Source organism: Apilactobacillus kunkeei DSM 12361 = ATCC 700308, assembly GCF_001281265.1.
In the GTDB taxonomy this organism is placed as follows: domain Bacteria; phylum Bacillota; class Bacilli; order Lactobacillales; family Lactobacillaceae; genus Apilactobacillus; species Apilactobacillus kunkeei.
The window spans coordinates 1-57,671 of sequence record NZ_JXDB01000007.1 but is presented as its reverse complement, the minus strand read 5'-3'; the positions used below and the strand labels follow the sequence as shown (position 1 = coordinate 57,671).

Below are 57,671 nucleotides of genomic sequence, written 5' to 3'. Positions count from 1 at the left end.
TTTATATATTTTAAAACTGCGTCTGGAACCAAATATCGAATTGATTGATGGTTAGATACCAGTTTACGAATTAAGGTTGAAGATATATCCAGCTTAGCAACATCCACCCATATCACTGGATAGTTAGTCGACATTGGATAGTTTTCCCTTCTGACACCTACAAAATGAGTTAGTTTGAATAGATCATCAACTCGATACCATTTAGGTAGGTATTCAACCATGTCACCACCAATAATAAAGTAGTACTCATAGTCGGGATGTCTTCTCTTTAATTCTACCATAGTGTTATAGGTGTAACTTTTACCACGATTGATGATTTCTAGCATTTCTATGTCAAATTTATCATTATCGTTGATTGCTAGATTAACCATGTTAACGCGGTCATCAGCATCAATTGCATCCTTATGATCAACATGAGGTGGAATAAAATCTGGCATGAAGTATACCTTCTCTAGTCCTAATTGACTCCTTACTTGATCCGCAATAAATAGATGACCATTATGAATCGGATTAAAGGTTCCACCAATAATCCCAATTTTTTTGCGCTTGTTTAAAGATTTTAACTTAGGTAAAGTTTGCACCTTTTCACTATGCATTAATAAGAACTCCTCTAAATATTTCTAACTTCTACAGAGTAAATTTGGAATTTTTCCTTACTTGCAGGCAAGAATAATAGTAATGTCTTTCCAATTGTTTGAACAACATTGATGTCACTGTTTTCTTCAATGTATTCTTGGACATCACTAACTTCTAAATCAGAATTTTGTTGAATGTTAACCTTGATTAATTCACGTCTGTGTAAAGCATCCAATACTTGTTCTAACCAAGTTTCGTTTAAACCATTCTTTCCAACAGAAAATAAAGGTTTCATTCTGTTAGCTTGTGATCTTAAATATCTTTTTTGTTTTCCGCGTAATTTCAATTTTGTACCTCGCTTTTTATATCATTGCTCTTCTAACTAATACGTCTACACCCTTAGGTGCCCATCCAGCTACAACTACACCTGCTGGAACGGTAATCCATCCAAGTCCTTCGAATACTAAATCGCTCTTTTGATTAGTCTTGAACTCAAAACGAACCAATTCTGGAAAATCATCAATTGATTCACTGCTTGGTGGAGTTAATAATTCACCAAAATGCTTATTGTAGAAGCTGTCAGCATTTGCTAACTTAGTACGGTGAATTAGTAGGTTGTTTTCAACATAAACAGTAAAACCATGCTTCTTGTCACCTTGAACGTAATCAAAACGAGCAACACCACCAAAGAATAGTGTTTGTTCTGGGTTCAATTGGTAAACCTTTGGCTTAATTGGCTTTTGTGGTTGAACAATCTTTAGGTCCTTACCATTTAGGTAATGTGCCATTTGTTCTTTATGAATGATACCTGGTGTATCTACTAATTCATGACCATCTTCCAAATCGATTGAAATTCTATCTAATGTAGTACCAGGGAATCTTGAAGTAGTGATTAATTCTTTGATCCCAGTGTTTTGTCTAATGATTTGGTTAATCAATGTTGACTTACCAACGTTAGTAACACCCACAACATAAACATCTCGATTATTTCTGTACTTGTCGATGTTCTTTAATAAATCATCAACTGATTCATTAGTCTTAGCAGAAACTAGTTCAACATCAATCGGACGAATTCCTGCTTCATTAGCACGTTGTCTAATCCAATCCTTTAGTTTAGAACGTTTTAGTGAGTTTGGTAGTAAGTCAGACTTGTTACCAACTAACATGATTGGGTTATCACCTACGAAACGGTGTAATCCAGGAATCAAACTTCCGTTAAAGTCAAAGACATCAACCAAGTATACGATAAGCGCATTAGCATCTCTAATTTGGTTTAATAACTTCAAGAAATCATCATCAGTTAAGCTAACTGGTGAAATTTCATTGTAGTGACGCAATCTAAAACAACGTTGGCAGTAAATTTCGCCACTCTCTTTACCTTTTTCAAGCGCAGAATTAGGAGTGTATCCAAGTTCATCTGGATTTGTGGTTTGAATTAACGCACCACAACCAATACATCTAATTTCTTCGTCTTGTAATTGATTAATTTCTGTCATTTATATCCTCCTGCCAGTCTAAATCATCATATTTGTTTCTTAATTTTTTCCATATTAATTTTTCTAAGAAGCGATTAGGCTTAGTATTCCAAGCATCGGATTCAATTAATGGCTTAACTAACACACTTCTAACGTTTGCATTGTTGGAAGCCCAAACATCAGTTAATAATTGATCTCCACACATAATTACTTCTTTGTGGTGTAAATGGTAATCTCTCAAAGCCTTATTAATACCCTTAGGTAGTGGCTTTAAGGAGCGTGAAATGAAGTTTAATTTCAAACTTATAAGTGCTCTTTGAACTCGGCTATGTTTATTATTTGAAATAACAATTAATTCAATATTGTTTTTCTTGAGTTCAGATATCCATTCTCTTAATTGAGGAGTTCCATCAGGATTGTTCCAAGGAATCAAGGTGTTATCTAAATCACTAAAAACGGCCTTAATCCCCATGTCTTTTAGTTTTGATGGTGAAATATTATAGACGACTGGAATCATCCATGTTGGTTTAAACTTAGAAATCATTTTAATTCTCCTCAATAATATTATGTATTGTATGAGCACCAAAAATAGCGGTGCCCATAATAAGAAAAAAACTCCCACCTACTTACCTTAAGTGGTGAAAGTTTTTATAGACTATTTAATAGCTTTCTTTGCAGTTTCTGCTAATGAAGCAAATGCTTTTTCATCGTTAACTGCTAAGTCAGCTAGCATCTTACGGTTCATTTCAATGTTTGAAAGTTTCAAACCGTGCATTAACTTGCTGTAGCTTAAACCATTCATACGAGCAGCAGCATTGATACGAGCAATCCATAATCTTCTGAAGTTTCCTTTGTTTGCTCGACGATCACGGAATGCGTATTCACGTGACTTCATAACTTGATCTTTAGCAGTCTTGAATAGACTGTGCTTACCTTCACGGTAACCTTTAGCTTCTTTTAAAACACGCTTACGACGTGCATGAGTAACTGTTCCACCCTTAACTCTTGGCATATTTAAATCCTCCTAAATTATGTCTTACTTAAAAGTATTAATTAAAACATCTTTGTGTATTTGCTTGCTAATGTATCGTTTACCATGCTTGTACCACGTAGGTTACGACGTTGTTTCTTTGTCTTACCGTGGAAACGGTGACTTGTGAATGCGTTAGCACTCTTTAAACCACCCTTAGCAGTTTTCTTGAAACGCTTTGCAATTGCACGATTTGATTTAGTCTTTGGCATTGAAAAAATCCTCCCTTAATTTAACTTAAGTATTATAAAAATACTATCTAATTTTTATCGCTTGACTTAGGTGCGAGCATTAGGAACATACTTCTTCCATCCATTTTTGCTCGTTGAGTAACGCTAGCAACATCTGATGTAGAATCTGCCATTCTGTTTAAAACATCACGACCAATTTCCTTATGTGTGATGGCACGTCCCTTAAAGCGAATTGAAACTCGAACTTTTTCACCTTTTGCGATGAATGTCTTAGCTCTCTTCAACTTAGTATTAAAATCATTAGTATCAATAGTTGGACTTAATCTAATTTCCTTAACACTAACTACCTTTTGCTTCTTACGAGATAGACGAGCTTTCTTTTGTTGTTCGAAACGGTATTTTCCGTAATCAATAACTTTAGCAACCATTGGCTTAGCCTTTGGAGCAACAACTACTAAATCTAATCCAGCAGCCTCAGCAATTTGCATTGCTTCGTCCTTTGACTTAATACCTAATTGATCACCATCAGCACCAATTAAACGAACTTCGCGAGCTCGAATTCCATCATTAACCATCATATCGTTTGCTATGGTAATTCACCTCCAAGTATATTAAAAAGCAGAAAAAAGCGGATGCCCACAACTGAGCACCCGCTTTTGGTCCTTTGAACATTAAATCAAAGGTTAATCCGATATCATGCCTAGCCATCTCTTTCGATCACTCAGGCGAGAAGCGGGATGCTTCTGCTTTTTCGTTACTTATATAATACCACATGAGTGGTACATGTCAATAACATTTATTATTTTTCTCTTGAATAGTTACTAATGTCTTCTTGAATTTCTTTGATGAAGTCATCAAGACTTAAACTTTCACTATCTTGTTCACCGTACTTACGTACAGAAACTTGTTTTGAGTTCATTTCACTTTCACCAACAACAATTGTGTATGGAATCTTGTTAGTTTGAGCATCGCGAATTAAGTAACCCATCTTTTCGTTTCTGTCATCAACACTTGTACGAATACCTAATGCAGCTAACTTGCTGTTAACTTCCTTAGCGTAGTCACCGTATTTTTCCATACTTACTGGAATAACTTTAACTTGCTTTGGCGCTAACCAAGTTGGGAATGCACCCTTGTATACTTCGATTAGGTAAGCAATAAATCTTTCCATAGTTGAAACTAAACCACGGTGCATCATAACTGGACGGTGTTCTTCACCATCTTCACCAACGTAGTGTAGATCAAATCTTTCAGGTAACATGAAGTCTAATTGAATAGTTGATAGAGTTTCTTCATTACCCATTGCAGTGTAAGTTTGAACATCAAGCTTAGGACCGTAGAATGCTGCTTCACCTTCGGCTTCAACGTAGTCTAGGCCAAGATCATCCATGGCACCCTTAAGCATTGATTGTGACTTGCTCCACATTTCTTCGTCATCGAAGTACTTTTCAGTGTTCTTAGGATCTCTGTAACTTAATCTGAAGTGGTAGTTCTTAATATCGAAGTCTTTGTATACTTCAACCATTAAACCAAGAACCTTCTTAAATTCGTCTTGAATTTGGTCTAGTCTTAAGAATGTGTGACCATCATTTAGAGTCATTTCACGAACACGTTGTAGACCTGATAAGGCACCTGATTTTTCGTATCTGTGCATCATACCAAGTTCAGCAATTCTCATTGGTAGCTCACGGTATGAACGAATGTGGTGCTTGAAGATTTGGATGTGACTAGGACAGTTCATAGGACGTAGTTCTAGTTCTTCACCATCACCCATGTCCATTGGTGGGAACATGTCTTCACGGTAGTGTTGCCAGTGACCAGATGTCTTGTATGCATCTAGGTTCATTAGAACTGGTGTAATAACGTGTTGGTATCCGTTAGCTAATTCCTTATCAATGATGTATCTTTCAACAACACGACGGATAGTAGCACCATTTGGCATCCAGTAAGCTAATCCAGCACCAACCTTAGGGTCAACGAAGAATAAGTCTAACTTGTTTCCGATAACTCTGTGGTCTCTTTCTTTAGCTTCTTGTCTTCTCTTTAAGTCTTCTTCTAAATCAGCTTTCTTGTAGAATGCTGTAGCGAAGATTCTTTGTAGCATTGGGTTTGATGATTTACCTTCCCAGTATGCACCGGCAACTGAAAGTAATTTGTATTCCTTAACAGCCTTAGCTTCTGGTAATACAACACCTTCACCTAAACCTAGGTAGTCACCGATTTGGTAGAAGACCACTTGACCATCTTCAGCTAATTCGTTAACTAACTTAGCTTGGTATGGATCTCCATCAACTTGCTTTAAAGCATCTTCTAGAGATAATACTTTTCTTTCAATTTTTACGTTGTCTGAAACCATTTTGTTAATACGTTCTTCTACTTGTGGTAGTTCATCGGCACTAACTTGTGAGTCACGTTTGTCAGTATCAACGAAGAAACCATCTTCGTCAGAAGTACTTTCACCAAATTGGATGTTGTTAAATTGGTCAGCAAGGGCAGCTTTTAATAATTGTGAAGCTGTTTGGCGTAGAACCTTTAGACCATCTTCTGTATCTTTTGTAACGATTTCAATCTTGCCACCTTTTTCAAGTGGTAAATCAATTTCAACCATTTTTCCGTCAATCTTACCAGCTACTGATTTCTTAGCTAAACTAATTGAGATTGATTTAGCGATATCTTCAGTAGTTACTCCCTGATCGAATTCTTTTACGCTACCGTCAGGAAATTCAAATGAAATCTTTGCCATAATAGAGCACTCCCTTGTGTAATTTTCGAATAGAAACAAAAAAGACCCTAGCATCTAAATAAATAGATACTAGGGACGTTATAAACGTGGTTCCACCCGAATTCTACCTATTTGCACAAACAAATAGGCCTCATAATAGTCTATAACGAAACAACCCGATTCAGAATTTTCCTCTGATTTAAAATAAAAGTGGTAACTTCAAAACTGAACATGAAGATACTTCCAGCAAATGTATCCTCTCCCTGTAAGTCGAGATTTGAAATCATGTCTTTTATCAACTGTCTTTATTATCGACAGTCACGCTTAAATTGTCAAGCATTAATTATTGTGGGCGACGATTTTGACCAAACATCCCTACTTCTTTTGCCAAGTAGTGAACACGTTGCATGATTCGTTTAGCCTTAAGTGGTTCTACATCACCCTTATTGTTAACAGCTAGGTGTTCTTCTTCAAATTGTTTCATTGAAAAGTTGGAAGTAAAGAATGTGCTTAGTGAGTTTTGCATTCTGTATTCAAGAATAACACCCAAGATATCATCCCTTACCCATGAAGACATAGAATCAGCACCAATATCATCTAGGATTAAGACTGGTGTCTTCTTAATTGCATCTAATTTGTCAGCGACCAAGTTACTGGAAATCGCACTCTTCATTTCTACTGCAAAGCTTGGGAAGTGAACCAATGTTACTTCAAATCCATTCTTGGCTAATTCGTTGGCCATTGCAGCCATTAGGAAAGTCTTCCCAACACCAAATTCACCGTATAGATACATCCCTTGATGCCACTTCTTAGGTGTATTGGTATATTCCTCGATGAAATCAGTAACCAATCTCATTGCATTCATACGATAATCATTTTCACTTAAATCAAATTGATCTAAAGTGACATTTTTAATGTTCTTAGGCATGGCAACCGCATGAATTCTCTTAAGTACCTTGGCCTTCTTCATGTTGTCCTTAGTTTCTTGTGTAGGAACGTATGAAATATCAATTAATCCCTTATTAACAACTAATACTGGCGTATATCCAGGAATTGTTGTCGGTTGATTGTTCTTTAGTTTGTTATTTTCTTGCACGAATTCATATAGCTTTGACATTGAGCGTTTTACAACATCATCTTCCAATTCGTCTTTGTGCTTGTTTAAAAATGACTTAACGTCTTCATTATTTAAAACAGCATTGACTGATTGTTGGTAACGTTCATTGTATTTTGGTTTGCTTAAAGTCTTTGCAAATTCATCACTTAAGTTTTTCATTCTCTACCCTCTTTTCTACTGTTACGAAGCTTTTGAATTCTTGCTTCTAGTTCTTTTTTCTTATCTTCGTTAACCTTACCATATTCCTTTGGCTTTTCGTTATCTTTTGCCCAATCAGGAAGCGTTTCTTTTACCGTCATCTTACGATTGTTATTGAAACGTGGTTTTCTAGGTTTACTTAATTCTTTTTGTCTATTCTTGATGAAAGTAATCGCCTTACTTGCATCGGTAACATTGTTTTGTGACCAGTCATCAGCGATTGCTTCAAAGAGGTTCTTATTTAAACCGGACTTTTCTTGATCAATTAGTAAATGATAAACAATCATATTGATTACTTCTGGCTTTAGGATTTGTCTAGAAACCAAGTCAGAAATCATGCGTTCCTCATTGCTGTGAACATAACCACCCTTGGCATTCTTCAAATAGTTTAAAAATTCGATTGGTGCATATTCACTAGCCGACTTAATCAATTGTCTTTCCTGAGAATTTAATTCATTACTATCTGTCTCAGTAGATTTATCAGCATTGGTGTCTTCACGTGATATGTTAGCAGCATTTGATTGAAATTGTCTTGATACCAAAATCTTAAAGTTGTTTGGATCAAAGACGTTATTAGTAACATTGGTTGCCTTTTCGATCAATTTAGCCATTTCAATCTCATCAATACCGTACAACTGATGTTCTGAATTAATCAGATTGATATTCTTCTTAACATCGAACGTATTAACGTAAGACTGGTTTAACATATCTAATAGCAAGTTAAAGTCAAAGTCATCACTTTTTTTGGTGACTGGACCGGCTTTAACGTCATTACTATTATCCTTAATACTATTTTTTACTTGTTGAACTGCCTTTGGTGTGTTGGTAACTTCACTATCACGAATATTAAACACTTGAAGGAAGTTTCTTGAGACGTCTTTATATTCGGATAAATCAAATCCGGGTCGGATAAATTCATTGTATAAGTCAACATATCTATCTTCACCAATAACTTGTAATAGTGAAACGCTTAGTAAATCATCCATAAAGAAATCATTAACGGATAGTGGACTAACCAGACGGTAAACGTATTGTTTTTCGACCTTATCACTAGTCTTGATGTATGTCTTCATCAACCCGGCCGCTTCTAATCTCAAGCGGGCATCGTAGAATGATTTCATATCGACACTCAAATAAGACAAGGTTTCAAAATGACTATGTGCTTGATGTGTCTTTTTTTCATGACTCATACGCCAAAAGTTGTTAATCAAAGCATAGGGCAAGACACCAATGATTGGTTGATATAAAACATCCAAAGAAGTTCTCTGTAGGTCAGATAAATCATCATCTGCCAACAATATAAACTTGGATAGAGGATCTACCTCTCGCCATTGATCTGTCATATTAATTCCCCGCTATTTTTTATTTTTTTGGTCCTTATCTAATACCTCTTTTAACTCATTATAAAAGACCGTCATATCTTTAAATTGACGATAAACACTAGCGAATCGAATATAAGCTATTTCATCAACGTTAACTAGTTCTTTCATCACGTATTCACCAATTAGTTGGCTTGATACTTCGTTTTCGCCCAAAGAACGGATTCGGTTTTCAACCTTATCTGCGATAGATGTCATTGCATCCATTGGCACTGGACGTTTTTCAGCAGAACGAATAATTCCACGAAGAATCTTTTCATGATCAAATTCTTCACGATTGCCGTTGTTCTTAATAACTAATAATGGTGTTTGTTCAATTCTTTCAAATGTTGTATATCTGTAATTACAATTTTCACATTCACGTCGACGTCTGATTACCTGGCCGTTTTCGGCAGGACGACTGTCAACTACTCTCGAAGAGTTCTTATGGCAATGAGGACATTGCATATGTTTCACCTCAATTAATCTATGTTATTAAACAATTTTACCACTTGATTGCGTGTTTGCATAATGCTTCCATTACTATCAATCACACAAGTGGACAATTCTGCCTTAATTTTTAAAGGCCATTGGCTCTTAATTCTTGCATCCGCTTCTTCCTTAGATAAAGAATCACGTTCCATCAAGCGCTTTTCCTGTTCCTCAAAATCACAGATAACGCTGACAATATCATCACACATAAAGTGATAACCATTTTCAAACAAGGTCGGTGCATCCAGAATGACAACATCATTTTTAGTCTCATCAATTCTTCTGATTACTTCGCTTCGAATGAATGGATCGATGATTCTGGTTAGTTCAATTAGTTTAGATCTGTCGTTAAACACAATTGAACCTAATTCTTGTCGGTTTAACTCACCATCTTCTTTGATAATATCTTTACCAAAAAAGGCAGCAATAGCCTCTAGACCCTTGCTGCCTTTTGATTGAACCTGGTGAGTAATTTTATCAGCGTCAATAATTTCATATCCAACACTTGCTAGATACTCAGACACTGTTGATTTTCCGGTGGCAATGCCACCAGTCAAACCAATTACTCTTGTCATATTATTCAACCACTTTTCTTTGACAGTTAGGACAGAATGTTGTGCCTCGTTGAGCTACCTTAATCTTTTCTAATAAGGTATCGCAGCGTTCACAAGGTTCACCTTTTCTACCGTACACATGTAGATGGTTTTGGAATGATCCAGCTTCCCCATATGCATTTGAATAAGAATGAACAGTAGTTCCATGTCCCTTAATTGCCATTTTTATTTCTGCAATAATGTTTTTTCTTAATTCTTCAATTTCTTCATCAGTAATTAAGTTAGTTTGAGTTTCAGGGTGAATCTTGGTCAACCATAAAACTTCGTCACAGTAAATATTACCTAATCCAGCAATATTACTTTGGTTTAGTAAAAATGGCTTAATCTTTCCTCTAGCTTTGTTCATGATTGATTTCATGTAATCAAATGTTAGAGTTTCATCAGTTGGTTCAGGACCAATTGTACCTAAGCCAGAAAGAGTTTTTTCGTCACCATTTTTAACTAAGTACATTCGACCGAACTTACGACTATCTTTGTATCTTAATTCACGGTCGTCATCCATATGGAAAATAATATGAGTATGTTTAGTTGGCTCAGTGCCGTCAGGTTCTACGTCATACTTACCTTCCATTCTAAGATGTGATACCAAAGTCATTTCGTTATCAAATCTGAATAGTAGGTATTTACCACGGCGGTCAATACGATTAATAGTGTGGCCTTCTAGAGTATCCTTGAATTCCTTTGCACTAACATTAATCATTTTTGGATATAATACATCAATTGTCTTAACCTTAGCACTTTCCACTAAGTTAGTAAGACCTCTTCTAACAGTTTCTACTTCAGGTAATTCAGGCATATCATTAAACCTCACTTAATTTATTTCAAACTGTACCAGTTTTTACCATAATGGCTCTTAACATTTAGCGGAACGTTAAGTTCAACAGCTGAGTCCATTACCTTTGGTACTAATTCGCTTAATACTTCAATTTCTTCATCAGGTGCTTCAAAAATTAATTCATCATGCACTTGTAATAACATTTTGGCTTTCATGCCACGTTTGTTTAATTCTTTTTCCATCTTAATCATTGCAATCTTAATGATATCAGCAGCACTACCTTGGATTGGTGAGTTCATTGCTGTTCTTTCTGCAAATGATCTTAGGTTAAAGTTCTTTGAATTAATATCTGGTAGATAACGTCGACGGTGAAGGATGGTTTCAACATAACCATTTTTCTTTGCGTTTTCAACACTTTCATCCATGTAATTCTTAACACCAGGATATTCGGCAAAGTACTTTTCAATGAACTCCTTAGCATCTTTACGACTGATTCCAGTATTCTTGGCTAAACCAAAGTCGGAAATACCATAAACAATTCCAAAGTTAACGGCCTTAGCTTGACGACGTAGTTCAGGAGTTACTTCACTGTTATCCTTCAATCCAAAGATTCTTCTGGCTGTCGATGCGTGGATATCATCATTATGGATGAATTCATCTTGCATGTTTTTGTCACCAGAGATAGATGCAAGCACTCTCAATTCAATTTGAGAATAATCAGATGAGAAGATTTGGTAGTTATCATGACTAGGCACAAACGCTTGTCTAATTTTACGTCCTTCTTCAGTTCTTACCGGGATGTTTTGTAAGTTAGGATCTACTGAGGATAATCTTCCAGTTTGGGTAAGTGTTTGTAAGTATCTAGTATGAACCTTGCCATCCCCATGAATATCAGATAATAATCCTTCAACATAGGTTGATAGAATCTTAGATAATTGACGATATTCAAGGATTGCTTCCACAATTGGATAGTCAGGGGCAAGTTGTTCTAACACGCCCACTGCAGTTGAATAACCGGTCTTAGTCTTTTTAATTACAGGTAGCTGTAATTTTTCAAATAGAATAACACCTAATTGCTTAGGGGATGCAATATTGAATTCTTCACCAGCATCGTTGTAGATATTTTGTTTGATTTCTTCCAAACGTTCAGAAAGTTTGCTTTGCATTTCGTTTAGAACATCTTTATCAACTACCACACCAGCAATTTCCATTCTAGCTAATACAAATGTTAATGGTAATTCAACATCGGTATATAGGTCCCATTGGTTATTTTCTTTTAACCCATCGAATAGCTTATCTTTTAATGCATCAATGGCATTTAACTTTCTAGCGAAATGGTTAAATAACTTATCGCCTTCAGGAATTTCACGCTTAGCACCCTTACCATATACATCATCATCTGATTGAACATCAAAATAATCATGACTATTAGCAACTTTACCTAAATCATTACTATTGTCATTTGTGTCCAATAGGTATGAAGATAGCAATAAATCAAAATCAACGTTGTTTAATGTAATGCCTAAACGATTTAAACCAACATAGGTTCTCTTAGCATCAAACACATCTTTTTTAACATCATTGCTTTCAATGATTTGTTTAATCTGATTGCTCTTTAGATATTCAACATCGTTTGATACATAAATCTTATCGTTAATCTTTAAAGCAAATCCAATGAATGGAGCATCATGATAGTTGTCACCATCCATACCAAGATAAAATGTCACCTTGCCGCTGTCTTGTTCAGCAATTTCAGATAATGTATCGTCACTAACTTCAAAGTATTCAATATCCTTCATATTGGCATTTTGAGTGGTGTTCATTTCACTAAGGAATTTTCTAAAGTTCATTTGACGATAAAATGCGATTAAATCATCAATATGATCTCCCTCGTATTCTGTATCATCAATTGAAATTTCGATTGGAGCTTCACGATTGATTCTAGCTAACTTTTTAGCTAGGAAAGCTTCATCCTTATCTTCAATTAGGTGTTCTTTTAGTTTCTTACCTGAAACTTCATCAAGATGATCATATAGGTTTTCCACGCTGCCAAATTGCTTAACTAGTTTTAGGGATGTCTTATCACCGACACCGGTAACACCAGAATAGTTATCAGATGAATCACCTTTCAAGGCTTTCCAATCAATAATTTGTTCGGGGGTAATTCCCATTGTTTCTTTAACATAGTCAGTATCGTATCTTACAACACCAGAAACTCCACGGTTAGAAATTGATACAGTCGTCTTATCTGAACATAGTTGAGTTAAATCGTTATCTCCAGTAACAATGGTTGTATCGAATCCCAAACCATCGGCTTGTTTTGAAAGTGTCCCGATAATGTCATCTGCTTCATAATTTTTTAGTTGGTAATATTTAATACCACGATTTTTTAATAGTTCTTTTACGTAGTCGAATTGTTCAACTAATTCTTCAGGAGTCTTGTCTCTACCAGCCTTGTAATCAGAGTACATTTCTGTTCTAAATGTAGATTTTCCGGCATCAAAGGCTACCAGAACGTGAGTAGGTTTTACTTTATCTAACATGATATTTAGCATGTTGTTGAAACCATAAATTGCGTTAGTATGTACCCCTTCGTTATTAGTAAACCGATCTACTAATTTAATTAAAGCAAAGAAGGCTTTATAAGTAATACTATTTCCATCGATTAATAATAATCTCTTATCAGACATATAATTCTCCTTACCGTTTTCTTCGATAATTTAATTTTAACATGCACGCATAGTATATTATATAAAAAATAAAAAAGATGGTGTTGTATAAACACCATCTTTTTTATTATCTGTTATTGTCACCAATTCCAAAAATGCTTAGTAAGTTTAGGAATAGGTTAATAAAGTCCATGTATAAAATCATCGCACCATTAATGGCTAGACCATTTTCTGATACTTCAGAACCATATTCGTTAAATGCTTCCTTAATCTTTTGACTGTCATAAGCAGTAAATGCTGTAAAGATAATCACAGCAATAAATGAAATGAATAGGTCAAATAATGGATTGTGTAAGAAAATATTAATGATACTTACAACAAACAATGCTATGAAGGCAGCCATTGCTTGAGTTCCAATCTTATCTAAGCTCTTCTTAGTTGTAACACCAATGATTGCCATAATGGCGAAATCAATGGTAGTAGTGAAGAATGCTTCAGCAATTGCAGTTGGACTGTATATCAAAAATACATATGAGAATAATCCACCTGTTAATGCTGAAAAGACCACTAACATAATAAATCCAGCGAATGCATTACGCATAGCAACTGATTGAGTAGCAAAAGCTAACAACATCCATAGAATGAAACCTACAATAGTTGTTCCATAGTGAAAACCAGAGTGGTACATTCCACGCATTAGATAAGCAACAATTCCCGAAATTAATACTGAAAGAGTCATCCATCCATATGTCTTAGTTAAAAATCTGTTCATCCCGAAAGCATCGTTTACTAAACGACGTCCAGCTTGATCATAGTTATTCATAAAATCTATAAACCTCCTTGTTTACGATGTGTTAGAAGTATTCTACCAGAATCGTAAGAAACTACAAGTGTTTAATTCATGTTATTTGTTACATCATTCAACAAGTTTTCGTAGATTCTTTCGTACTTTTGAATATCTCCAGCACCCATGAATACGACAACAGCATCATGATATTCAAGTAATGGTGACATGTTTTCAGCTTCGATTAAACCACCATTCTTAGTAATCTTGTTTGCTAAGTCAGCACTTGAAATCTTACCAGATTTTTCACGTGGTGAGCTGTAAATCTTAGTGATGTATACTTCATCAGCCTTGTTTAGGCTCTTAGCGAAATCATCTAGGTAAGCGATTGTACGACTAAATGTGTGTGGTTGGAATACCGCAATAATCTTCTTGTTTGGGTACTCTTGTCTTGCAGCATCAATAGTTGCATCAATTTCTGATGGATGATGAGCATAGTCATCAATAATAGTCATGTCAGCAACTTTTCTTTGTGCAAAACGTCTCTTAACACCCTTGAAAGTTTCTAGTTCACGTTGAACTTCATCTAGGTTATCGTGTTCGAAGTATGAAACAGCGATAACTGCTAATGCGTTCAACACGTTGTGTTCACCATATAAGTGAATTTGGAAATGACCTAGTTTCTTACCCTTGTATTCAACATCAAATTCTGAACCAGAAGTGCTCTTAACAACGTTAACAGCTCTAAAGTCATCGTCTTCTCTAGTACCATAGTAATAGATTGGAACATCAGCTTTAATGTCTCTTAGGTTTTCATCATCACCCCAAGCAAAGATACCTTTCTTTGTTTGGTTAGCGAATGTTTGGAATGCACTCTTAACATCTTCGATTCCAGTGTAGTAATCAGGATGATCAAAGTCAATGTTAGTCATGATGGCATAATCTGGACTAGTTGCTAGGAAATGACGACGGTATTCGTCAGCTTCGTATGCAAAGAATCTAGCATTTGGAACACCTTTACCTGTACCATCACCGATAAGGTAATCAGTAGGTGCAATTCCTGATAATACATGGGCTAATAGACCGGTAGTACTTGTCTTACCGTGGGCACCACAAACACCAATACTAGTGTGTCCCTTGATCATTTCACCTAGGAACTCGTGGTATCTAAATACTGGTAGTCCCATTTCTCTTGCTTTTTTGATTTCTGGTTGATCATCTGTAAATGAGTTACCTGCAATTACAGTTAAACCTTCTTTAATGTTATCTACGTTAAAAGGAAGTACTTTAATTCCAGCTTGTTCTAGACCAACTTGAGTAAATGTGTATTTATCAATGTCTGAACCTTGTACTTCGTATCCTCTATCTTTAAGAATTCTTGCCATTGCCGACATTCCTGTACCTTTAACACCGACAAAGTGATATATTTTCTTTGCATCCATAATTAAATGCTCCTTTTATCTCTCATTAATCTTATAATATCAGATTTGAGCTGATATGGCGCCCCTTTTTTAAATATTTAACTTTTTGTAATCACTTTCGGTTAAATATACATCTCTCGGTTTAGAGCCATGTTGACCTGATACATAATTATGCTTCTCTAACTCATCAATCAAACTGGCCGCTCGATTGTATCCAATTGAGAAGACTCTTTGTAATTTTGATGTAGATACTGTTTCTTCATTAGAAATGTATTCCAAAACATCTGGCATCAATTCGTCTTGTTGTTCAACTTGGTTTACGCTCTTCAACAATGAATCAGGTTGGAAGGCGTACTTTGGTTCACCTTGTCTTCTAACTTCATCGGTTACTCGTTCGATTTCATCGTTAGTGACAAATGTACCTTGTAAACGAGCAGATTGACTTGCTCCATTTCCTAAGTACAACATATCACCTTTTCCAAGTAATCTTTCGGCACCAGCGGTATCGATAATGGTTCTTGAATCAACTTGACTGGATACCATGAAGGCAACACGAGTTGGAATATTATTCTTAATTGTACCGGTAATAATGTCAACACTAGGTCTTTGAGTAGCAACAATCAAATGAATACCTGCCGCTCTGGCCTTTTGTGTAATTCTGACGATGTAGTCTTGAACTTCATTAGAAGCAACCATCATCAAGTCGGCCAACTCATCGATTACAATCAAAATGTAAGGCATCTTCTTGGTGTATTCACCTGCTTGTTCAGCCATTTGATTGAATTGTTCGATGTTTCTTGCCCCTGCTGCAGCAAGTTTTTCATATCTTTCATCCATTTCCTTAACAGACCATTTCAAAGCTGCAGAGGCTTGTTTTGGATCTGAAATAACTGGTGAAAGTAAGTGTGGCAACTTATCATAGGGCGCCATTTCAACAGCCTTAGGATCAATTAAAATCATCTTTAATTGTGCAGGAGTTGCCTTGTATAGTAGTGAAATTAATAAACTATTTAAGAACACACTCTTCCCTGAACCAGTTGCCCCGGCAATTAAACCGTGAGGCATCTTACTCAAGTCTGTCATTTGAGGTTTACCTGTTAGGTCAACCCCTAAAGCAACGGTAAGTGGTTTATCTGTCTTTTCAAACTGTGGTGTATCCAATACTTCAGATAATCTAACCGGTCTTGGTTTTGGATTTGGAATTTCGATACCTACAGTTGTCTTTCCAGGAATTGGCGCTTCAATTCTGATGTCCTTGGCAGCCAATGCTAGTTTCAAGTCATCTGTTAGGTTGGTAATCTTGCTTACCTTAACCCCTAGTTGAAGCTTAATTTGGAATTGTGTGACTGTTGGTCCATTGGTCCAATCAACAACGTTTGCATCCACATTAAAAGCACGTAGTGTTTCATCCAAGATTTCAGCTTGATTTTCAATCCAATCATCCATTGAATCATCTTCAAATTCATCTGACGGTTCTAACAAATTCATAGATGGGAATTGGTAGCCCTTATCATCGTAATCAGCAGAAACACTTTCATCATGATGATATTCTTCCTTAGATGTATCATCATCTTCTGCAACGTTAGATTGCGAAACTGGACGATTATTAAAGATAGACAAGTCTTTTTGCACGTTTTGCTCTTGATTCAAGATTGATGACAAAGAGTGTCCTAATCCATGATTTTCAATGTTTCTCTTTTCTTCATGTGGTTCTTTAAAGTGTTCATTATCGTCATTACCACTTGTTTCAGTTGCTGTTTCATCAATTTCAGCGCTTTCTTCTTCATTGTTTGAAACATCATAATCGGATGAAACAAATTTAGTAGTATCTCCATCAACTGATGAATTATTTACTTCAGCATGTGAAGACACAATATCATCACTATCTGAAGGAGCGTAACTATCACTATCAGATTCATCATCGTAATAGTCATGAGTTTGAGTATCATCTTCAGCATCGTTTTCTGATTCTGATACTAGATGATCATCAGCATCTTGATTTACCATCCCCATAAACTTATTAAACGAAGATTGATTAGATGAACTGCTTTGTTCATCACTTTGTAGGACTTCATTACTTGAAGTCACAGTGGCATCAGCAACAGTGTCACTCACAGAAAAAGATTCACTATCAGTCACAACTGCTTCTTTGGATTCTGTTTCACTTTCAGCAGCCTTACTTCTATCGATGTAAGGTGTTGAGTATGGTTCTGCTTCTATGTCATTAAATTGTTCAATTGATTGTTCATCAACTGCATCAGCTTGACTAGTTGAAATTGATTCGTCTTCTGAAGTGTTAATTTCTTCTCGATCTAAATCAATAGCTCCAGTATCATCACTTGTCATACCAATTAATTCTTCATTGTGACGATCAAGTTGATTCATAATTTTTCTGAATTTGCTAGAAGTTTCATTTTGGTAGAATTGCACTTTTGAGCCACTAGTTGAATTATGACTAGGTTTAAAAGCTGCTGCTCTCTTAGCAATTGGATTATCCCTGTTAAGTAGAGGATAATCTTCAGAATCATTACTTTGTCTTACAGTTGCATCTCTATTAGTTCGGGATTCACTTTTATTAGACTTATTATTATGTTTTAATTCATCGTTTTTACCTAAAACATTATATTTACGGTAAAAAGCAGGTCCGTCATAGTGTTCCATTCAAGCGTCATCCTTAATCTAAAAATTTATGTATAGCGGGGATTTTAAATCCCCTACCTCTTACTTATCTTGAAAATAATGTGTCAGCTTTGTCAAAATCAAAAGCTTCTCCAACTTCTTGGTAATCATTAGGTAGAATCAAAGCACCTGGTCTTTGTGGTGCATTTGGAATTAATAGTTCACGACCTGAACAAATCATTCCGTTACTTTCTTCACCCTTTAATTCGCCAGGCCAAATAATTAGTCCATCCGGCATCATTGCACCAACTTTGGCTACGACTACCTTGATGTCTTCTTGCATGTTTGGAGAACCACTAACGATTTGTAGTGTCCTACCATCATTAATTTCAGTTTCAGTAATCTTTAGGTGGTCAGACTTAGGATGTTCTTTAACAGATTTTACATATCCCACAACAAACTTTGGATCAGTATCCAATTCAATAGTGTCCTTAATTCCATTATCAGATAATGACTTGTTTAGGGCATTTAAATCTTCTTGAGTTAAGGTAACTTCACCATTTACTTCCTTTAAACGTGGTAGTACTTCAGAAGCGTTAGTAAAGTTAAAACCAGTAACGTGGTCGTTTTCTACATCAGAAATTCTGACAACATTACCAATTTGTTCTACCTTTTGTTCTTTCGCGTCTTCATCCAAGATGACAACTAAAATGTCACCAGTTTGTTTTGGGTTATAACTTGCAATTAACATTAAATCTTACCTTCCACATATTAATTATTATAGAGAATCGATAAATTCTTCTACTTGTTTCTTTGTTTTTCTATCTTTGTTTACGTAACGGCCAATTTCTTCACCGTTTTCGAATGCAACAAAGCTTGGAATACCAAAGATTGCTAAATCAGCAGCTAAATCAATGTTTTGGTCACGATCAACTGCGATAAATTTGTAATCTGGGTATTCTGCTTCAATTTCTGGCATTGCTGGCTTGATGAATGAGCAATCTGGGCACCAGTCAGCTGAGAAGAATAGCATGTACTTGCCATCGCTAACAGTCTTCTTTAATTCAGCTAAGTTCATTGTTGGTAATTGTTTCATGTTTATTCACTCCAATTATTTTTTTCTTTATTATAACTTATTTCTTGCTGTTTTCGATGCAGTTTGATTATAAATTTGAATGTAATATAATGTATCCTAATACAAAAAGGATGTGATATATCATTAAGTCTAAAAATGCAATCGTTTCAACCCTTGCAATTGGAGTTATCGGCACTAGTGTTTTAGTTGCTAAAAAGATTAAGCAAGAAAAACATATTAAAAAAATTAACCTACAAATAACTCATGCAAAAAATACTTTAAACAAAAGCAAAGTTTACGGTAGCTGGGTTATGAAAAAGAATAACAATAAAGATTACGTTGGTGCTATCAACGTTTTAGAAAACGATGAAATAATTGAACGATACTTTGAAATTAATTCTAACTATCAATTCAAATGGATTAACGAACTTCAAGAAGACTATTAATTAGTCTTCTTTTTTGTTGAAGTAAGCAACAATCTTGTAGATTGGACCTTTACTACTAAATTTGTGTTCATATTCAGTTTCAACATTATCTTCCATGTATTCACTATTGTGTAAATCAAGTGATAATAAGTCGAAATACATTCCGTAGTTATTGAAAGTGATTACAGAGTATTCAAATAAGCCACGGTTATCGGTCTTGAAAACGACAGGAGCGTCTTCCTTTAAAATTGTTTTATAACTATCCAAGAATGTTGGTGAAGTAAGTCTTCTCTTAGCATGACGCTTCTTTGGCCATGGATCTGAGAAGTTTAGGTAAACTGTATCAATTTCATGTTTACCAAAGAAGGTATCTACACCAGCACCATCGGTATGAACCAATTGTAGGTTTGGTAAATCAGCTTCAACTACCTTTTTCAAAGCAATTGCAATAACTGTCTTTTGAATTTCGATACCTAAAAAGTTCACTTCAGGATGCTTTTTGGCCATTTCAACGATGAATTGACCCTTTCCTGTTCCAATTTCAATATGAATTGGTTGTTCCTTTTCAAAACGTTGTGACCATTTGCCAATCCAGTTTTCAGGATCAGTCACAATATATTTTTGGTTATCTTTGATATAACCGTCTGCCCATGGCTTATTTCTAACTCTCACGAATTATCCTCCTCATAAAAAATAGCCAAAACCAAGGTTTTGACTAATTAAATCTGCCAAATGTTCTATTTTTTTCTGTTACCTATTTTACTGGCTTTTTAATAGCTACGTCAAGCAGCATCAATAATTTGAACTGGCTTTTTTTATTTTCTTTGGTACATATATTTTTATCAATAAAATCCATTCAATCACTAACGCCAATAATAACATTAACGATCCTAATAAATTAAACATGAAGATAGAACCTAACATCAATACAATAATCACTAAAATCATTATCTTACCAATCACGTTGGTAAATGATTTTACTTGTTGATCAAAGTTAATAGGATACAACGAGATAAAGACATTATCCTCGAAATTAGTAAAGTATGGAATAAGTTGAAACACAATCAAATAAATAAATAGCAATGCGATTAAAACAGCCATCCATTCTAGTTTAATTGCACCAATGATGATTGCTCCCAGAATAGAAACCCGTGTTAATAAACCGCTAATTTCCTTATCTCTAACTATTCCTCTTGAATATAGGACTGAATAAACGTCACCATTGAACATTTTGAACAATGAATCAAGATAGCTGCGTCTCCTAACTGCCCCTTGCATGTTTTCAACATCGGTAAACATATTGAAGAATCGATTAAGACTATTTTCATGGCTTTCTGTTTTTTCAATCACTACTTGCCAATCAATGCTTTGCTGTTTGATTTTGGCAACCAATAAATGCGATAAAATCAACATTGCAACGCCAATTATCACACCCACATAAACATTAATATAGGTGGCTAAAGCAACAACCACCAATGGAACAATCACGCGGTAGAGTACTTTATTGTTCAAAAGATTATGATTGTGATGATAGTTATCGATCATTTGAAAGTTTAAAATCATCATCTTTAAAACGACCATGGTTACTAAAAATAACAAAATTGCAGAAATGTTAGTAGTTACCATCGCCTTTTCAATAAATGGAATCATGACAAACCATGCCATAATTTGGACAATGACTGCTAAAGACTTCGAATATCTTAAGCCACTACGTAGGAATGCAAAGAATTCTTTTTCCTTTGGTAACCAGAAGACAAAGTCGGCTCTTTTTACGAAAGTGACCAAATTATTTAGTTGAATAACAAATAATATAACAACTACTAAGACTAGTTGTTCCCACCATTGGCCTGCTTGAAGATGTTTAATAAACATCGCATATTGATAGCCAATTCCACCAATGATAAACATTAATGCAATCACAAAGAAATCATTAAATACATATCTTAAATACTTAGACATTTGCGTGAAATGGGATTGCAAACGTTGATTAAAAAGACTATTCATTAGATTCTTCCTTTGCAAGCTTCAAGTAAATATCATTTAAGGAACTATCTTTGTTGCCAAATTCATCTTGTAGCTTTTGAATATTTCCTTCTGTTCTGATTTGCCCATTGTGAATCAAAACAAAGCGATCACAAAATCTTTCAGCTGTATCTAATACGTGGGTAGACATTAGAATGCTGCTGCCCTTTTTCTTTTGTTCTTCAATTAAGTTAAGCAAGTCATTTACTGCGACCGGGTCCAAACCTAAGAAAGGTTCATCAATGACGAATAGATTGGCATTGGTGATAAATGCACAAAGAATCATCACCTTTTGACGCATTCCCTTTGAGAAATTAACCGGGAACCATTCAAGTTTATTTTCTAGTCTAAACATCTTCAGCATTTTGTTAGCATCTTCCCATGCAGCTTGTTCGTCTAGTTCATAAGCCTTAATGGTAGTTTCAATGTGTTCTTTTAAGGTTAGTTCTTTATATAAAACCGGGAATTCCGGAATATATGCAATTTGTTTCTTATATTCTTCGATATCATCTTGCATTGCAATCCCATTAATCTTAATTGACCCAGAAAATGGTCTTAACAATCCAATGACATGGTTGATTGTGGTTGACTTCCCTGCACCATTTAAACCGATTAAGCCTACTAATTCTCCATCTTTCACGTCAAATGATACATCTTTTAGTACTGGAATTCGTGAGTATCCACCCACTAAATTATCCACTTTTAATGACACGGAATATCACCCCTATGAAATTTATTAACGTCAATTATATCACAAGTCCCTTTAAGCTTAATTTATGTTAATATGTATATAATCACAGTAATATCAAAGAAAGGAAGAATAATATGAGTGATTGTGTATTCTGCAAAATAATTGATGGTGAAATTCCTAGCTACACTATTTACGAAGATGAATATGTGAAAGCATTCTTGGACATTTCACAAGCTACACCTGGTCACACTTTAGTTGTGCCAAAAAAACATGTTGCTAATATCTACGAATATGATGAAAAGCTTGCGGAACAAGTATTTTCAAGAATTCCTAAGATTGCTAGAGCGATTCAAAAATCAGCTCCAGACATTTTAGGAATGAACATCGTAAATAACAACGGTGAATTGGCATATCAATCTGTGTTCCATTCACATTTCCACCTTATTCCTAGATATAGTGAAAACGATGGCTTCTCTATGAGCTTTCAAGACAACTCAGATAAGTACAATGAAGAAGCTTTTGAACAAATTAAAGCAAATATTATTAATTCATTGGAGGAATAAGCATGATTAAATCAATGCTAAAGTTACTAGGATTATCTGCAGCTGGTTTGGCCGCTTATCTAGTTGTTACTAAACGTGATCCAAAAGAATTTGCCAACAGTATTTATTCATCTACTAAGGATAAAATCAATGGCGTTTCAAACGTTTTAGATCAAAAAAATAAGCTAACTGCTAATATTTCCAAGTTACAGGATGAAGTTAGCAAGTCGAAGCCTACCATTGAAGCTATGCAAAGAGATATTGATGAATATCAATTCAAAATCAATCCGCACGTAGATTTAATTAACCAAAGAATTAATAATCTCACCAAATAAATTTAAAAATTTTTTAAGTTTTTTTGTGATAGAATTTACTATGTGTTAACGTAAGACTATCAGTTAATGATAGATAAAATAAAGAAATGGATGTGTATTACATTATGAATAAAAAAGTTCTAGTTGGACTTGCCGGTGCATTACTAAGTGTTTCATTAGTTGCCTGTGGTGATAAGACTGTTGCCGTTACTAACGGTGGTAAGATTACTCAAAGCGAATACTATAGCAGCATGAAGAACACTTCAAACGGTAAACAAGTTCTACAACAAATGATTTTAGACAAGGTATTGAACAAGGAATATGGTAGCAAGGTTTCTTCATCGGAAGTAAACGCTCAATACAACCAATACAAGAGTCAATACGGTTCAGAATTTGAAACTTTACTTGAACAACAAGGCTTAACTACTACTAGTTTTAAGAACCAACTAAAATCTAACCTACTTCTAAAAGCAGCCGTTAGAGCTAACATTTCATACTCAACAGCTGACCTAAAGAAACAATTCAAGAGCTACCAACCAAAAGTTACTGTTAATGAAATTCTAGTTTCAGACAAGAAGACTGCTGAAAAGGTTATTTCAGAACTTAATGACGGTAAGAAGTTCTCAGATCTTGCTAAAAAGTATTCAAAAGACACTTCAAACAAGAACAAATCTGGTCGTTTAGCTCCATTTGATAACACTGACTCAAGCATCGATTCAGCATTTAGAAAAGCTGCTTACAAGCTATCAAACGGTGAATACACTAAAACACCTGTTAAGACTCAATACGGATACCAAATCATCCAAATGGTTAACCACCCTAAGAAGGGTTCATACAATGACCACATCGATGATTTAAAGGATCAAATTGCTACTTCTAAGTTAAGTGACAGTACTACTCTAAAGAACGTTGTAACTAAGGTTCTTAAGAATGGTGGAGTTGAAATTAAGGATAAGGACTTACAAAACATTCTATCATCATACTTAACTAGTTCATCAAGCAGCAAATAATAGTTAAATAAAAAAGACCCCGGAATTTTCTGGAGTCTTTTTTTTAGTATTCATTTAAATTTAGTACTGCTTTGTCATCTACTAGTTTTAAGATATCTGAATCACAAGTAACATAAATCACCTGCATTGATTCGCTGATATTGTCTAATAGATTAATTGCATTACCTGTTCGTTGTTGATCGAACTCAGTTAATCCATCATCGATGATTAATGGTAAACGATAGTCCCTACCGAAAACCACAGAAAGTGACAAAATCAATGCTAGATATAATTGTTCAATTGTTCCTCTAGATAGTTCTCCTGCATCAAATTGAATCTTATCATTCCTAGTTACCTTTAACTTACTCTTATAGTAAGTAATTCCTGTGTATCTATTATCGGTTAGGATTGCAAAGAATTCTTTTGCCTTGGATTCGAACAACGGAATTCTATCAGCAGTCGCAATGTTCAACGATTCATCAATCCAGGAATTAGCTAACTTCATGCTCATCCATTGATCAACCATTTCATTGATTTCTGCTTCTAAGTTACTTTGTTTTTGAACAAGCTCATTGTAGGTTCCATCAGCAATCACATGTTTCAACTGAATGTTTAAACTTTCTAATTGTTGGGATGCACTTAGTAATGATTGTTTTTCAGTAGTCATTTCTGCATCCGCTGCATTCAATTGATTGTCCAATTCAGTTATGTCATTAAAAGTATCTAAAACCTTTACGTCGTCATCGGTGATTTGATCCTTAACGTTTTGTAGCTGAGCCGCTTTAATTGAATGATTTCTTTGTTGTTCCACAATCTCTTTGAATTCATCCCCATTATCGACTTGTCTAATGTTCAAGAATCCAGAATAGTCCTTATTATACTGGATTTGTTTATCGATTAATGATGATTTTTGTTGTAGATAGTTTTGCAATTGATTATTATTTCGTAAATTAATCGCATTTTCTTCATTCATCTTATTTAGATAAGTACGAATTTGTGACAGTTGATTATCAAATGAATCATTAATGTTAAGGCCACTAAATACTCGTTGCCATTCAGCAAAGTATTTTTTTAGACTTCCATTTAATTGATTCATTTCTTCTTCATACTTAGCCTTTTGATTATTATCTTGATTCTTACGAGCTAAATACTTTTGTTCTGATAACCAATCATCAACATTTTCGGCATTAAAGGAATACTTATTGCCATAATCCACTAATTGATTATTTAATGCGTCACGCTCTTGATCAGAATTACTATCTTCGTTTTTCTTAAACTTAACGGATCCGGTATAAATCCCACTAATCAATAATACAATAATTCCAGCCAGTTTTAATGCTCCTGGTAATACGGTAAGCATTGCAATTCCAATAACTACACCAATTAAACCAATAACAGACAAACTATTAGATGGATTTTGCTTTCTTGTTTGAAGTTCAGCAAGTTGTTGTTTAATGCCTTCGATTGCAACGATGTCATCCCTGCTAGCAACAATTTGTTGACTATCTTGGCGATTAATTTCGTTGATCATTGATTGGTTAACGCTTAATTGATTGATTTGTTCATTCACTTTGGAGAATGATTGAACCAGTTTATCAATTTCAGTCTTGTAATCATTGAAATTCTTCAAATCATCATCGTTGTTCATTGAAGAGTTTAATTGGTTAATAGATTTTTCGATACTATCGATTTGTTGATTGATTAAAAATAGCTGATTGGTTAATTCATTAAATTGTTTAACATCGTCATCAGCAAATCCATCTTTGAATTCAAATTTGTTTTGATTTAAAGATGAAAGTTGTTGATACACTGGCCAAACCTGTTTGAAATGATTTAACTGAGTTAGTTTCTTTTCAAACTCACTAACCTTTTCCTTAGATTGATTCATGGATGCTTCTAAAACATTCTTTTGACTAATCAATTGGTTATAGTCATTTAAACTATTCTTACTTTCAGCAATCTTATCCAATAAATCATCATATTCTTTAAGCTTTTGATTCAAAGGTGGCTTACGACCGGTGGGTGCGTATAAGTCCTTTGATTCTTTGTCGAACCTGTCTCTTAATTCTAACCATTGGTCACTTCCGACAAACCCAACCTTTTGAATGCGACTAACTAATTCATTTTTACTCAACTTAGAAATTTGCTTAATATCTAAATCACCGAAATAAAATAGTTGTTCAAAGGTATCTCGATCAATGGGGCCTAAAATCTTTTCTAGAATGTCATTTGAGGTTTGCATATCATTGTCAATATCGTAAATTGATAATTCTCCACCATGGGTTCCAGCAATTCTAGTTAGCATAAAATGACGATTATCATCGGTGGTGATTGTTAGTTTCCCACCATATGATTTAGTGTCACGCGGAATATATTGTTCATATGCACTTCCGCGTCCATCGACATAACCAAACAAAATTCCCTTAATCAGGCTGAGCAAAGTTGTTTTCCCTGCTTCATTGTTACCAAATATGATTTGTAGGTTGTCATCATTAAAATCAAAGGATACGTCGCGCCATTTACCGTAACCTAGCACTTCTAACTTATTAATCTTCATCCGTATCCTCCTTTCCACCTAGTAGTTTCATTTTTGTTTGTTCCATCAAGTCTTCTTTGGAGTCATCCAAATGTTGTGCAATAAAATCATACTTACGTAATGATTTAGAAACGGAACTGATTTCATCTTCAGAGAACACCTTTTCCTGTGCCTCATCCCAAATGTCTTGGTCAATTGATGACATCTTTTGATTGTCGCTCAATCTTACATTAATTTCATAAATCCATGCATTTATTGGTTCATAGTCCTTACTTAACGCACTGGTAACTCGATATTCTAAGTCCTGTCTTTGACCATCAGAAATTGGGTTATTCAAGATAAGGTTCAAACTAATTAGCTGCATATTTTCATACTTATTACCCATTAAAACTTGTAGAATATAATTTTTGGCACTTTCAACATCAACAAAATCCATACTTAAATCAAGTGTTAACCAATCGATTAATGATGTGGCATGAAATTGTGCTTCCAGCTTTCCACTTTCATCATCAACTAATAGGTATCCCTTATCGCATGGTTCGTTTTTATGTCTTCCCTGAATGTTACCAGAATAAAATACCGGTGGGTTTTCGTTTAGTTGTTGGCGTTTGTGAATATGACCTAATGCCCAATAGTCATATTTCTTGCTTATAAGGTCATCTAACGAGAATGGAGCATAATGATCCCCTGTTTGTTCCAAACCACCGTGTAGCATCCCTATTTGCACGTCTACATCATTTTTCACTGGATACTCGTCAATTTTCTTGTCTGTAATCCATTTATTGGCATAACTAAAACCGGTAATGGCTATTTTTTTACCATCTAAAGTAAATGTTTTGGTTTCAACTTCGTTACCAAAGACATGAACGTTATCTGGGAATGATACCGATTCTTTTTGCATATCAAAATAATCATGATTTCCATAAATCATGTATACATCAATATTATGTTCATTTAACTTTTGCATTTGCGATTGAAAAAAATCATAAGTCTTAGGGGTTTGATTGTCTCGATCAAACAAGTCACCGGCCAATAATACGAAATCAACATCGTATTCAATGGCATCATTTACGATTCTTTCAAAGGATTTGAAGGTAGATTCATATATTTGTTTCCATAATCCATTTGGAGTTTCATCATTCTTCAAACCCTTAAATGGGCTCTCTAAATGTAAATCAGCGGCATGAATAAATTTCAATTTAACTACTCCTTTAACTAAAAACGTCGTATCACTTAATAACAATGATACGACGTTTTATATTAATTGGTCAATTTAGTCTCCAACAAATTTCTTGGCATCATTCCACCAATTACTTGCGTTCTTCTTTAAATTATCCCAGCCTTTTCCAAGACTCTTTGATACTTGGTTGGCACCGTCAGAAACACTATCCCAGAAACTAGAATCAGAAGAGCTGTTGGCCTTCTTTTCTTGTGAATCCATGTAAGCGGCGTCTTTGACACTAAAGTTATTATTACCAGTAGTTGGTAAGATTTGTTGCAACTCGGTCTTAAACAATGGTCCCACTCCGGTACCACTTAAGTTTTCCAAGTGATGTCCGGCGTTGGTATTATCGAAACCTTCCCAGGTAGCAACAACCACTTTTGGTGTGTATCCAATAATCCATTTATCTCTTGTAGCATCCGAGTCACCGGTGTTGTCGGCTTCAGTACTACCAGTCTTTCCGGCAATTGAGTATCCACTTGGTTTAGCGGATACACCAGTACCGTTATCAAAGACACCTAGCATCATACTAGTCATCTTATTAGCCACATCTTTTGACATTACCTTCTTAGAAGTTACTGATTCATTATTAACAATTACATTTCCTGATGAATCAACAATCTTTCTAATGTAATGAGGTGTAGTCATGTTACCTTCATTTGCAAACGCGGTATAAGCTCCAGCCATTTGTTGTGGTGATACACCTGATGATAAACCACCTAAAGCCAATGCAAGGTTCTTATCCTTTTTTTGGACAGGTAAACCAAATGACTTAACTGATTCATAACCCTTGTCTACACCGATCTTGTGAAGCAACCATACAGCTGGTGCATTCATACTTTGCGCTAAAGCAGTATACATAGGAATGGTTCCTGTATATACGTTGTTGTAGTTTTCTGGTGTGTACTTGTTAGAACCATATGATGTCTTCTTATTTTGAAGCATGTCATTGTAGTTATAACCATTTTGCAAAGCTGGTGTGTAAACAGCTAGTGGCTTAATGGTTGAACCTGGCTGACGTTTAATTTGGGTTGCGCGGTTGTATCCACGGAATACGTGTTGGCCACGTCCACCAACCACGGCAGTAACTCCACCGGTACTTGGATCCAAAGCAATCGAAGCAGCTTGAACCTTAGTACCATCGGAAGCGTTACTTGGAAAGTTACTATCGTTAGCAAAATCATCTTGCATACTGTTTTGTTGATCTTGATTTAGCGTTGTATAAATCTTGTATCCTCTGTTCATGATGTCAGATTCGGATAATCCATACTTATTGATTGCTTCATCAATTACAGCATCGAAGTAGTATGGGTACTTATAACCATCCTTGTATTGGTAGGTATTCTTTACTTGAATTGGTGTCTTCTTTAGCTTGTTTGCTTCTGATTGACTAATCTTATTGTTATCAGCCATCAATTGCAAAACAACGTTTCTTCTATCCAGGGCCAACTTAGGGTGATCAACAGGATTGTATGCACTCGGATTAGTTAGCATCCCTGCAATCACAGCAGCATCTTGAACGGGTAAATTCTTAGCATTCATTCCAAAATAACGTCTTGATGCATCTTCGACACCATAGACACCATTTCCGAAATATGAGTTATTCATGTACATAGTTAAAATCTGATTCTTACTGTATACATTTTCAACTTGAATCGATAAGAATAGTTCCTTTAACTTTCTGCTGAAAGTTTGTTGTTGGGTTAAGTAAGCATTCTTTACCAATTGTTGAGTAAGAGTACTTCCACCACCACTAATGTAGTCACGACGCATAATCTTGTTCTTAATCATTAATAGCATCGCACGGCCAAATCCCTTAACAGAAAAACCGTGTTCATTGTAGAAGTTTCTATCTTCAGTTGATAGGATTGCGTTTGGAATATTCGGTGAAATATCTTTAAATCCAACGTATGTTCCTTTTTGTGAATAGATTTTACCGGCCTTTTTATTATTACCATCGTAAATTACGGTAGATTGTTCCAAAGATGATTGCAGGTCTTGAACATGCGTGGTCTTTGCAACAAATGTGCAATAAGCACTCATTACAAAAAATAGTAATAAAAACATGACGATAATCCAACGAGTTAGTTGGTACCTGTGCCAAATCTTTTTAAAAGCACTTTTTGTTCTTTTATCATTTTTCATCTAGTATGATTACTCCTTCACTGATGATGATATTAATACTATTTTAACCCAAATCAACTCTAATTGGTAAAATAAAAAGCAGATTTAACTAATTGTTAAACCTGCTTTTTTTAATTACATTTCGTCTGGAGCCTTAACACCAAGTAATCTTAGTGATTCTTTAAGAACGATTGATACTGATTTAACTAATGCTAAACGAGCATCTCTTTGTTCATCATCATCCAAAATCTTAGTGTGAGCGTAGTACTTGTTAAATGACTTAGCAAGTCTTAATGAGTACTTAGCGATAACTGAAGGTTCAAATTCATCACAAGCCATCTTAACTCTTGCTGGGAAGTCATTTAGTAACTTAATAACGTTCCATGATTCTGCATCATTAAGCTTCTTGTCAACTTTCGATAAATCAATGTCACCGGCTTTACGTAAAATACTTTCGGCACGTGCACGAGCGTATTGTACGTATGGTCCAGTTTCACCTTCAAAACGTAATTGATCTTCTAAGTTAAAGTCAATGTTGTTAATCTTTTCATTCTTCAAGTCACCGAAGACGATGGCACCAACACCAACTTCTTTAGCAACTTCTTCCCTGTTAGGAAGATCTGGGTTCTTTTCAGCAATTTGCTTCTTAGCAATTGCGATTGATTCGTTCAATACTTCGTCCAATAGAATGATACGACCTGAACGAGTTGATAACTTCTTACCATTTACGGTAATTAGGCCAAATGGAATGTGGTGTAAGTTTTTAGCTGAAGGAACACCCATTTCCATTAATACAGCCTTCAATTGCTTGAAATAGTATGTTTGTTCTGAACCAACAACGTATAGGTTCATAGCTGGATGGTAAGTTTGGTCACGGTAAATTGCAGTTGCAATATCTCTAGTGATGTATAGTGAAGCACCATCACTCTTCAAGATTAATGCAGGGTTTAAATCGTATTTTTGTAAATCAACGATTGTAGCACCTTGTGACTTGCTTAATAAACCTTTTTCTTGTAGTGAGTCAACAACGTCTTGTAGCTTGTCATTATAGAAAGCTTCACCATTGTAGGTATCAAAAGTAATACCTAACTTGTCGTAGATTTCACCGAAGGCTTCAAGTGATACTTCTCTAAACCATTTCCATAGTTTAGTAGCTTGTTCATCTCCATTTTCAAGCTTTCTGAACCAATCTCTAGCAACATCATCTAGCTCAGGTTGTTCCTTATCAATCTTGTGGAACTTAACGTAGTATTTAACTAAGTTATTGATAGGATCTTTTTTAACGTCTTCTTCGTTACCCCACATTAGGTATGCAGTGATTAACTTACCAAATTGAGTTCCCCAGTCACCCAAGTGGTTATCCTTAATTGGGTTGTAACCATTTTTACGTAGGATTTCGGCAACAGAATTACCAATAACAGTAGATCTTAAGTGACCCATTGAAATAGGCTTTGCAATATTTGGTGAAGACATATCGATGGTTACGTTACCACCCTTACCATCTTCATTTTGACCATAGTTTTCCTTTTGGTCTAATACAGCTGATAGAACGTCTTCACTGAAGTTAGACTTGTCTAGGAAGAAGTTAACGTATGGTCCAGCAGCTTCAACATGGTCAAATGAACTTTGATCAATCTTTTCTACTACGTCAGCAGCAATTTGTTGAGGTGCCTTTCTAAACTTTTTAGCTAAAATAAATGTAGGGAAAGCTAAATCACCCATTTTTGAATCTTTAGGTCTTTCAATTTTTGGTAGAATGTCTTCTACAGATAGTTCGTTGTCCAACGCTTTAGATAGAGCATTAGAAACTAATTCTTTGTTTTCCATTATCCAAAACCTCCATAAATATATAAAAAGTCTCTTACAATATTAATAATTGTAAGAGACGGAATAACCCGCGGTACCACTCTATTTGATATAAAATATCCGCTTTATTATTAAATTAATCATAATTCTAAAAAGTGCGAATTCAACATACCCTAATCATCGGCTCTCACCAAATCCGATGTCGCTTGTTAATGGAATATGTCTACTAGTCTTTTATTATCGAACGGTATCTGTCGGTTTATGCGACAAAGCGGGTAACGGGAATCGGACCCGCGACCTGAGCTTGGGAAGCTCATATTTTACCACTAAACTATACCCGCAGATACAAAAAACATTATATCACACGTTACAATTTTTGGTAAGTTTGTTAAGCTGTTTTTTTCTTTGATGGTTTAGCAACTTTCTTGCTAACAACCGCACGCTTATTATATTCATTAACGACGATGCCATCTTCTTCATGGTGTTCGTCGATAAAGACCATTACTGAATTTTCATATATTTTTTCAATTGTTCCAGCAAAATCATGTTTTAAATAACCGAATCTAGGTGCAGAAACGTGGTCGCCAATTTGTAATTCTTTTGGTTCAGCCATCTTTTTGCCTCCTTAATAAAAAATAACGCGATATTGATAATATCAAAACGCGTTATTAATATCAAGGTATTTTTTTAGAAAATATTAATATCTCCTAATCACTGATTAATCAGTGATTTCGCGAGTTTTTTGATTAATATAATTTGCTGAAGCTTGTAGTTGTTTTTGTTCCTTTTCAGGAAGATCTAAATCGATTTGTTTTTCAATTCCATTTCTTCCAATAATTGCTGGATAAGATAGGTATGTACCGTATTCTTCGCGGTAATTCGAGACAGCTAATTCTGTTTTAGCATCTTGTAATACAATTTCAGCTAACTTAACAGCTGATGCTGAAATAGCAAAATTAGTGTATCCCTTACCGCTATGAACCGTAAATCCACCCATACGAGCATCATTATCGATTTCATCTAAATCAATATTATATTTTTCTGCATATTCGAAAATACTCTTATCAAATACTTGGACTGTTGACCATGCAGTAAATTGAGAATTACCATGTTCACCTAGGTTGTAACCAATTACTGAGCGAGGATCAATGTTAAGTTTAGCAGCAACTGCCCTCTTCATTCGAGCGGAATCTAGAAGTGTCCCAGTTCCGATAACACGTTCTTTAGCAAAACCTGTTTCGCATTGATATAGGTAGGTAATGACATCGTTTGGATTAGTAATTACAATAATAATCCCATGGAAACCTGACTCTTTAATGTGTTTTGCAACATCTTTTACTTCTTCAACGTTAGCTGTTAACTCAGCAAAACGGTCATGTTTATCCTTATTAGCATTAATTAATTCCATGTGACCCACCGCTGAAATAATAACGTCTGCATCAGCTAAACTGGCGTAGTTATTAACTTCAATGTTTGTATGGAACTTAAGATTAGACATTGCATCTCTAAAGTCTAATGCATCTGAATTCACCTTTGCATCGTTGTGATCAATCATGACCAAATCATCTGCAATTCCTGAAACGACAATATGATGAGCTACCGCTGCACCAACGTTCCCGTCTCCAATAATACCAATTTTTCTTGTCATAAAGCATACCTCCTTTAACGTTGTAGTCATTCTATCACTCTAATATTTTAATTCAAGTTTTATTATGATTATTTATGATAAAATAACTATCAGGAGGAGATGTTATGTGGGCTAGCTTAACACTAATAATGTTATTTATTTATATAGCAGTAACCATAATTGGTATCACCAGGGTCTCCGTTAAGAGAATCATCCAATGGTTAATTGCTAGTCGAGTAATATATATATTAATACTGATTACGCAAATCGTTATCACCATTCGAGTTTCGGATCATCGCTTCTACACCGCAATATTTGCTGATGTATTAGCCATCCTACTTGGTGGTCTAACAGAATTAAACTATACAAACAAACAACAAAATCACCTTATTAATTTCAATGTGATTGGCCTAATCATAGTCATCATCGCTTTGATTGGCATCACCATCTATAATGTAATATAAAAAAAGACATCGAATTATTCGATGTCTTTTTCTCTGTTCTTTAAAGCTAATTCAATTGAACGATCAACTAAAACAGATTGAGCATCAATCACTGGGTAATCGTGATCTGAAGCACGTTCTTCAGCCACAGATAATTCAGTACATCCCAAGATGATTACATCACAGTCCATCTCGTTTTTCATTTCATCCAAGATGTGATGATATAGTTCTTTATTAACCTTATTTTGTTCTTTGACATATTTGTATATCAAATCCATCGTTTCTTCCTGAATATGTTCAGTTGGTTTTACAATTTCATAACCAGCGTTTTGCACTTCTGTATCATAAATACCATCGAAAATGGTCCCTTTGGTAGCAATCAAACCGATTCTTTTAGCATTAGGATACAAATTACTGATTTCAGCAACGGCTTCTTTTGGCATATGCAAAATTGGCACGTTAGTTGCTGACTGTAATTCATCAAAGAAGAAATGAGCAGTGTTACATGGAATCACAAAGAAATCAGGATTTAATTGTGATTGTTGCTTAATGTCTTCCTTTAACGGAATCAATGGGTTTGGTTTAGTGTTGTCTAAAATGTAATTGGTTCTGTCTGGGACAGTCGCATGATTTACAAGGATATAATTTAAATATTCCTGATCATTACTAGCTGGCGTTCGTTGATTCAATAAATGAATGTAACTTTCGGTAGCTTCTGTTCCCATTCCACCAATAATTGAAAAGAAATGTCTCATTTTATCATCCCTATTTTTCGCTAAAGTAACGTTTGAAGTTCTTTGCGTAGTTATGCTTAATCCAAATGTCTAATAACCAACGCTTAAAGCTCTTGTCACGGTTATACCAGAAAGTAGTACCGTATTGGCCCTTCTTGATTAATTGAAGAGCAAATTCTTTATCTGCGTTGTCCTTAGCATATTTCTTGAAGACTTGTTCGCCAACACCTAACCATAGGTAACGATTATCTTTATTTTCGTTAGCGTATACCGTTTCCTTATCTGATAAGTCATCAAATGCATAATCTCTAACAACCCAATCAGCTAAGTTGTAACCATTTAAACTAACGAAGAAACTACTTCTACCTTGTCTCAAGTTAATTTCAAATAGTTTGAAAGTATTGTCTCGAGTATCGTATTTCATATCGAAGTTAGCATAACCAACATAATTAATCTTTTCTAAGAATCCTTGAACCATTGAATATAGCTTTTCGTTATATTCTGGAAGGATTGCTACGTAGTTACCGATAGCTGCTGGTGATGGATCTTCCAATAATGGATGACCTAAACACATCATCTTAACCTTGTGGTTCTTGTCGACGTAGGTATTTAAAGTACGCATGTTACTGTCATCACCAGGGATAAAGTCTTGAAGAATCAAATCAGAAGTATATCCATTGGTATAAATCTTTTCAATTATATCTTCAAATTCATCTTGTGATTCAATAATGAATGCTTTCTTTCTGCCTTCAAAGTGAACATCCAACCATTCAACACTGTTGGTAGGTTTTAATGCGACTGGATAACCAAATGGTTGTTCAATCTTTTCATCACTTTCAAAGTCTTTCTTAGAAATAATCTTTGTCTTTGGATATGGCAAATCGTATTCTTCACATAACTTATAGAAGTTTTCTTTACTGTTTAATTTCTTGATTAAATCATAATCAACGTATGGGCAAACAAAAACGTCTTTTAGTTCATCCTTATGTTTTGAAATTAATTCAGCATAACCATCACCACAACCAATTAAGATAACTGGTTCTTCATGTGATGCATATTCCTTCTTAAGTTCTTTCATTGATTCAATCCATTTTGGATCTTCACTAAATCCATCAATCAAAGTTAAATCAACAATTTTTGTAAAACGTGTAGGTGCAAGTGCTTGTTCAGCGTATGCCTTCACGGGTTTTCTGTATTTTTCGTATAATGAACGAGCCATTCCATAAGCATTGAAATCACTACCTAATAGAACAACTGTAAAATTAGATTCTAAATTACTCATTATCTATCCCTCTCAAAACATTTTGTACCACGACGGGATCTGTTTCGTATGGAGTATCTACGCCGTTGATTTTTTGGTAAGGATCTCTTCCTTTACCAGCAACTACTATCATAGCATTATTATCACCGGCGTGAATAGCCTTTTTAATAGCCATTTTTCTGTCTAGTTCAATATGAACGTCAACTTTATCATGATTAATGTAAGAATCTATTTCGTTAATAATATCTTTTGGATCTTCAAAGGCAGGATCATCAGAAGTTAAAAATGCGATATCTGCACTTTCGGTTAAAGCTTTTCCAAAACCTTCTCTACGATCTAGTCCCTTATTACCAGGACTTCCTACTACCACAATTACCTTGCCATCAGGGTTATTGCTCTTCAAGAATCCTAATAGTGCATGCATACTGGCGTAGTTATGGGCATAATCAACGTAAATTGTACCGTTATGATTGGACTTGTACGATTCCATTCTTCCTGGAACAAATACATCTTTCAATCCTTTTTTGGCATCCTGTGCTCTAGCATTATCCAATGCAGAAGCAATAATTGCAGACATTGCATTAGCTTCGTTATAGTCTCCAACGACACCAATCTTGTAGTCATCTTCGACATTCATCTTCTTAGCTTTTTGGCTATTAGCGACAACTCTAATTTCATTTCTATCGATTGTATCTGAGATGCTTGAGAAATTGAAATCAATTTGTACATCTTTAAATTCTTTTTTATTTCTACTGAATAGGTAAATTTTATCTGGGTCAGTAGTTGCTTTAGCTGCTTCATAGACATCTAACATGTAATCTGTGTCTGCATCAATAATGCAATGTGTGGAATTAACCATTAGTTGTTCCTTGCAATGTAGATAGTCAGCAAATGTTGGATGTTCGTTTGGACCAATATGATCCGGTGAAATATTTAAGAAAATACCCACATCAAAATGAAGTCCGTAAACTCTCAGCTTTTTGTATGCTTGTGATGAAACTTCCATCACTAGACTAGTCATTCCATTATTCACTGATTGTCTCATGTAGTTAAAAATATCTAATGATTCAGGAGTGGTTAAATGTGACTTAAAACGTTGTGATGGTTGATTCCCAACAACAGTGTCAATTGTAGAAATTAATGCTGTTTTGTTGTTATTGGCGTTATCTAAAATACTTTTAGCAAAGTAAGAAGATGTTGTCTTCCCCTTAGTCCCGGTATAAGCAATAACAAACAAATCATTTTGAGGGTAGCAGTAAAAGGCAGCGCCTACTAGAGACATTGCCTTTTGCACGTTATTCACAATGATTTGAGTTAAGCCATTACCTTCATCATACTTTTGTTCAGCAACATAACCAGTTGCACCCATTTCCTTAGCCATCGATAGGTATTCGGGTTTGAAGTTACCCTTACAAAAGAACAATGTATTTGGTTTAACATTTCTGGAATCGTAAGTTACTTCATCAAATGAAACATCCTCACCTGATACAATTTCTTGTATTAGTCCATGTTCAGTTAATATTGTCTTTATTTCATCAATTCCAAGAGCCATTGTTTTTACTTCCTTATATCAAGATTTAAAAATTATGCTTGTAGTTGTACCTTTTTAATAGTATCAGCATTTGTATCTTCTGGGAAGTATACTTCATACCATAGAATAAATAGGTAAGGTGTCATAATCTTTTGCATGCTTGATTTACCTTCATCATGTTCCTTTAGAATTCTTAACAATTCATCAGTGTTAAAGAACTTTTCAGCAACGTCAGAAGTAAATGCTCTCACAATTCTTTCATGGAACTTAGGTTCTCTGATCCATGATGCGATTGGTGATGGGAAACCAAGTTTTTCCTTCATGGCAACCTTGTCAGGTAATGCACGTTCAGCTGCCTTACGAAGTGAAATCTTAGTACCTTCTTTGTTGATACGAGTCTTAATTGGCATAGTTGCAGCAAATTCAGCAACCTTCTTATCAACCAATGGAGTTCTAACTTCAAGAGAGTTAGCCATACTCATACGGTCAGCCTTTTGTAGAATATCAAATGGTAACCATGCATTGATGTCAAAGTATTGCATTTGAGTCATTTCGTCTTTGTCAGCTACTTCATCAAAAATGTATTTTGAGTATGCACCTGAATCAACGTTCAATGATGGATCCTTTAACAACTTGTTTCTGTCATCGTAGTTGTATACGTAGTTAACACGGTAGTATCTTTCACTTAATGGTTGAGCACCACGAATTAAGAAACGACGGCCGTGGAAACGAGGCATTTTAGTAGCCATCTTAGCTAGTGCACTACGAATAAATCCAGGAACATATTTTTGGTATCTTTCAAAAGGAATTGCTTCTAGATAAGTGTTGTAACCACCGAAGAATTCATCGGCACCTTCACCAGATAGAGCAACCTTAACTTCTTTACTAGTACCTTGAGCTAAGTAGAATAATTGAATAGCTGATGGATTTGAAAGTGGTTCATCCATGTAGTACATCATAGTTGGTAGGAAGTCAAAGTAGTCATCACCAGTAATCTTAATTGGTGTGTTCTTTTGACCGATTTGTTGAGCAAAGTCAGTTGACCATGATAATTCACTAAACTTAGAATCGTTGAATCCAAGTGAGAATGACTTAATTGGTTTTAATTTTGAAGCTTCATTTAAAACGTAACTTGAGTCAACCCCACTTGATAGGAAACTACCAACTTCGACGTCGGCAATCATGTGGGCCTTTACAGAATCCTTAACGATTGCTTCAATCTTCTTGGCATCTTCTTCAACGGTTTGTGATTCATCAATGTGATCGTAGTTGAACTTGTAATATCTGTGTGTTTCAGTCTTCTTTTCATCAATGTGGTGAATGAAGTAAGTACCAGGCATTACTTTATAAACGTTCTTGAACATTGTTTCTGCTGATGGAATAAATTCAAAACTTAAGTGAATTGGTAGAAGTTTTAGGTTTAATTCCTTCTTAAATGCAGGGTTTGATAAGAATGCTTTTAATTCAGAACCGTACATAAATGCGTCGCCATCGTCGTAGTAGTATAGTGGCTTGATTCCGAAATGATCACGAGCACCGAAGATTTCGTTGTTAGCACTGTCATAAATAACAAATGCGTACATACCACGAAGTTTGTCCAATAGTTTTGGACCCCATGCTTCGTATCCACGAATTAGAACTTCTGAGTCAACATCAGTTTCAAATTCCCAACCTTCAGAGATTAATTCATCTCTAATTTCTTGGTAGTTGTAAATTTCACCGTTAAAGGTTAATACTTTCTTCTTATCTTTACTGTATAATGGTTGGCCACCATGAGCTAAGTCAATAATTGATAGACGACGGAATCCCATTGATACCTTATCGTCTTGGAAATACTTTTCATCATCAGGTCCACGATGCTTAATTCGATTAGCCATCTTTTCAATGGTGTCGTTAGGCACATCTTTATGATTTACATATCCACAAAATCCACACATAAGTTTTATTCCCCTTTGTTTTTTTAATGTATTAATAATTTTTAGTTACTTTTTAATCGTACTTATTTTATTGTAACAAAATATTTAGATTTTAGGCCATAAAAATAGCAATTTAACCAATGATACAAATTTATATAGTACACAAACTAATATTATTAAGTATAATCATATCTACTCTTCTGTCCAGTGAAATCATCTAAAAACCGCTATAAATTTGTATAAAACAAAAAGACGCTGCCTAGCGTCTTTTATTTACGAGCATTGTTGTATTCTTTCATCGCGTTTCCTGTGACTGATTTAGCGTCATTTAAAGCATCTTTTGGTGTTCCTGAATATAGAATTTCACCACCGTAACGACCCGCCTTAGGACCGACGTCAATCATCCAATCTGACTTACTAATTACAGATAAATTATGTTCAACAATGATTAGGGTGTTACCCTTTTCCACTAATTCATCGAATAAATTAGTCATTATTGATACATCCTTCATATGCAAACCGGCTGTTGGTTCATCTAACAAGTAGACAGTACCAGTCTTGTTTAGTTGTAATGCTAGTTTTAATCTTTGAACTTCCCCACCTGATAATGTATCAAGTGATTGACCAAGTGAAAGGTAATCCAAACCAACCTTTTGCATATTAACTAACTTATCGTGGATTTCGGCAATGTCACTGAAGAACTTAATTGCTTCTTTAATTGATAGATTCAATACTTCGGCAATGTCTAAACCATTTAGTTTGTATTGTAGTGCTTCGTCACTATAACGTTTTCCATGACATTTTTCACAAGTTTGAACAACAGGATCCATGAATGCCATGTTAGTAATTTGAACTCCACGACCCTTACATAACGGACATTTTCCTTTTCCATTGTAGCTAAATAGTTGTCGTGAAACCTTGTTAGCATCCCCAAATAACTTTCTAATATCATCTAGGATATTTAGATAAGTAGCTGGAGTTGAACGAATGTTTACCCCAACGGCATCTTGAGTTAAATCAATGTAGCCGGTCTTTAGCTTGTCCCTAACCGCTTGGATTAATGAACTCTTACCAGATCCGGCAACCCCTGAAATAACTGTTTGCGCGTTTAATGGGATTGATACATTGGCATGCTTTAGATTATGAATGTTTACATCCTTTAAATCTAAGGTGTCATTGAAATCCTTAGCCTTCTTAAATACCAATGGTTCTTGTAATAACTTACCAGTGATGGTGTCACTCTTAATCAGGTCTGAATACTTGCCATCGAACATAATCTTTCCACCATCTTTACCCGGTTTAGGACCAATTTCGACAACGTAGTCGGCAATTGGAATCAATTCCGGATTATGTTCAACGACTAGGACTGTGTTGCCCTTATCCTTTAATTTTCTCAACGCATGACTGATTAGTTTAATATCCGCTGGATGTAATCCAACACTTGGTTCATCTAAAATGTAAACCATGTCAGATAATGAACTATTCATGTACTTAGCAATCTTAATTCTTTGAGTTTCCCCACCGGATAATGTGTCAGTACTTCTGTCCAATGTTAAATAACCTAAACCTAAATCGATTAATGATTGAATCTTGGTAGTTAGTTCTCTCAATAAATCGACTGTTAGTTTTTCATCAATTGAATCTAGAAATTCGATGACGTGGTTTAAGTCCATTTGTAAGACATCAGCAATGTTACAGCCATTAATCTTACAAGTAAGAACCTCTGGTCTCAACTTAGTCCCATGACACTTATCACAAGCTGTTCTAGTAACGATTTCTTGAATGGCTTCCTTATGGTGTTCTCCTTCTTTACTTTCAATGATTGAACGTTTGATTCTTGGAATGACACCTTCATACAAAATGGACTTCTTCCATTCTTTAGGAGCATCAGTTAAATGGTGTTGTGGTGCATATAATAAATCATTTAATTCTTTTTCAGAATAGTCTCTAATCTTCTTATCGTTGTCGAATAAGCCAGTGTATGCATAACGTTTCCAACGCCATGTTCCAGGACCAAAACTTACGAATGTAATTGCCCCTTCGTTTAATGACTTATCGTAATCAATCACTTTATCTGGATTGATGTGATCAATGTAACCTAGTCCCTGACACTTATCACACATCCCTTGAGGTAAGTTGAATGAAAATGTATCTGAGTATCCAACCCAAGGTTTACCAATTCTAGAGAATAATAATCTCAATAATGAATAAATTCCAGTGTAGGTAGCAAGTGTTGATCGTGGATTTTTACCGACCTTCTTTTGTTGAATCACAATGGCTACAGGTAGATTGTCGATTCTTCCTACATGTGGAGCTCCATACTTTGGTAGGTATTGTTGCGTGAAACTAGGAAATGTTTCGTTTAACTCTCTTCTAGAGTTAGCGGCAATAGTATCAAAAACAAGCGATGACTTTCCGGCACCGGATAGTCCAGTAAAAACCGTAATTGCATGCTTCTTGATGCTGATATCTAAGTGCTTTAAGTTGTTTTGAAAAGCATTATGAACCTCGATATAATCTTGATTTGGCATTTCAATCCTCCTGAATTCACTTTCTATTAATAATTATAGTAGTTATAAGCATCAATTTCATTTATCTTGTTTAATAATTAAGAATTTATAAAGATAATCTGTTTTCTTGAGAAAAATAAATTTTTAATACTATAATAAAGTCATAGACACGATATCTAATCGAAAGAAGATGAAATTATGGCAGAAGCAAAAAGAGATAAAATGATTGGGTTAGTAATGTTCATTTGTAACAAGTACAATCGTAAGGATTTTCGTTTCGCAAAGTCTTTAATCTCACACAGCTATGATGAAACTGTTGAAAGATTACAAAAGGCTTATCAAGATTCTTGTGATGCTTTCAAGAAGCGTATCTTAGAACCAATTAAGATTCCAGCTGACACTGTCGCTATTGATTACAGTGCTGCATTTGAAAAAATGACTGCTACTAAAATCACTACCCATCAATTAAAGAAATATTCAAAGCATGCCTTAATTGCTAAGGAAATGTTAGAACGAATCAATGAACCACTAGACTAATAAATAACTAAAAAAGCCATCCTTAATTAGGATGGCTTTTTTCTATTTCATTAATTGATATAACTTACCGTAGTTAACGGTTCCCAAACCAGTAGCTTGGTTGTATTTCTTCCCGGGTTGTCCGGTGTAATACAAGTTACTATTGTCTTTATCAGAATCTAAAGTGTTAAATGGTGAGTTGCCATTGTTAGCAAGCGCATATAATTGTGGATTCCATAGTCCGAAACGATGATTTGCTCTAGTAGCGAACAAAGCATTTACTGCAGCAATTTGAGGAGCAACGATACTTGTTCCACCATCTGTAAACCATTGGTTGTTATATAACACAGTGTATCCGGTTTGAGGATCACCGTTTGCCACAATGTCTGGTAGGTTTCTACCAGATGCAGTTGACGATGTTTGGGTTGGCTTGGCGTATTGTTTTGCATAACCGCTATCCATGTTCCAGTATTGAATAGCGTTGTAACTATTTACACCACTAATATTGCTTTGGTAGGTAGGTGTTTGGTTGAACTTACTGAAACCACCACCGGTTCCCGCAAAGTAAGTGCTTAGGAAACTATTTTGATCACTATTGTATAGCTTCAATTGGTTAAAGTATGGGTATAAGAAATCATTTGACCATGCACGTTCCTTATCAATCTTAACCTTATGGCCGTTGACAGTATAGCTGATTGGCACACTGGTTGCCCCAACGGCTGTGATGAATGGAGAAGATGCAGGAGATTCAACTGTTAATCCAGTGACACCACCTTCAATACCATCATAGGCACCGTTATCACCGGTTGAATTAAAGATACTAATTCCTTGCGCTGCACCTTGTAATAACAAGCTATTCATAATTGAATTGTAGCTCTTTGGAATGAATCCATCGTTCATCATTTGTTGTAATTCAGCTTCGCTGATTCCCCAACTTAATGATAAACTGTCAGACTTGTTAGCACTGATTGCTTTAGCGAAGCTCTCTACCATGCCAGAGATAGTTGGTTGAGAAATATACACATTGATGTGGGACTTAGGGGCTATTGCACCAGCTTGTTGGATATCCATTGTGGTTTCATCACTTTGTGACTTGATTGAGGCATAGGCATCCTTATAAACGTGAACTCGTTTAATACTTGAAGGAACTCCTACCTTCTTCCAAAATCTTGTAATGTCAGAATTTTTGAAGCCACCAAATGAGATAATCCCAATTCCATGTTTACTACCACGTTTAGCTTGTTTTAGTGAGGTTGCACCGTAACGACTGATGAAGTCCTTAGGGCTACGCTTCATTGAAATACTCTTAATTTTCTTAGCAGCATCGCTATTAACGTGATCATAGTTACTTAGCCCCATGAATCCATTAACATGTTTTTGAAGCTTCCCTCTCATTTTTGGTTCGTGGTTTGGACGGTAAACGAACTTACCGTTAACCTTCACTCTCACTTGCTTATACTTAAGCGCTTTTTGAATGTTAGTATTGCTACCATAACCTCTTAGAACTAGGTTTCCTGCATATTTAGTAGTCTTAACATGATACTTTTTGAAATACTTTTGAATTGCAGCAACAGTTCTATTAGTTTGTCCATAACGGTTGGCAAACTGTTTGGTAGATAAGAACTTCTTATGCTTGGTCAAAACATAATTTTCTAGTTTACTATTACTCCTTGTTTTTAGAATAATCGCAAAGTTTGAAGTCGCTGAACTAGATTTAGCTTTGGCCTTTTTATGAATCTTAACCTTATGTACCGTTTTTTTAGCTTGAGCATCAACGTTGTAATTAAATGCTGTTCCCAATAAAACAGAGGCACTTAGTGTCGCAAAAATTGTTTTTCTATAATTCACTCGTATCACCCCTTATGTAGTTTCATAATATTCCTAAAAATATCTTAAGTATACAGATTTAAGTAATTCTTTATATTTTTTTATGTTAGTATTAAATGTAGTTACATAGTGAAAGGAGGTTTGCAATTTGTTTAAAGAATTCAAAGCATTCATCTCTAAAGGTAATGTCTTAGATTTAGCCGTTGGTGTAATCATTGGTTCAGCATTCACAACCATCGTTAAGTCATTTACTTCAAACTTGATTAATCCTTTAATTGGAATTTTCATGGGTAAAATGAACTTATCATCAATCGTCTTCTCAGTGGGTTCAGCTCACTTCAGAGTTGGTAGTTTCATCAACGATGTTATTAACTTCTTGATTGTTGCCTTCGTTGTATTCTTAATTGTAAGAACTTACAACAAAGTTTCAAAACGCGATACTACTCCTAAGGATACCAAGACTGACATCCTATTAGGTGAAATCCGTGATTTACTTTCAGAACAAAAAAATAACAAATAACAACAAACCCAGGTATTTTTATGCCTGGGTTTTTCTTTTTGATATTAAGTTCGGTTTTAAAATATGATAAAATATTATTACTATTTCAAAAATGAGGAGTTAATATGGTGATAATTACAGCAGGGATGATTGGTGTTGGTAAGACAACTTTGACCGGTAAAATCGCAAAACATTTAGGTACTAAGGCCTTCTACGAACCAGTTGGTGAAAATCCTGTTTTGCCTTTGTACTATAACAATCCGGAACAATATGGATTCTTATTACAAATTTACTTTTTAAACAAACGTTTTTCAATGATTAAAAAGGCGCTATCAGATGATAACAATATCTTAGATAGATCAATCTATGAAGATGCCCTTTTCACAAAACAGAATAATGCTGAAGGTAATATTTCAGACATGGAATTGAAGATTTACCTAGAATTATTGGACAAAATGATGGGCGAATTAGATCAACTTCCTAAAAAAGCTCCAGACCTAATGGTATATGCTGAAACCGATTTTGAAACCATTCTACACAGAATTAAAATGCGCGGCCGTGACTATGAACAATTCGATAACGATCCTAAGTTAAAAGAATATTATTATCACATGTGGTCAGCCTACAAACAATGGTATGAAGAATACGATAAGAGTCCTAAGATGAAGATTGACCTTCAAAAATATGACCTATCAGAAGATGCTAACGTCGACATCGTTTTAAACATGATTGATGAAGAACTTAAAAAAATCAGATAATAAAAAATCCCGAATCATAATGATTTGGGATTTTTTTGTGTTTAGTTATCTTCTAATGTACCTAGTTCAAAAATTGATTGACCATAAATTGCCATTGCTAACATCAAGTCATCTAAAACTTGGTATTCATTAGCTTGGTGCATTGTGTTTACAGTCCATGGGAATTCAGCACCGAATGCTACCCCTCTCTTCATCATACGACCGTAAGTACCACCACCAACAACTTGTGGTTGAGCTTCAGTCTTGCCAGTACGTTCACGGTAAACATTGATTAGTTTGTTTACGATTGGGTCTTTTGGATCAACATAGTGAGGAACCATGTCGTCTGTGTTCTTAACAGTACCATCCATTACCTTAGCAGCCTGGCTTAGGTGTTCACCAATGGTTTCAACACTAATACCCTTAGGATATCTGAAGTTAGTATTAACGAAACCACCATCAGTTGGGTTGAACTTTAGAATACCAACGTTCATTGTTAAGTCCCCCATGATTTCATCCGTGTAGTTAGCACCGATTCTGTTTGCACGAGAATCACCATGTAGGAATTCTGCAACAAACTTAATGAAGTTCTTAGCATCACCAGAGAAATCATAGCCTCGTAGGAAGTTAGCAAGGAATGTTCCCCCATTAACACCGTTTCTTGGTTCCATTCCGTGTGCTGACTTACCAATTAAGTGTAATTTGATACCATCTTCAGTGATTTCAGAACCACCATCTAGTTTACGATCTTGCATAAATGTTGAGAATTCTTCTGCCATTTGGTCTTTAAATACAGTCTTAACATCAGCAAAAGCATCCCTTGGTACCATGTTTTCTCTTAAACCAGCATCGAAGTTAGCTAAGTAGTAATCAGCTGTGTCTTCTTGGTTAGTACCAAAAGTAGTTTCAAATGTTGTATTACCTTTTTCACCATTAATAACTGGGAATTGAGCATCTGGAGAGAACCCAAAGTCAGGTTCGGGTTCTAACTTAAAGTAATGCTTCATTCCAGTCCAATTACTTTCTTCATCGGTACCAATAATAAATCGAATCTTGCAGTTAGGTTCAATTCCTTGGTCCTTCATCATCTTTAGACCATAGTATGCTGCCAAACCAGGTCCCTTGTCGTCGGAGGAACCACGACCAAATACTTTGCCGTCTTTGATCATCATTTCAAATGGATTGCTGTCCCATCCTTCACCGGCTGGCATGACATCAGCATGGGCTAAAATAGCAAATGTCTTATCTCCACTACCGTATTCTATGTAACCAACTAGGTTATCCAAGTTTTTGACAGTGAAACCGTCGCGTTTACCAATTTCTAAGTACTTTACTAATGCTTTAGCTGGACCAGGTCCTAAAGGAAATTCATCAGTAGACTCATTATCATTTCTTTCACTATCGATAGAAATTAAGTCAGCTAAATCCTTTAGATAATCTTCTTTGTAGTCTTGAGCTAATTTATCCCAATTAATCATTTTGAAATCCTCCCTTACCTTTCCATATATTTTAGCATAATCTAATAAAAACACATCAATGAAGTCCCAAATTTTTAGTGATATACTGAAGATAAAGCGTTAGGAGGAATTAATATGACAGAAATTTCAACTGACATCGTTGATAAGACCATTATTAAACGCCCAAATAATAGCCATAAGGGAACGTTTGGACGAGTTGGTATTATTGGTGGAACTAATAACTTTGGCGGTGCCATTATCATGGCTTCTAAAGCCTGTGTCTATTCTGGTGCAGGATTAACAACTACTTTTACAGATTCGGTTAATCTTTCTAGTCTTCATACCCACATTCCTGAAGCAATGTTTGTAGACTTTAATGATTTAGATAGCATTAAATCAATGCTTAACGGATTCGATATTGTACTAATCGGTCCCGGCCTTGGAACTGATGAAAATAGTCTTACAATCTTAAAGACTGTTTTTAATAACATCCAACCAACACAAAAATTAATTATTGATGGTTCAGCCATCACACTTATCGCCAACCATACTCTTGATTTGCCAGATGCAAAGCTTATTTTCACACCACATCAAATGGAATGGCAAAGATTATCTGGCATTAAAATTAGTGACCAAACCGATGAAAATAATCAAAAAGTGGTCAAACAATTAAACGCTACGGTTGTTGTTAAGTCTCACCATACCAAGGTATATAGTAAAGATGATATCTGGGTTAACCCTGGTGGTACCCCTGCACAAGCAACGGGTGGTATGGGTGACACTCTAGCTGGAATGATTGCCGGGTTTGTGGCACAATTCTCAGATACAACTAATGCAGTTTTATCTGCAGTATATGCTCACAGCGCAATCGCAGATAAATTAGCTGAGAACCAATATGTCGTTCTTCCTACCCAAATCATTGAACGCATCCCTGAATTCATGAAAGCAAACGAAAAAAAGACAGAATCATAATCGATTCCGTCTTTTTTATTTTCGATTTATAAAGTTAAAAATTATTACCAATGATAAAGGAATAATTAATACTAGTACTGAATAAGCATTTAGGTAATGATCGACAATCCCAATGATGAAAGTTCCTAAAATGAAACTTGTAATTACCATGATGGTATCCATCAATAGTGATTGGGCTTTTTTATCATGATCAACCAATGCTAAATAAGCATTATTAGCGATTTTGCTAATGTTTCCGGTCATCATAAGTGGATTAAATGGATTACCCTTTAGCAGTTTGAATTCTTGTAACTGGGCAGCTGATACTAACGATAACAGTCCAACGATTAAAACTGACGAGGTATCTTTAACTAGTAAACCAACAATCATAATAACCACAATTTCATAAAACATGATTATCACTTTTCGTATATTAATTGAGTCCAGTTTTCTTTGCATTACCTTGATAATCACAATTCCTAGCGAAAAGAAAATAATTGAGAAAATGTACTTCAAAGATTGATCAAATTCATGATTAGCCAAACTAATCCCAAATAAAATTGAGTTTCCAGTTTGTAATCCAGCAAATACCCCACCTTGTTCAATGAAGGTGTAGGCATCAATTCCACCGCTGGTTATTGCTAATAAGATTGCGATTAACGGATGCATAAATATGTCTTTATTTTTCATCTTCATTACCAATCCTTTCAGTTCTTATTTAATACTCAATTTGTTTCGGATTGATGTGGCCTTACTACCAATAACTGTATCGGCAATTCTACTCTTAAGTGCAAGGTAAACGTATACCATTCCACCTAAAGCTGTAGAAACTATTACAACAAACAAACTACCAATACTTGTGTATGGATTAGCAAATATTCCAATAATCATATTTCCAGCATATACAGATGCTAAAGCAACAAGATAGGTTACAAGTGAGAATAACACAATCCAGTTAATTTGGTTTAGCATCCTATCACTTCTAATTTTGAATTGACGATCTAATGAGTTAATAATCAATCCATTTACAACCATGAACCCAATTGCAGAAGAAATTAAAGGGCCGAATTCCTTGAAGAAGAACACCATTGGAAATTGTGAAACAATTTTAGCAATAATTCCGTATATAAAATATCTTACGGCAACTTTGTTTTGAGAGATTCCTTGCATCATCGCAGTCACAACGGTGAATAATCCAAAGAATATAGAAATAATGGATGAGAATGCTAATACGTTAGCTGATAATGCACCATTGCTAGTCCCATAAAAGACACGATTCAATGGGCCTGCTATAGCTGTCATCCCTAACGCTGCTGGAATCATTACGAATGAGAATAATACAAAACCACTTGAAATTTGGTGGCTGATTTCCTTCTTATCACCCTTTGTGTATGCTTCGGATAATAAAGGAACAACTGTGATTGCCATTGCAGAAGCAAGTGAAATGGTAATCATTATTAACTTGTTGGCATTACCAGCAAATATTGCATACAACTGGTTAAGAACTAAATTAGAATCATTTGTCGCAACATGCATTATTTTAAAGAATGTAAATTGATCAATCAATTGAAAAATAGTGATTCCGGCACCCAAAATAACGAAAGGTACAGCTTGTTGAATGATTTCTACATATAATTTATTAGCATTTACATGAATTCTATCATTACTATTCTTAACCAACGAACGATAATAACGACGACGTTTAAAATAGTACCAACCTAAGACTAATAATCCAGCGACTGACCCAATAAACGCCGCAAATGTCGATTGGGAAACAGCAGTAACCCAACTACCGTGTACTACTTTAATAATAAAGAACACAGCTAATAACATATAAATAACACGAAATAGCTGCTCAACAAATTGTGAAATCGCAGAAGGTGCCATATCTTGGAAACCTTGGAAATACCCACGGGTTAAACTCATGGTTGGAATGATTAATACGGCCCATGCCAATGATCTCATAACCGGAATTAAATCAGGATTCCCATTATCAAATGCAGGTGCTCCAATATATAGAATTAATGCACAAACAATTCCAGTAATTAATGATAATAATAATCCTCGTTTGTATAACCTAACACTGACGCCATACTCATTTAAGGCATTGTAATGTGCAACCTGTTTTGCAATTGCTGACGGAATACCAGCTATTGAAATAATTAAAATCATACTATAAAAATTATATCCTTGAACATATAAGGAATTAGCCTGAAGGTATAAGACACCAAGCATCATTCTCCAAGGAATTATGTATACCGCTCCTAATATTCTTGATAAGATGCTTCCCGCAGTCATCCATGCGGAACCCTCAATCATCTTATCCTGAGCTAAATTATCTTTCATATTTTTATCTTGTTCATGCATATCGCATTCCCACTTTCAAATTTCTCTAACTTGTTCATTTTAATCAATATTTTACTCGTAATCAACATGATACCACTATTAGACACAAAAAAAGAGTGATAATCGTTAAATTATCACTCTTTTTCTTTAGTTAGCAACGATATTTACAATCTTACCAGGAACAACAATTACTTTTCTAACCGTCTTTCCTTCAATATCTGCCTTAATCTTGTCGTCACTCATAGCTGCTTCTTGAGTATCATCCTTAGATGCATCAGCTGCAACCTTAATATGAGCTCTAACCTTACCGTTAACTTGAACTACGATTTGTACTTCATCATCAACTAGTTTGCTTTCATCATATTCTGGCCATTTAGCATAAGCAATGCTGTCGTCATGACCAAACTTGCTCCATAGTTCTTCAGCCATATGTGGAATGATTGGTGAAACTAACTTCACGAATCCTTCCATGTAGTCTAAGAATAGACTATCTTGCTTGTAGCATTCGTTAATGAATACCATCATACTTGAAATAGCAACGTTGAAACGAAGATTTTCGTAATCATCAGTTACCTTCTTAACAGTTTGGTTGTAAATCTTATCTAATTTATGGTCGTTTACAGTAGTGATACGGTCACGAAGTTTGTCTTCGTCATCGATCATTAATCTCCAAACACGGTTAACCCATCTGTTGGCACCATTAATACCTTCTGTACTCCATGGTTTTGATTCAGTTAATGGGCCCATGAACATTTCGTATAATCTCAATGTATCTGCACCGTATTCTTCAACGATATCGTCAGGGTTAACAACGTTACCCTTTGATTTAGACATCTTTTCGTGGTTAGTACCTAAAATCATTCCTTGGTTAACTAACTTGTGGAATGGTTCCTTGGTAGGAACAACACCTAAATCGTAAAGAACTTTGTGCCAGAAACGAGCATATAGTAAGTGAAGAACGGCATGTTCTGCACCACCAATGTATAGGTCAACTGGTAGCCATTTCTTTAATAATTCAGGGTCAGCGATCATCTTATCGTTGTGTGGATCAATGTATCTTAAGTAGTACCATGAACTACCTGCCCATTGTGGCATAGTGTTAGTTTCACGTTTACCCTTACGACCATTTTCATCAACAACATTTACCCATTCGTCGATGTTAGCTAATGGTGATTCACCGGTACCTGATGGTTCAATGTTATCAGTTTCTGGTAATACCAATGGAAGTTCATCTTCTGGTACTAATCCAGTTTCACCGTCTTCCCAATGAATAACTGGGATTGGTTCACCCCAGTATCTTTGACGTGAGAAGATCCAGTCTCTTAAACGATAGTTAGTCTTTGCATGACCTGCTTTGTTGTCTTCCAACCATTTAACGATAGCGTCAATGGCATCTTTTTTGTTCATACCATCTAAGAAGTCTGAGTTAATATGAACACCGTCACCAGTGTATGCTTCTTTTTCGATATCGCCACCTTCAATAACTGGTTTGATAGGAAGGTCAAATTTCTTGGCAAATTCATAATCACGGTCATCATGTGCTGGAACAGCCATAATTGCACCAGTTCCGTATGATGAAAGAACGTAGTCACCAATCCAAATTGGAATTTGTTCACCATTAACTGGGTTAATTCCGTAAGCCCCGGTAAATACGCCAGACTTGTCTTTGTTTAAATCAGTACGTTCTAAATCAGACTTAGTCGCAACTTCCTTACGGTAAGCTTCAATTGCTTCTTTCTTGTCGTCAGTAGCAATCTTATTTACTAAATCATGATCAGGTGCTAACACAATGTATCCAGCACCAAATAATGTATCTGGTCTAGTTGTGAATACTTCGATTTTTTCGTTATGATCTTTAACACCAAAGAATACGCTAGCACCCTTTGAACGACCAATCCAGTTTCTTTGCATTTCTTTAATGCTTTCTGGCCAGTCTAAGTCGTCCAAGTCATCAATTAAGCGATCTGCGTATGCAGTAATCTTTAATACCCATTGTTTCATTGGAACACGGTATACAGGGTATCCACCACGTTCAGTCTTACCATCAATAACTTCTTCGTTAGCAACAACGGTTCCACCCATAAAGTCTGGAGCCCAGTTAACTTCGATTTCGTCTTCGTAAGCTAAGCCTTTTTTGTATAATTGTTCGAAAATCCATTGAGTCCACTTGTAGTACTTAGGATCAGTAGTATCAACTTCTCTGTCCCAGTCGTATGAGAAACCTAATGACTTAATTTGTTCTCTAAAGTGTTCGATGTTCTTTTGAGTAAATGAACCAGGATGGTTACCTGTCTTCAATGCGTATTGTTCTGCAGGTAAACCGAATGCATCAAATCCAATTGGATGTAATACGTTCTTTCCTTGCATTCTCTTAAATCTAGCCATGATATCAGTCGCAGTGTATCCTTCAGGATGTCCTACGTGAAGTCCTTGACCAGAAGGATATGGGAACATATCTAGAGCATAGTAATTTTCTTTATTTTCATCATTAGTTGTTTTAAAAGTTTCATTGGTTTCCCAATATTTTTGCCATTTCTTTTCAACATCTTTGTGATTATAAGCCATAAAAAATTCCTCCTTTAATCAGTTATCGAATAAAAAAGTCCTATAAGCTATAAAGCCTATAGGACGAACATTCCGCGGTACCACCTAAGTTTATCTATAAAATATAGATACATCTCAAGTCCTTAACGCGGAAAACGTCTTAACCTACTGAGATTCAGTCAAGATCTCTACGACTAGTTCAATTGGCATTGGTCTAAATTCGCAGCGACCATTTAGTTTCTGAAAAGCAACACCAATCTACTACCTCGTATCAACAATTTCTATTCGGTAATTTAATTATTTTAAATATACCAGTCTACAGAATTAAAATCAAGGACAATTATCAAATGTGTTAGAATTATTGATAGTTATTAATTAAGGAGTAATTAAATAATGAGAATCCAACCATCAGTTAGATACAGTCATACTCTTTTATCTCAATTGGTGCAAAACGGCGACACTGTCGTTGATGCAACCGTTGGAAAAGGAAATGATACTGAGTTTTTATCACAGTTAGTCGGTGAGCATGGTAAAGTTTACGGCTTCGATGTGCAATCAGAAGCAATCAACTACACTAAAAAAAGATTAGATGACAAAAATTTATGTAATAACGTCACACTTTTTAATACTGGTCATGAAAATGTTGCAAAACTAGTCGATGGATCAATTAATGCCGCCATCTTTAACCTTGGATACCTACCAGGAAGCAATAAGGATATCATTACCAAACCAGATACCACCCTGACAGCGATTAAAGCATGTCTTGAAAAACTAGAAGTAAACGGCATCGTCGTCTTAGTTCTATACTATGGTCATGATGGCGGTCTACAAGAAAAGGATGCAGTAATTCAATATGCTCAAAGTTTAGATCAAAAAGCATTTTCCGTTATGCAATATCAATTTATCAATCAGGTCCATTGCCCACCTATCCTATTGGCAATACAAAAAAATTCCAACTAATTAAAGTTGGAATTTTTTTATTTTATTTTTTAGCTAAAATACGATCGTATAAGTTTACAATTACCGCAAAGATAACAATAAACAAACATACCCAAAATACTTTGTGTAGTGAATCGTAAATCACGTTTCTTAATGGTTCCATTAACTTAGTAGGAACTAAATGAGCGGTTTTAACGTTAACAATTTTATTAATCATATCCATCTTAGCACCATCAGTATGAAGAATTCCAATGGTTAATTGTCTATTCATCACGATACCTAAAACGGCCACAATCAATGTTTGACCAAATATTCTACATAATGTATTGAATGATGTTGCAACACCAACATCTGTTTTTTCAACACTATTTTGTGAGATAACTGTTCCGTTGGTAATGGTGATTCCAAAACCAATTCCACAAATTGCTGCGATGGCAAAGAACCAAGCAAATGAGACGGTAAATGGAAGCAATACTACCCAAATGGCAGCAACTAAAATAAAGAATAAACCAAACATTGTTGCGTAAAATGCCTTCATTTTCGATAATAACCATCCAGATACAAATGCACCAAAGATCCAAAGGATTGAAGTTGGTGTGATAGCTAGACCAGAAAGTGTTGCTGGATATCCGAATATTCCCTGGGTCCAAACTGGAAGATAAACTTCTAGTCCCATCAAGAAACCACTGATTAGAAAGGCAATGATATTTTGAATAACAAACGTTCTGTTTTTCAGTAACTTCATTGGAATGATTGGGTTTTCAGCACAATGTTCTTTTCTTACAAATAAGATTAACAATAATATTGAGAAGAAAGTACAGTATGAGATTGGTTGCCAGTTATCAGATAAATCACTAATCAATTGGATGATGTACATCAATGATAGTAATAGTAATGATAGATAAATCATTCCTAGATAATCAATTGATTGTTTAACCACAATATGTTTTTCATGAAAACTCATGATAAAAATAATTAAAGCAATGATTCCTAGCGGTACGTTTAAAAAGAAAATCCAGTGCCAACTAAGACTATCGACTAAAAATCCACCTATTAAAGGCGCCAAGATGGACGCAATCCCCCAAATAGCACCGTTTAATCCTAAGATTTTACCCCTATTCTCGTCTGAATAGATATCAGCAACAATCGTGTAGGATAATGGCATAATTACTCCAGCACCAACACCTTGAATTGCTCGCCAAATAATCAATGTTGTCATTGAATTAGACAATCCGGAAAAAATTGATCCGATTAAGAATATTCCAATCCCAAAGATGAAAATCTTCTTTCTACCAAATTGGTCGGATAGCTTTCCATAAATTGGAGTCGATATTGCATTGGTAAGTAAGTAAACTGAGAACACCCAGTTCATAATTGAAACACCATGTAAATCCCCTACAATTGTGGGCATCGCAGTTGATACAATCGTTCCTTCAACGGCACTCATAAATGTAGCGATAAACAATGATATGGTTACTAATAAAACATTGTTCTTTTGCGTATTAATACTCATTGTTCCTCCATCAAAATAAAAACGATTTATAAGTAATTTTCTACAAATAAATCGTCTTTATCGTTTTAAGATATATTATTTAAAGAAATTTTGTAGTTCTTCAACCTTGTCAGTGTGTTCCCAAGGTAAATCAACGTCAGTTCTACCAAAGTGACCATAAGCAGCTGTTTTCTTGTAAATAGGACGCTTTAAGTCAAGCATCTTAATGATACCAGCTGGTCTTAAGTCAAAAATTTCTCTAATTGCTTTAATTAGGTCATTTTCTGAAACAGTAGCTGTACCAAAAGTATTTACAGAAATTGAAACAGGCTTTGCAACACCGATAGCGTAAGCAACTTGTACTTCAATACGAGTAGCTAACTTAGCAGCAACGATGTTCTTGGCAATGTATCTAGCAGCATAACTTGCTGATCTATCAACCTTAGTAGCATCCTTACCAGAGAATGCACCACCACCGTGGTGAGCAGCTCCACCGTAAGTATCAACAATAATCTTTCTACCAGTTAAACCGGCGTCACCTTGAGGTCCACCAATTACGAAACGTCCAGTAGGATTAATGAAGAATTTGGTGTTGTCATTTAGTAATTCAGTTGGAATAACAGCTTTGATTACTTGTTCGATAACATCTTTTCTAATTTGTTCTAAAGTAACATCTGGATCATGTTGAGTACTTAAAACAACTGTTTCAACGGCAACAGGCTTGTTGTTGTCATCGTATTCAACAGTTACTTCGGCCTTTGCATCAGGTCTTAAGTATGGAATTGTACCATCTTTTCTTAAGTCAGCAATTTTTCTCATTAATTTGTGACTTAGAGAAATTGGTAGTGGCATTAATTCAGGCGTTTCATCAACAGCGTAACCAAACATTAAACCTTGGTCACCCGCCCCAATCTTATCTAGAGCATCTTCACTACTGTCACGAGTTTCTAGAGAATCATCAACACCTTGAGCAATATCAGGTGATTGTTCATCAATGGCAACTAATACTGCACAAGTATTACCATCGAAACCATATTGGTCATTGTCGTAACCAATTTCTTTGATAGTTTCTCTAACGATTTTTTGAATGTTAACGTATGCTTTGGTAGTAATTTCACCAAAAACCAATACTAAACCAGTAGTTACTGAACATTCACAAGCAACTCTGGAATCAGGATCTTGCTTTAGCATTTCATCTAGGATAGCGTCACTGATTTGATCAGCAATTTTATCTGGATGTCCTTCCGAAACAGATTCTGATGTAAATAAATGTCTTTCTTGCATTTTAATGATTCCCCCTATTGATTTGGTTACAAGGCATCTTCACTATCAAGGTGAATCCTATCGGGAATACGCTTATAACTCTTAAAATAATATCATAACTTTAATATTTTTTAAAGTAATCACAAATACAAAAAAAGACTACCCTTTCGGATAGTCTTTTTTTAATTAGTACCGGAGGTGGGGTTCGAACCCACACGATCTTGCGATCACTGGATTTTGAGTCCAGCGCGTCTGCCAATTCCGCCACTCCGGCATAATATTAAAATGAAGCCAAAGGCGGTAATCGGATTTGAACCGATGATAAAGGTTTTGCAGACCTCTGCCTTACCACTTGGCTATACCGCCATTTTAGTTCGAATTCAACTGGGCTAGCTGGATTCGAACCAGCGCATAATGGAGTCAAAGTCCAGTGCCTTACCACTTGGCTATAGCCCAATTAAAAAGGGCGGTAGGTGGGAATCGAACCCACGCGTGTCGGAACCACAATCCGATGTGTTAACCACTTCACCACTACCGCCATAGCAACATTAACAGGGATAGCAGGAGTTGAACCCGCACCAACGGTTTTGGAGACCGTTGTACTACCATTATACTATATCCCTATGGTGGAGGGGAGTGGATTCGAACCACCGAACCCGAAGGAGCGGATTTACAGTCCGCCGCGTTTAGCCAGACTTCGCTACCCCTCCATAAATGGCGCGGGACAGAATCGAACTGCCGACACACGGAGCTTCAATCCGTTGCTCTACCAACTGAGCTACCGAGCCATACCATTTATGTCTTGCTATAGATAAATATTCAATTATGTTGTCAATGACAACAACGGTTCGTACGAGACTCGAACTCGTGACCTCCTGCGTGACAGGCAGGCGTCCTAAACCAACTAGACCAACGAACCAGTCCAATATATTTGGAATGGAGGATACAGGGCTCGAACCTGTGACCTCCTGCTTGTAAGGCAGATGCTCTCCCAACTGAGCTAATCCTCCAAATATAAATGACCCGTACGGGATTCGAACCCATGTTACTGCCGTGAAAGGGCAGTGTCTTAAACCACTTGACCAACGGGTCATAACTATAAGGTGTACGGAGAGTAAGGGATTCGAACCCTTGAAACAGGCATTCACCCGTTTACATCATTTCCAATGATGCTCCTTCGGCCAACTCGGACAACTCTCCAAGACCAGTTATAACTCCGAATGTCAGACTCGAACTGACGACAACCTGATTAACAGTCAGGTGCTCTACCAACTGAGCTAATTCGGAATAA

General features: G+C 35.5%; 50 protein-coding genes, 13 tRNA genes, 1 riboswitch and 2 other annotated features (1 of these 66 running past the window's edge). Of the genes, 10 read left to right on the top strand and 53 right to left on the bottom strand.

Annotation, left to right across the window (positions count from 1 at the left end):
• From RZ79_RS03115 to RZ79_RS03025, 19 genes are all read right to left on the bottom strand, one after another.
• Positions 1 to 596 carry the 5' portion of a nicotinate-nucleotide adenylyltransferase gene (locus RZ79_RS03115; protein WP_034531188.1) on the bottom strand. 22 nt of this gene lie to the left of the window's left edge, so only the first 596 of its 618 coding nucleotides appear in the window; it begins with the start codon at positions 594 to 596; its stop codon lies off the left edge, out of view.
• Positions 597 to 610: 14 nt separating this feature from the next.
• A complete protein-coding gene (yhbY, locus tag RZ79_RS03110; protein ID WP_034531190.1) occupies positions 611 to 922 on the bottom strand; it encodes a ribosome assembly RNA-binding protein YhbY in 312 nt (103 codons plus the stop codon).
• A 16-nt stretch (positions 923 to 938) separates the two neighbouring features.
• Positions 939 to 2,072, bottom strand: a complete 1,134-nt coding sequence (gene yqeH, locus RZ79_RS03105) for a ribosome biogenesis GTPase YqeH (protein ID WP_054449915.1) — start codon at positions 2,070 to 2,072, stop codon at positions 939 to 941.
• The gene (locus tag RZ79_RS03100) at positions 2,059 to 2,595 is read right to left on the bottom strand and encodes a YqeG family HAD IIIA-type phosphatase (protein ID WP_054449914.1); all 537 of its coding nucleotides are present in this window, start codon (positions 2,593 to 2,595) and stop codon (positions 2,059 to 2,061) included. Before RZ79_RS03100 ends, yqeH begins: the two co-directional genes overlap by 14 nt.
• 111 nt (positions 2,596 to 2,706) lie before the next feature.
• The gene (gene rplT, locus RZ79_RS03095) at positions 2,707 to 3,063 is read right to left on the bottom strand and encodes a 50S ribosomal protein L20 (protein ID WP_034531196.1); all 357 of its coding nucleotides are present in this window, start codon (positions 3,061 to 3,063) and stop codon (positions 2,707 to 2,709) included.
• Positions 3,064 to 3,104: 41 nt separating this feature from the next.
• Positions 3,105 to 3,293 (bottom strand): 50S ribosomal protein L35, encoded by a 189-nt coding sequence (gene rpmI / locus RZ79_RS03090; RefSeq protein ID WP_034531197.1) that lies wholly within the window; start codon positions 3,291 to 3,293, stop codon positions 3,105 to 3,107.
• Between the two features lie 47 nt (positions 3,294 to 3,340).
• Entirely contained in the window at positions 3,341 to 3,850 is a 510-nt protein-coding gene (gene infC / locus RZ79_RS03085) for a translation initiation factor IF-3 (RefSeq protein WP_034533640.1), read from the bottom strand.
• Positions 3,851 to 3,886: 36 nt separating this feature from the next.
• Positions 3,887 to 4,027, bottom strand: a sequence feature (ribosomal protein L20 leader region).
• 44 nt (positions 4,028 to 4,071) lie between these two features.
• Positions 4,072 to 6,015: a threonine--tRNA ligase gene (gene thrS, locus RZ79_RS03080; protein WP_054449913.1), complete on the bottom strand. Its 1,944-nt coding sequence runs from the start codon at positions 6,013 to 6,015 to the stop codon at positions 4,072 to 4,074.
• Positions 6,016 to 6,337: 322 nt separating this feature from the next.
• Entirely contained in the window at positions 6,338 to 7,270 is a 933-nt protein-coding gene (gene dnaI / locus RZ79_RS03075; RefSeq protein WP_054449912.1) for a primosomal protein DnaI, read from the bottom strand.
• Entirely contained in the window at positions 7,267 to 8,652 is a 1,386-nt protein-coding gene (locus RZ79_RS03070) for a replication initiation and membrane attachment family protein (RefSeq protein ID WP_054449911.1), read from the bottom strand. The genes dnaI and RZ79_RS03070 overlap by 4 nt, the downstream gene beginning before the upstream one ends.
• A gap of 12 nt (positions 8,653 to 8,664) precedes the next feature.
• The gene (nrdR, locus tag RZ79_RS03065) at positions 8,665 to 9,135 is read right to left on the bottom strand and encodes a transcriptional regulator NrdR (protein ID WP_034531205.1); all 471 of its coding nucleotides are present in this window, start codon (positions 9,133 to 9,135) and stop codon (positions 8,665 to 8,667) included.
• 14 nt (positions 9,136 to 9,149) lie between these two features.
• Positions 9,150 to 9,734: a dephospho-CoA kinase gene (coaE, locus tag RZ79_RS03060; RefSeq protein WP_054449910.1), complete on the bottom strand. Its 585-nt coding sequence runs from the start codon at positions 9,732 to 9,734 to the stop codon at positions 9,150 to 9,152.
• A gap of 1 nt (position 9,735) precedes the next feature.
• A complete protein-coding gene (gene mutM, locus RZ79_RS03055) occupies positions 9,736 to 10,569 on the bottom strand; it encodes a bifunctional DNA-formamidopyrimidine glycosylase/DNA-(apurinic or apyrimidinic site) lyase (RefSeq protein ID WP_053795375.1) in 834 nt (277 codons plus the stop codon).
• A gap of 20 nt (positions 10,570 to 10,589) precedes the next feature.
• On the bottom strand, positions 10,590 to 13,238 hold the full coding sequence (gene polA / locus RZ79_RS03050; protein ID WP_054449909.1) for a DNA polymerase I: 2,649 nt from the start codon (positions 13,236 to 13,238) through the stop codon (positions 10,590 to 10,592).
• 106 nt (positions 13,239 to 13,344) lie between these two features.
• Positions 13,345 to 14,040: a Bax inhibitor-1/YccA family protein gene (locus RZ79_RS03045; protein WP_054449908.1), complete on the bottom strand. Its 696-nt coding sequence runs from the start codon at positions 14,038 to 14,040 to the stop codon at positions 13,345 to 13,347.
• 71 nt (positions 14,041 to 14,111) lie between these two features.
• On the bottom strand, positions 14,112 to 15,443 hold the full coding sequence (gene murC, locus RZ79_RS03040; RefSeq protein WP_054449907.1) for a UDP-N-acetylmuramate--L-alanine ligase: 1,332 nt from the start codon (positions 15,441 to 15,443) through the stop codon (positions 14,112 to 14,114).
• 69 nt (positions 15,444 to 15,512) lie between these two features.
• Positions 15,513 to 18,083 carry a DNA translocase FtsK gene (locus RZ79_RS03035; protein WP_054449906.1) on the bottom strand — a complete coding sequence of 857 codons (2,571 nt, stop codon included), beginning with the start codon at positions 18,081 to 18,083 and terminating at the stop codon, positions 15,513 to 15,515.
• A gap of 64 nt (positions 18,084 to 18,147) precedes the next feature.
• Positions 18,148 to 18,792, bottom strand: a complete 645-nt coding sequence (gene ytpR, locus RZ79_RS03030; protein ID WP_054449905.1) for a YtpR family tRNA-binding protein — start codon at positions 18,790 to 18,792, stop codon at positions 18,148 to 18,150.
• Between the two features lie 27 nt (positions 18,793 to 18,819).
• The gene (locus RZ79_RS03025; protein WP_054449904.1) at positions 18,820 to 19,137 is read right to left on the bottom strand and encodes a thioredoxin family protein; all 318 of its coding nucleotides are present in this window, start codon (positions 19,135 to 19,137) and stop codon (positions 18,820 to 18,822) included.
• 290 nt (positions 19,138 to 19,427) lie between these two features.
• Between RZ79_RS03025 and RZ79_RS07320 the strand changes: the two genes are divergently transcribed.
• The gene (locus RZ79_RS07320) at positions 19,428 to 19,562 is read left to right on the top strand and encodes a hypothetical protein (RefSeq protein WP_257719911.1); all 135 of its coding nucleotides are present in this window, start codon (positions 19,428 to 19,430) and stop codon (positions 19,560 to 19,562) included.
• Here RZ79_RS07320 and trmB read toward each other — a convergent pair whose 3' ends face one another.
• From trmB to RZ79_RS03010, 3 genes are all read right to left on the bottom strand, one after another.
• Positions 19,563 to 20,213: a tRNA (guanosine(46)-N7)-methyltransferase TrmB gene (trmB, locus tag RZ79_RS03020; RefSeq protein ID WP_034531218.1), complete on the bottom strand. Its 651-nt coding sequence runs from the start codon at positions 20,211 to 20,213 to the stop codon at positions 19,563 to 19,565.
• 120 nt (positions 20,214 to 20,333) lie between these two features.
• Positions 20,334 to 21,545, bottom strand: a complete 1,212-nt coding sequence (locus RZ79_RS03015; RefSeq protein WP_054449903.1) for an ABC transporter permease — start codon at positions 21,543 to 21,545, stop codon at positions 20,334 to 20,336.
• A complete protein-coding gene (locus RZ79_RS03010; protein ID WP_054449902.1) occupies positions 21,538 to 22,275 on the bottom strand; it encodes an ABC transporter ATP-binding protein in 738 nt (245 codons plus the stop codon). Before RZ79_RS03010 ends, RZ79_RS03015 begins: the two co-directional genes overlap by 8 nt.
• Positions 22,276 to 22,388: 113 nt before the next feature.
• Between RZ79_RS03010 and RZ79_RS03005 the strand changes: the two genes are divergently transcribed.
• The 3 genes from RZ79_RS03005 to RZ79_RS02995 all read left to right on the top strand — a co-directional run bounded on the left by RZ79_RS03005 (position 22,389) and on the right by RZ79_RS02995 (position 24,120).
• Positions 22,389 to 22,817: an HIT family protein gene (locus RZ79_RS03005; RefSeq protein ID WP_053795365.1), complete on the top strand. Its 429-nt coding sequence runs from the start codon at positions 22,389 to 22,391 to the stop codon at positions 22,815 to 22,817.
• Positions 22,818 to 22,819: 2 nt separating this feature from the next.
• On the top strand, positions 22,820 to 23,131 hold the full coding sequence (locus tag RZ79_RS03000) for a hypothetical protein (RefSeq protein ID WP_054449901.1): 312 nt from the start codon (positions 22,820 to 22,822) through the stop codon (positions 23,129 to 23,131).
• A 104-nt stretch (positions 23,132 to 23,235) separates the two neighbouring features.
• Positions 23,236 to 24,120, top strand: coding sequence for a peptidylprolyl isomerase (locus RZ79_RS02995; RefSeq protein ID WP_225424615.1), 885 nt, complete (start codon positions 23,236 to 23,238; stop codon positions 24,118 to 24,120).
• A 43-nt stretch (positions 24,121 to 24,163) separates the two neighbouring features.
• Here RZ79_RS02995 and RZ79_RS02990 read toward each other — a convergent pair whose 3' ends face one another.
• The 7 genes from RZ79_RS02990 to RZ79_RS02960 form a co-directional block, all read right to left on the bottom strand.
• The gene (locus RZ79_RS02990) at positions 24,164 to 26,656 is read right to left on the bottom strand and encodes an ATP-binding protein (RefSeq protein WP_054449900.1); all 2,493 of its coding nucleotides are present in this window, start codon (positions 26,654 to 26,656) and stop codon (positions 24,164 to 24,166) included.
• Complete coding sequence (locus RZ79_RS02985; protein WP_054449899.1) at positions 26,646 to 27,833, bottom strand: metallophosphoesterase family protein; 1,188 nt, start codon at positions 27,831 to 27,833, stop codon at positions 26,646 to 26,648. Before RZ79_RS02985 ends, RZ79_RS02990 begins: the two co-directional genes overlap by 11 nt.
• Positions 27,834 to 27,908: 75 nt before the next feature.
• Positions 27,909 to 30,002: a transglycosylase domain-containing protein gene (locus tag RZ79_RS02980; RefSeq protein WP_053795360.1), complete on the bottom strand. Its 2,094-nt coding sequence runs from the start codon at positions 30,000 to 30,002 to the stop codon at positions 27,909 to 27,911.
• A gap of 114 nt (positions 30,003 to 30,116) precedes the next feature.
• Positions 30,117 to 31,808: an arginine--tRNA ligase gene (argS, locus tag RZ79_RS02975; RefSeq protein WP_054449898.1), complete on the bottom strand. Its 1,692-nt coding sequence runs from the start codon at positions 31,806 to 31,808 to the stop codon at positions 30,117 to 30,119.
• Between the two features lie 249 nt (positions 31,809 to 32,057).
• Positions 32,058 to 32,128, bottom strand: a tRNA-Gly gene (locus RZ79_RS02970).
• 47 nt (positions 32,129 to 32,175) lie between these two features.
• On the bottom strand, positions 32,176 to 32,400 hold the full coding sequence (locus RZ79_RS02965; protein WP_054449897.1) for a hypothetical protein: 225 nt from the start codon (positions 32,398 to 32,400) through the stop codon (positions 32,176 to 32,178).
• Positions 32,401 to 32,505: 105 nt separating this feature from the next.
• Positions 32,506 to 33,435, bottom strand: a complete 930-nt coding sequence (locus RZ79_RS02960) for an L-lactate dehydrogenase (protein ID WP_054449896.1) — start codon at positions 33,433 to 33,435, stop codon at positions 32,506 to 32,508.
• Positions 33,436 to 33,539: 104 nt separating this feature from the next.
• Here RZ79_RS02960 and RZ79_RS02955 point away from each other — a divergent pair, with 104 nt between their 5' ends.
• The gene (locus tag RZ79_RS02955) at positions 33,540 to 33,878 is read left to right on the top strand and encodes a DUF1516 family protein (RefSeq protein ID WP_054449895.1); all 339 of its coding nucleotides are present in this window, start codon (positions 33,540 to 33,542) and stop codon (positions 33,876 to 33,878) included.
• Positions 33,879 to 33,892: 14 nt separating this feature from the next.
• On the opposite strand, the gene RZ79_RS02950 is transcribed toward RZ79_RS02955, so the two are convergent.
• From RZ79_RS02950 to RZ79_RS02930, 5 genes are all read right to left on the bottom strand, one after another.
• Positions 33,893 to 34,612, bottom strand: coding sequence for an aspartate/glutamate racemase family protein (locus RZ79_RS02950; RefSeq protein ID WP_054449894.1), 720 nt, complete (start codon positions 34,610 to 34,612; stop codon positions 33,893 to 33,895).
• 10 nt (positions 34,613 to 34,622) lie between these two features.
• Positions 34,623 to 35,873: a carboxylate--amine ligase gene (locus RZ79_RS02945; protein WP_054449893.1), complete on the bottom strand. Its 1,251-nt coding sequence runs from the start codon at positions 35,871 to 35,873 to the stop codon at positions 34,623 to 34,625.
• Complete coding sequence (locus tag RZ79_RS02940) at positions 35,866 to 37,404, bottom strand: UDP-N-acetylmuramoyl-L-alanyl-D-glutamate--2,6-diaminopimelate ligase (protein ID WP_054449892.1); 1,539 nt, start codon at positions 37,402 to 37,404, stop codon at positions 35,866 to 35,868. The genes RZ79_RS02945 and RZ79_RS02940 overlap by 8 nt, the downstream gene beginning before the upstream one ends.
• Positions 37,405 to 37,436: 32 nt before the next feature.
• Positions 37,437 to 39,320 (bottom strand): asparagine synthase (glutamine-hydrolyzing), encoded by a 1,884-nt coding sequence (gene asnB / locus RZ79_RS02935; RefSeq protein ID WP_053795352.1) that lies wholly within the window; start codon positions 39,318 to 39,320, stop codon positions 37,437 to 37,439.
• Positions 39,321 to 39,568: 248 nt separating this feature from the next.
• Entirely contained in the window at positions 39,569 to 41,830 is a 2,262-nt protein-coding gene (locus RZ79_RS02930) for an ATP-binding cassette domain-containing protein (protein WP_054449891.1), read from the bottom strand.
• Between the two features lie 177 nt (positions 41,831 to 42,007).
• Here RZ79_RS02930 and RZ79_RS02925 point away from each other — a divergent pair, with 177 nt between their 5' ends.
• Complete coding sequence (locus RZ79_RS02925) at positions 42,008 to 42,346, top strand: hypothetical protein (protein ID WP_053795350.1); 339 nt, start codon at positions 42,008 to 42,010, stop codon at positions 42,344 to 42,346.
• Between the two features lie 42 nt (positions 42,347 to 42,388).
• Here RZ79_RS02925 and RZ79_RS02920 read toward each other — a convergent pair whose 3' ends face one another.
• On the bottom strand, positions 42,389 to 44,173 hold the full coding sequence (locus tag RZ79_RS02920) for a S53 family peptidase (protein WP_054449890.1): 1,785 nt from the start codon (positions 44,171 to 44,173) through the stop codon (positions 42,389 to 42,391).
• Positions 44,174 to 44,300: 127 nt separating this feature from the next.
• Here RZ79_RS02920 and mscL point away from each other — a divergent pair, with 127 nt between their 5' ends.
• Positions 44,301 to 44,672, top strand: a complete 372-nt coding sequence (mscL, locus tag RZ79_RS02915) for a large-conductance mechanosensitive channel protein MscL (protein WP_053795348.1) — start codon at positions 44,301 to 44,303, stop codon at positions 44,670 to 44,672.
• A gap of 104 nt (positions 44,673 to 44,776) precedes the next feature.
• Positions 44,777 to 45,409: a deoxynucleoside kinase gene (locus RZ79_RS02910; protein ID WP_053791689.1), complete on the top strand. Its 633-nt coding sequence runs from the start codon at positions 44,777 to 44,779 to the stop codon at positions 45,407 to 45,409.
• Positions 45,410 to 45,450: 41 nt separating this feature from the next.
• Here RZ79_RS02910 and pepV read toward each other — a convergent pair whose 3' ends face one another.
• Positions 45,451 to 46,866: a dipeptidase PepV gene (gene pepV, locus RZ79_RS02905; protein ID WP_054449889.1), complete on the bottom strand. Its 1,416-nt coding sequence runs from the start codon at positions 46,864 to 46,866 to the stop codon at positions 45,451 to 45,453.
• Between the two features lie 114 nt (positions 46,867 to 46,980).
• On the opposite strand from pepV, the gene RZ79_RS02900 reads away from it, so the two are divergent.
• Complete coding sequence (locus tag RZ79_RS02900) at positions 46,981 to 47,817, top strand: NAD(P)H-hydrate dehydratase (RefSeq protein WP_054449888.1); 837 nt, start codon at positions 46,981 to 46,983, stop codon at positions 47,815 to 47,817.
• 15 nt (positions 47,818 to 47,832) lie between these two features.
• Here the strand turns inward: RZ79_RS02900 and RZ79_RS02895 are convergent, their stop codons facing one another.
• The 3 genes from RZ79_RS02895 to leuS all read right to left on the bottom strand — a co-directional run bounded on the left by RZ79_RS02895 (position 47,833) and on the right by leuS (position 52,707).
• On the bottom strand, positions 47,833 to 48,492 hold the full coding sequence (locus RZ79_RS02895; protein WP_057705443.1) for a YoaK family protein: 660 nt from the start codon (positions 48,490 to 48,492) through the stop codon (positions 47,833 to 47,835).
• Positions 48,493 to 48,510: 18 nt separating this feature from the next.
• Entirely contained in the window at positions 48,511 to 50,163 is a 1,653-nt protein-coding gene (locus RZ79_RS02890) for a putative polysaccharide biosynthesis protein (RefSeq protein ID WP_054449886.1), read from the bottom strand.
• 126 nt (positions 50,164 to 50,289) lie between these two features.
• Entirely contained in the window at positions 50,290 to 52,707 is a 2,418-nt protein-coding gene (leuS, locus tag RZ79_RS02885; protein ID WP_054449885.1) for a leucine--tRNA ligase, read from the bottom strand.
• 56 nt (positions 52,708 to 52,763) lie between these two features.
• Positions 52,764 to 52,970: a binding site (T-box leader), on the bottom strand.
• 109 nt (positions 52,971 to 53,079) lie between these two features.
• On the opposite strand from leuS, the gene mnmM reads away from it, so the two are divergent.
• Positions 53,080 to 53,646, top strand: coding sequence for a tRNA 5-(aminomethyl)-2-thiouridylate-methyltransferase MnmM (gene mnmM / locus RZ79_RS02880; protein ID WP_054449884.1), 567 nt, complete (start codon positions 53,080 to 53,082; stop codon positions 53,644 to 53,646).
• Between the two features lie 22 nt (positions 53,647 to 53,668).
• Here the strand turns inward: mnmM and RZ79_RS02875 are convergent, their stop codons facing one another.
• From RZ79_RS02875 to RZ79_RS02810, 14 genes are all read right to left on the bottom strand, one after another.
• A complete protein-coding gene (locus RZ79_RS02875; RefSeq protein WP_054449883.1) occupies positions 53,669 to 55,138 on the bottom strand; it encodes an MDR family MFS transporter in 1,470 nt (489 codons plus the stop codon).
• Between the two features lie 75 nt (positions 55,139 to 55,213).
• Positions 55,214 to 56,401 (bottom strand): methionine adenosyltransferase, encoded by a 1,188-nt coding sequence (gene metK, locus RZ79_RS02870; RefSeq protein WP_054449882.1) that lies wholly within the window; start codon positions 56,399 to 56,401, stop codon positions 55,214 to 55,216.
• A riboswitch (SMK box riboswitch) is annotated at positions 56,399 to 56,484 on the bottom strand. It overlaps the preceding gene by 3 nt.
• A gap of 86 nt (positions 56,485 to 56,570) precedes the next feature.
• Positions 56,571 to 56,654: transfer RNA gene (locus RZ79_RS02865), tRNA-Leu, on the bottom strand.
• 21 nt (positions 56,655 to 56,675) lie between these two features.
• Positions 56,676 to 56,746, bottom strand: a tRNA-Cys gene (locus tag RZ79_RS02860).
• An 18-nt stretch (positions 56,747 to 56,764) separates the two neighbouring features.
• Positions 56,765 to 56,836 (bottom strand) — tRNA-Gln (locus RZ79_RS02855).
• 9 nt (positions 56,837 to 56,845) lie between these two features.
• Positions 56,846 to 56,918, bottom strand: a tRNA-His gene (locus RZ79_RS02850).
• A 14-nt stretch (positions 56,919 to 56,932) separates the two neighbouring features.
• Positions 56,933 to 57,003: transfer RNA gene (locus tag RZ79_RS02845), tRNA-Trp, on the bottom strand.
• A 1-nt stretch (position 57,004) separates the two neighbouring features.
• Positions 57,005 to 57,090: transfer RNA gene (locus RZ79_RS02840), tRNA-Tyr, on the bottom strand.
• A gap of 5 nt (positions 57,091 to 57,095) precedes the next feature.
• Positions 57,096 to 57,168, bottom strand: a tRNA-Phe gene (locus tag RZ79_RS02835).
• A 56-nt stretch (positions 57,169 to 57,224) separates the two neighbouring features.
• Positions 57,225 to 57,299: transfer RNA gene (locus RZ79_RS02830), tRNA-Asp, on the bottom strand.
• Between the two features lie 18 nt (positions 57,300 to 57,317).
• Positions 57,318 to 57,390: transfer RNA gene (locus RZ79_RS02825), tRNA-Val, on the bottom strand.
• A 9-nt stretch (positions 57,391 to 57,399) separates the two neighbouring features.
• Positions 57,400 to 57,472 (bottom strand) — tRNA-Glu (locus tag RZ79_RS02820).
• A 16-nt stretch (positions 57,473 to 57,488) separates the two neighbouring features.
• Positions 57,489 to 57,580 (bottom strand) — tRNA-Ser (locus RZ79_RS02815).
• Between the two features lie 14 nt (positions 57,581 to 57,594).
• Positions 57,595 to 57,667, bottom strand: a tRNA-Asn gene (locus RZ79_RS02810).
• Positions 57,668 to 57,671 lie beyond the last annotated feature (4 nt).

What these genes read in the sequence shown, in the direction of transcription:
- mutM (WP_053795375.1), bottom strand. Translation starts at nt 10,569, where the DNA reads ATGCCTGAATTACCTGAAGTAGAAACTGTTAGAAGAGGTCTTACTAAC.
- RZ79_RS03070 (WP_054449911.1), bottom strand. Translation starts at nt 8,652, where the DNA reads ATGACAGATCAATGGCGAGAGGTAGATCCTCTATCCAAGTTTATATTG.
- RZ79_RS02990 (WP_054449900.1), bottom strand. Translation starts at nt 26,656, where the DNA reads ATGAAGATTAATAAGTTAGAAGTGCTAGGTTACGGTAAATGGCGCGAC.
- rplT (WP_034531196.1), bottom strand. Translation starts at nt 3,063, where the DNA reads ATGCCAAGAGTTAAGGGTGGAACAGTTACTCATGCACGTCGTAAGCGT.
- pepV (WP_054449889.1), bottom strand. Translation starts at nt 46,866, where the DNA reads ATGATTAATTGGGATAAATTAGCTCAAGACTACAAAGAAGATTATCTA.
- yqeH (WP_054449915.1), bottom strand. Translation starts at nt 2,072, where the DNA reads ATGACAGAAATTAATCAATTACAAGACGAAGAAATTAGATGTATTGGT.
- dnaI (WP_054449912.1), bottom strand. Translation starts at nt 7,270, where the DNA reads ATGAAAAACTTAAGTGATGAATTTGCAAAGACTTTAAGCAAACCAAAA.
- RZ79_RS02940 (WP_054449892.1), bottom strand. Translation starts at nt 37,404, where the DNA reads ATGGCTCTTGGAATTGATGAAATAAAGACAATATTAACTGAACATGGA.
- RZ79_RS02950 (WP_054449894.1), bottom strand. Translation starts at nt 34,612, where the DNA reads ATGAGACATTTCTTTTCAATTATTGGTGGAATGGGAACAGAAGCTACC.
- RZ79_RS03100 (WP_054449914.1), bottom strand. Translation starts at nt 2,595, where the DNA reads ATGATTTCTAAGTTTAAACCAACATGGATGATTCCAGTCGTCTATAAT.
- mnmM (WP_054449884.1), top strand. Translation starts at nt 53,080, where the DNA reads ATGAGAATCCAACCATCAGTTAGATACAGTCATACTCTTTTATCTCAA.
- ytpR (WP_054449905.1), bottom strand. Translation starts at nt 18,792, where the DNA reads ATGTTAATTGCAAGTTATAACCCAAAACAAACTGGTGACATTTTAGTT.
- infC (WP_034533640.1), bottom strand. Translation starts at nt 3,850, where the DNA reads ATGATGGTTAATGATGGAATTCGAGCTCGCGAAGTTCGTTTAATTGGT.
- leuS (WP_054449885.1), bottom strand. Translation starts at nt 52,707, where the DNA reads ATGGCTTATAATCACAAAGATGTTGAAAAGAAATGGCAAAAATATTGG.
- RZ79_RS02895 (WP_057705443.1), bottom strand. Translation starts at nt 48,492, where the DNA reads ATGAAGATGAAAAATAAAGACATATTTATGCATCCGTTAATCGCAATC.
- asnB (WP_053795352.1), bottom strand. Translation starts at nt 39,320, where the DNA reads ATGTGTGGATTTTGTGGATATGTAAATCATAAAGATGTGCCTAACGAC.
- RZ79_RS02980 (WP_053795360.1), bottom strand. Translation starts at nt 30,002, where the DNA reads ATGAAAAATGATAAAAGAACAAAAAGTGCTTTTAAAAAGATTTGGCAC.
- RZ79_RS07320 (WP_257719911.1), top strand. Translation starts at nt 19,428, where the DNA reads ATGAAAAAGAATAACAATAAAGATTACGTTGGTGCTATCAACGTTTTA.
- polA (WP_054449909.1), bottom strand. Translation starts at nt 13,238, where the DNA reads ATGTCTGATAAGAGATTATTATTAATCGATGGAAATAGTATTACTTAT.
- RZ79_RS03015 (WP_054449903.1), bottom strand. Translation starts at nt 21,545, where the DNA reads ATGAATAGTCTTTTTAATCAACGTTTGCAATCCCATTTCACGCAAATG.
- RZ79_RS02965 (WP_054449897.1), bottom strand. Translation starts at nt 32,400, where the DNA reads ATGGCTGAACCAAAAGAATTACAAATTGGCGACCACGTTTCTGCACCT.
- RZ79_RS02995 (WP_225424615.1), top strand. Translation starts at nt 23,236, where the DNA reads ATGAATAAAAAAGTTCTAGTTGGACTTGCCGGTGCATTACTAAGTGTT.
- RZ79_RS03035 (WP_054449906.1), bottom strand. Translation starts at nt 18,083, where the DNA reads ATGGAACACTATGACGGACCTGCTTTTTACCGTAAATATAATGTTTTA.
- RZ79_RS02930 (WP_054449891.1), bottom strand. Translation starts at nt 41,830, where the DNA reads ATGCCAAATCAAGATTATATCGAGGTTCATAATGCTTTTCAAAACAAC.
- RZ79_RS02945 (WP_054449893.1), bottom strand. Translation starts at nt 35,873, where the DNA reads ATGAGTAATTTAGAATCTAATTTTACAGTTGTTCTATTAGGTAGTGAT.
- thrS (WP_054449913.1), bottom strand. Translation starts at nt 6,015, where the DNA reads ATGGCAAAGATTTCATTTGAATTTCCTGACGGTAGCGTAAAAGAATTC.
- RZ79_RS02955 (WP_054449895.1), top strand. Translation starts at nt 33,540, where the DNA reads ATGTGGGCTAGCTTAACACTAATAATGTTATTTATTTATATAGCAGTA.
- argS (WP_054449898.1), bottom strand. Translation starts at nt 31,808, where the DNA reads ATGGAAAACAAAGAATTAGTTTCTAATGCTCTATCTAAAGCGTTGGAC.
- coaE (WP_054449910.1), bottom strand. Translation starts at nt 9,734, where the DNA reads ATGACAAGAGTAATTGGTTTGACTGGTGGCATTGCCACCGGAAAATCA.
- RZ79_RS03000 (WP_054449901.1), top strand. Translation starts at nt 22,820, where the DNA reads ATGATTAAATCAATGCTAAAGTTACTAGGATTATCTGCAGCTGGTTTG.
- RZ79_RS02910 (WP_053791689.1), top strand. Translation starts at nt 44,777, where the DNA reads ATGGTGATAATTACAGCAGGGATGATTGGTGTTGGTAAGACAACTTTG.
- RZ79_RS02925 (WP_053795350.1), top strand. Translation starts at nt 42,008, where the DNA reads ATGGCAGAAGCAAAAAGAGATAAAATGATTGGGTTAGTAATGTTCATT.
- nrdR (WP_034531205.1), bottom strand. Translation starts at nt 9,135, where the DNA reads ATGCAATGTCCTCATTGCCATAAGAACTCTTCGAGAGTAGTTGACAGT.
- murC (WP_054449907.1), bottom strand. Translation starts at nt 15,443, where the DNA reads ATGGATGCAAAGAAAATATATCACTTTGTCGGTGTTAAAGGTACAGGA.
- RZ79_RS02875 (WP_054449883.1), bottom strand. Translation starts at nt 55,138, where the DNA reads ATGAGTATTAATACGCAAAAGAACAATGTTTTATTAGTAACCATATCA.
- RZ79_RS03005 (WP_053795365.1), top strand. Translation starts at nt 22,389, where the DNA reads ATGAGTGATTGTGTATTCTGCAAAATAATTGATGGTGAAATTCCTAGC.
- RZ79_RS02960 (WP_054449896.1), bottom strand. Translation starts at nt 33,435, where the DNA reads ATGACAAGAAAAATTGGTATTATTGGAGACGGGAACGTTGGTGCAGCG.
- RZ79_RS03025 (WP_054449904.1), bottom strand. Translation starts at nt 19,137, where the DNA reads ATGAAACAATTACCAACAATGAACTTAGCTGAATTAAAGAAGACTGTT.
- RZ79_RS03045 (WP_054449908.1), bottom strand. Translation starts at nt 14,040, where the DNA reads ATGAATAACTATGATCAAGCTGGACGTCGTTTAGTAAACGATGCTTTC.
- RZ79_RS02890 (WP_054449886.1), bottom strand. Translation starts at nt 50,163, where the DNA reads ATGCATGAACAAGATAAAAATATGAAAGATAATTTAGCTCAGGATAAG.
- metK (WP_054449882.1), bottom strand. Translation starts at nt 56,401, where the DNA reads ATGCAAGAAAGACATTTATTTACATCAGAATCTGTTTCGGAAGGACAT.
- rpmI (WP_034531197.1), bottom strand. Translation starts at nt 3,293, where the DNA reads ATGCCAAAGACTAAATCAAATCGTGCAATTGCAAAGCGTTTCAAGAAA.
- RZ79_RS02900 (WP_054449888.1), top strand. Translation starts at nt 46,981, where the DNA reads ATGACAGAAATTTCAACTGACATCGTTGATAAGACCATTATTAAACGC.